51 protein-coding genes, 2 tRNA genes and 1 pseudogene (2 of these 54 cut by a window edge) are annotated in these 54,847 nt (G+C 69.9%); 31 read left to right on the top strand and 23 right to left on the bottom strand.

Features of this window, described 5'->3' with window-relative positions:
• The 3 genes from AB0B28_RS04490 to AB0B28_RS04480 form a co-directional block, all read right to left on the bottom strand.
• Window positions 1-491, bottom strand: partial view of an exonuclease domain-containing protein gene (locus AB0B28_RS04490; protein WP_360116375.1) — the 5' portion only. The gene continues 199 nt to the left of window position 1, outside the view; the window shows 491 of its 690 coding nt (coding positions 1-491); the start codon lies at window positions 489-491; its stop codon lies beyond the left edge, outside the window.
• 72 nt (window positions 492-563) lie between these two features.
• Window positions 564-1,466: a ribosomal protein L7/L12 gene (locus AB0B28_RS04485; protein ID WP_360116372.1), complete on the bottom strand. Its 903-nt coding sequence runs from the start codon at window positions 1,464-1,466 to the stop codon at window positions 564-566.
• 4 nt (window positions 1,467-1,470) lie between these two features.
• Window positions 1,471-1,962 carry a YajQ family cyclic di-GMP-binding protein gene (locus AB0B28_RS04480; RefSeq protein WP_360116369.1) on the bottom strand — a complete coding sequence of 164 codons (492 nt, stop codon included), beginning with the start codon at window positions 1,960-1,962 and terminating at the stop codon, window positions 1,471-1,473.
• A gap of 169 nt (window positions 1,963-2,131) precedes the next feature.
• On the opposite strand from AB0B28_RS04480, the gene AB0B28_RS04475 reads away from it, so the two are divergent.
• A tRNA-Tyr gene (locus AB0B28_RS04475) sits at window positions 2,132-2,213 on the top strand.
• Between the two features lie 50 nt (window positions 2,214-2,263).
• On the opposite strand, the gene AB0B28_RS04470 is transcribed toward AB0B28_RS04475, so the two are convergent.
• From AB0B28_RS04470 to AB0B28_RS04460, 3 genes are read right to left on the bottom strand one after another with little or no spacing between them, the layout of a single operon-like run.
• Entirely contained in the window at window positions 2,264-2,893 is a 630-nt protein-coding gene (locus AB0B28_RS04470; RefSeq protein ID WP_360116366.1) for a hypothetical protein, read from the bottom strand.
• Window positions 2,890-3,180, bottom strand: a complete 291-nt coding sequence (locus AB0B28_RS04465; RefSeq protein ID WP_360116364.1) for a hypothetical protein — start codon at window positions 3,178-3,180, stop codon at window positions 2,890-2,892. Before AB0B28_RS04465 ends, AB0B28_RS04470 begins: the two co-directional genes overlap by 4 nt.
• 28 nt (window positions 3,181-3,208) lie before the next feature.
• The gene (locus AB0B28_RS04460; protein ID WP_360116361.1) at window positions 3,209-4,393 is read right to left on the bottom strand and encodes an ATP-binding protein; all 1,185 of its coding nucleotides are present in this window, start codon (window positions 4,391-4,393) and stop codon (window positions 3,209-3,211) included.
• A 236-nt stretch (window positions 4,394-4,629) separates the two neighbouring features.
• On the opposite strand from AB0B28_RS04460, the gene AB0B28_RS04455 reads away from it, so the two are divergent.
• The 3 genes from AB0B28_RS04455 to AB0B28_RS04445 all read left to right on the top strand — a co-directional run bounded on the left by AB0B28_RS04455 (window position 4,630) and on the right by AB0B28_RS04445 (window position 8,456).
• Window positions 4,630-5,379 (top strand): ABC transporter ATP-binding protein, encoded by a 750-nt coding sequence (locus AB0B28_RS04455; RefSeq protein WP_360116358.1) that lies wholly within the window; start codon window positions 4,630-4,632, stop codon window positions 5,377-5,379.
• The gene (locus tag AB0B28_RS04450; protein ID WP_360116355.1) at window positions 5,376-7,343 is read left to right on the top strand and encodes an FtsX-like permease family protein; all 1,968 of its coding nucleotides are present in this window, start codon (window positions 5,376-5,378) and stop codon (window positions 7,341-7,343) included. The genes AB0B28_RS04455 and AB0B28_RS04450 overlap by 4 nt, the downstream gene beginning before the upstream one ends.
• Before the next feature lie 264 nt (window positions 7,344-7,607).
• Window positions 7,608-8,456 (top strand): siderophore-interacting protein, encoded by an 849-nt coding sequence (locus tag AB0B28_RS04445; RefSeq protein ID WP_360116352.1) that lies wholly within the window; start codon window positions 7,608-7,610, stop codon window positions 8,454-8,456.
• Window positions 8,457-8,497: 41 nt separating this feature from the next.
• Here the strand turns inward: AB0B28_RS04445 and AB0B28_RS04440 are convergent, their stop codons facing one another.
• Genes AB0B28_RS04440 through AB0B28_RS04430 form a run of 3 tightly spaced genes read right to left on the bottom strand, consistent with a single transcriptional unit; the run spans window position 8,498 to window position 11,881 of the window.
• On the bottom strand, window positions 8,498-9,607 hold the full coding sequence (locus AB0B28_RS04440) for an LCP family protein (RefSeq protein WP_360116349.1): 1,110 nt from the start codon (window positions 9,605-9,607) through the stop codon (window positions 8,498-8,500).
• A 13-nt stretch (window positions 9,608-9,620) separates the two neighbouring features.
• The gene (locus tag AB0B28_RS04435; protein WP_360116346.1) at window positions 9,621-10,823 is read right to left on the bottom strand and encodes an LCP family protein; all 1,203 of its coding nucleotides are present in this window, start codon (window positions 10,821-10,823) and stop codon (window positions 9,621-9,623) included.
• Entirely contained in the window at window positions 10,820-11,881 is a 1,062-nt protein-coding gene (locus AB0B28_RS04430; RefSeq protein WP_360116343.1) for a hypothetical protein, read from the bottom strand. Before AB0B28_RS04430 ends, AB0B28_RS04435 begins: the two co-directional genes overlap by 4 nt.
• A 50-nt stretch (window positions 11,882-11,931) precedes the next feature.
• Here AB0B28_RS04430 and AB0B28_RS04425 point away from each other — a divergent pair.
• Window positions 11,932-13,548, top strand: a pseudogene (locus AB0B28_RS04425) (GGDEF domain-containing protein); the annotation flags it as partial.
• Here AB0B28_RS04425 and AB0B28_RS04420 read toward each other — a convergent pair.
• Together AB0B28_RS04420 and AB0B28_RS04415 are read right to left on the bottom strand one after the other, a co-directional pair.
• Window positions 13,454-14,512 carry an endo alpha-1,4 polygalactosaminidase gene (locus AB0B28_RS04420; protein ID WP_360116340.1) on the bottom strand — a complete coding sequence of 353 codons (1,059 nt, stop codon included), beginning with the start codon at window positions 14,510-14,512 and terminating at the stop codon, window positions 13,454-13,456. The pseudogene AB0B28_RS04425 and the gene AB0B28_RS04420 overlap by 95 nt on opposite strands.
• Before the next feature lie 171 nt (window positions 14,513-14,683).
• Window positions 14,684-15,508, bottom strand: a complete 825-nt coding sequence (locus AB0B28_RS04415; protein WP_360116337.1) for a P1 family peptidase — start codon at window positions 15,506-15,508, stop codon at window positions 14,684-14,686.
• A 316-nt stretch (window positions 15,509-15,824) separates the two neighbouring features.
• On the opposite strand from AB0B28_RS04415, the gene AB0B28_RS04410 reads away from it, so the two are divergent.
• Window positions 15,825-16,043, top strand: a complete 219-nt coding sequence (locus tag AB0B28_RS04410) for a hypothetical protein (protein ID WP_360116334.1) — start codon at window positions 15,825-15,827, stop codon at window positions 16,041-16,043.
• Window positions 16,044-16,256: 213 nt separating this feature from the next.
• On the opposite strand, the gene glyA is transcribed toward AB0B28_RS04410, so the two are convergent.
• Window positions 16,257-17,531 carry a serine hydroxymethyltransferase gene (gene glyA / locus AB0B28_RS04405; protein ID WP_360116331.1) on the bottom strand — a complete coding sequence of 425 codons (1,275 nt, stop codon included), beginning with the start codon at window positions 17,529-17,531 and terminating at the stop codon, window positions 16,257-16,259.
• Window positions 17,532-17,721: 190 nt separating this feature from the next.
• Here glyA and AB0B28_RS04400 point away from each other — a divergent pair, with 190 nt between their 5' ends.
• Window positions 17,722-19,005: a hypothetical protein gene (locus AB0B28_RS04400; protein ID WP_360116328.1), complete on the top strand. Its 1,284-nt coding sequence runs from the start codon at window positions 17,722-17,724 to the stop codon at window positions 19,003-19,005.
• 40 nt (window positions 19,006-19,045) lie between these two features.
• Here AB0B28_RS04400 and AB0B28_RS04395 read toward each other — a convergent pair whose 3' ends face one another.
• Complete coding sequence (locus tag AB0B28_RS04395; RefSeq protein ID WP_360116325.1) at window positions 19,046-20,413, bottom strand: glutamate--cysteine ligase; 1,368 nt, start codon at window positions 20,411-20,413, stop codon at window positions 19,046-19,048.
• 388 nt (window positions 20,414-20,801) lie between these two features.
• On the opposite strand from AB0B28_RS04395, the gene AB0B28_RS04390 reads away from it, so the two are divergent.
• A complete protein-coding gene (locus tag AB0B28_RS04390; protein ID WP_360116323.1) occupies window positions 20,802-21,500 on the top strand; it encodes a CDP-alcohol phosphatidyltransferase family protein in 699 nt (232 codons plus the stop codon).
• A 68-nt stretch (window positions 21,501-21,568) separates the two neighbouring features.
• On the opposite strand, the gene AB0B28_RS04385 is transcribed toward AB0B28_RS04390, so the two are convergent.
• Window positions 21,569-22,738, bottom strand: coding sequence for a glycosyltransferase family 4 protein (locus tag AB0B28_RS04385; RefSeq protein WP_360116320.1), 1,170 nt, complete (start codon window positions 22,736-22,738; stop codon window positions 21,569-21,571).
• A 302-nt stretch (window positions 22,739-23,040) separates the two neighbouring features.
• Here AB0B28_RS04385 and AB0B28_RS04380 point away from each other — a divergent pair, with 302 nt between their 5' ends.
• The 4 genes from AB0B28_RS04380 (at window position 23,041) to AB0B28_RS04365 (ending at window position 27,841) form a co-directional block, all read left to right on the top strand.
• Window positions 23,041-24,498 carry a sugar transferase gene (locus tag AB0B28_RS04380; protein WP_360116317.1) on the top strand — a complete coding sequence of 486 codons (1,458 nt, stop codon included), beginning with the start codon at window positions 23,041-23,043 and terminating at the stop codon, window positions 24,496-24,498.
• Between the two features lie 83 nt (window positions 24,499-24,581).
• Window positions 24,582-25,529 carry a UDP-glucuronic acid decarboxylase family protein gene (locus tag AB0B28_RS04375; RefSeq protein WP_360116314.1) on the top strand — a complete coding sequence of 316 codons (948 nt, stop codon included), beginning with the start codon at window positions 24,582-24,584 and terminating at the stop codon, window positions 25,527-25,529.
• A gap of 112 nt (window positions 25,530-25,641) precedes the next feature.
• Entirely contained in the window at window positions 25,642-26,796 is a 1,155-nt protein-coding gene (locus tag AB0B28_RS04370; RefSeq protein WP_360116311.1) for an LCP family protein, read from the top strand.
• Between the two features lie 226 nt (window positions 26,797-27,022).
• Window positions 27,023-27,841, top strand: coding sequence for an SAM-dependent methyltransferase (locus tag AB0B28_RS04365; RefSeq protein WP_360116309.1), 819 nt, complete (start codon window positions 27,023-27,025; stop codon window positions 27,839-27,841).
• Window positions 27,842-28,008: 167 nt separating this feature from the next.
• Here the strand turns inward: AB0B28_RS04365 and AB0B28_RS04360 are convergent, their stop codons facing one another.
• Window positions 28,009-28,893, bottom strand: coding sequence for a helix-turn-helix transcriptional regulator (locus AB0B28_RS04360; protein ID WP_360116306.1), 885 nt, complete (start codon window positions 28,891-28,893; stop codon window positions 28,009-28,011).
• 120 nt (window positions 28,894-29,013) lie between these two features.
• Entirely contained in the window at window positions 29,014-29,259 is a 246-nt protein-coding gene (locus tag AB0B28_RS04355; protein ID WP_360116303.1) for a DUF397 domain-containing protein, read from the bottom strand.
• Between the two features lie 540 nt (window positions 29,260-29,799).
• Between AB0B28_RS04355 and AB0B28_RS04350 the strand changes: the two genes are divergently transcribed.
• Window positions 29,800-30,048 (top strand): hypothetical protein, encoded by a 249-nt coding sequence (locus tag AB0B28_RS04350; protein WP_360116300.1) that lies wholly within the window; start codon window positions 29,800-29,802, stop codon window positions 30,046-30,048.
• Window positions 30,049-30,255: 207 nt separating this feature from the next.
• Here the strand turns inward: AB0B28_RS04350 and AB0B28_RS04345 are convergent, their stop codons facing one another.
• The gene (locus tag AB0B28_RS04345) at window positions 30,256-30,954 is read right to left on the bottom strand and encodes a glycoside hydrolase family 11 protein (protein WP_360116297.1); all 699 of its coding nucleotides are present in this window, start codon (window positions 30,952-30,954) and stop codon (window positions 30,256-30,258) included.
• Window positions 30,955-31,111: 157 nt separating this feature from the next.
• Here AB0B28_RS04345 and AB0B28_RS04340 point away from each other — a divergent pair, with 157 nt between their 5' ends.
• Complete coding sequence (locus AB0B28_RS04340) at window positions 31,112-31,441, top strand: metalloregulator ArsR/SmtB family transcription factor (RefSeq protein WP_360116294.1); 330 nt, start codon at window positions 31,112-31,114, stop codon at window positions 31,439-31,441.
• Window positions 31,441-32,157, top strand: a complete 717-nt coding sequence (locus tag AB0B28_RS04335) for a cation transporter (RefSeq protein ID WP_360116291.1) — start codon at window positions 31,441-31,443, stop codon at window positions 32,155-32,157. The genes AB0B28_RS04340 and AB0B28_RS04335 overlap by 1 nt, the downstream gene beginning before the upstream one ends.
• 529 nt (window positions 32,158-32,686) lie before the next feature.
• On the opposite strand, the gene AB0B28_RS04330 is transcribed toward AB0B28_RS04335, so the two are convergent.
• Both AB0B28_RS04330 and AB0B28_RS04325 read right to left on the bottom strand, forming a co-directional pair.
• Window positions 32,687-32,759: transfer RNA gene (locus AB0B28_RS04330), tRNA-Arg, on the bottom strand.
• Window positions 32,760-32,788: 29 nt separating this feature from the next.
• Complete coding sequence (locus AB0B28_RS04325; protein ID WP_360116288.1) at window positions 32,789-34,531, bottom strand: glycerol-3-phosphate dehydrogenase/oxidase; 1,743 nt, start codon at window positions 34,529-34,531, stop codon at window positions 32,789-32,791.
• A gap of 103 nt (window positions 34,532-34,634) precedes the next feature.
• Between AB0B28_RS04325 and AB0B28_RS04320 the strand changes: the two genes are divergently transcribed.
• From AB0B28_RS04320 to AB0B28_RS04290, 7 genes are all read left to right on the top strand, one after another.
• Window positions 34,635-35,357 (top strand): hypothetical protein, encoded by a 723-nt coding sequence (locus AB0B28_RS04320; protein ID WP_360116285.1) that lies wholly within the window; start codon window positions 34,635-34,637, stop codon window positions 35,355-35,357.
• 45 nt (window positions 35,358-35,402) lie between these two features.
• The gene (gene folB / locus AB0B28_RS04315) at window positions 35,403-35,768 is read left to right on the top strand and encodes a dihydroneopterin aldolase (protein WP_360116282.1); all 366 of its coding nucleotides are present in this window, start codon (window positions 35,403-35,405) and stop codon (window positions 35,766-35,768) included.
• Window positions 35,765-36,298 (top strand): 2-amino-4-hydroxy-6-hydroxymethyldihydropteridine diphosphokinase, encoded by a 534-nt coding sequence (gene folK / locus AB0B28_RS04310; protein WP_360116279.1) that lies wholly within the window; start codon window positions 35,765-35,767, stop codon window positions 36,296-36,298. The genes folB and folK overlap by 4 nt, the downstream gene beginning before the upstream one ends.
• Before the next feature lie 10 nt (window positions 36,299-36,308).
• The gene (locus AB0B28_RS04305; protein ID WP_360116276.1) at window positions 36,309-36,851 is read left to right on the top strand and encodes a DUF3180 domain-containing protein; all 543 of its coding nucleotides are present in this window, start codon (window positions 36,309-36,311) and stop codon (window positions 36,849-36,851) included.
• 62 nt (window positions 36,852-36,913) lie between these two features.
• On the top strand, window positions 36,914-38,221 hold the full coding sequence (locus tag AB0B28_RS04300; protein ID WP_360116273.1) for a hypothetical protein: 1,308 nt from the start codon (window positions 36,914-36,916) through the stop codon (window positions 38,219-38,221).
• Between the two features lie 38 nt (window positions 38,222-38,259).
• Window positions 38,260-39,543: a hypothetical protein gene (locus AB0B28_RS04295; RefSeq protein ID WP_360116270.1), complete on the top strand. Its 1,284-nt coding sequence runs from the start codon at window positions 38,260-38,262 to the stop codon at window positions 39,541-39,543.
• Between the two features lie 383 nt (window positions 39,544-39,926).
• Window positions 39,927-41,474, top strand: a complete 1,548-nt coding sequence (locus AB0B28_RS04290) for a DUF222 domain-containing protein (RefSeq protein ID WP_360116267.1) — start codon at window positions 39,927-39,929, stop codon at window positions 41,472-41,474.
• A gap of 397 nt (window positions 41,475-41,871) precedes the next feature.
• Here AB0B28_RS04290 and AB0B28_RS04285 read toward each other — a convergent pair whose 3' ends face one another.
• Window positions 41,872-42,510, bottom strand: a complete 639-nt coding sequence (locus AB0B28_RS04285; protein ID WP_360116264.1) for a DUF6518 family protein — start codon at window positions 42,508-42,510, stop codon at window positions 41,872-41,874.
• A 347-nt stretch (window positions 42,511-42,857) separates the two neighbouring features.
• Here AB0B28_RS04285 and AB0B28_RS04280 point away from each other — a divergent pair, with 347 nt between their 5' ends.
• Window positions 42,858-43,415 (top strand): hypothetical protein, encoded by a 558-nt coding sequence (locus AB0B28_RS04280; protein WP_360116261.1) that lies wholly within the window; start codon window positions 42,858-42,860, stop codon window positions 43,413-43,415.
• Here AB0B28_RS04280 and AB0B28_RS04275 read toward each other — a convergent pair.
• Window positions 43,412-44,197 carry a DeoR/GlpR family DNA-binding transcription regulator gene (locus AB0B28_RS04275; protein WP_360116922.1) on the bottom strand — a complete coding sequence of 262 codons (786 nt, stop codon included), beginning with the start codon at window positions 44,195-44,197 and terminating at the stop codon, window positions 43,412-43,414. The genes AB0B28_RS04280 and AB0B28_RS04275 overlap by 4 nt on opposite strands.
• 166 nt (window positions 44,198-44,363) lie before the next feature.
• Between AB0B28_RS04275 and nagA the strand changes: the two genes are divergently transcribed.
• Complete coding sequence (gene nagA / locus AB0B28_RS04270; RefSeq protein WP_360116258.1) at window positions 44,364-45,479, top strand: N-acetylglucosamine-6-phosphate deacetylase; 1,116 nt, start codon at window positions 44,364-44,366, stop codon at window positions 45,477-45,479.
• Between the two features lie 41 nt (window positions 45,480-45,520).
• Here nagA and AB0B28_RS04265 read toward each other — a convergent pair whose 3' ends face one another.
• Window positions 45,521-46,012: a DUF4190 domain-containing protein gene (locus AB0B28_RS04265; protein ID WP_360116255.1), complete on the bottom strand. Its 492-nt coding sequence runs from the start codon at window positions 46,010-46,012 to the stop codon at window positions 45,521-45,523.
• Between the two features lie 473 nt (window positions 46,013-46,485).
• Between AB0B28_RS04265 and AB0B28_RS04260 the strand changes: the two genes are divergently transcribed.
• Both AB0B28_RS04260 and hisC read left to right on the top strand, forming a co-directional pair.
• Window positions 46,486-47,355 (top strand): RDD family protein, encoded by an 870-nt coding sequence (locus tag AB0B28_RS04260; RefSeq protein ID WP_360116252.1) that lies wholly within the window; start codon window positions 46,486-46,488, stop codon window positions 47,353-47,355.
• Window positions 47,352-48,404 (top strand): histidinol-phosphate transaminase, encoded by a 1,053-nt coding sequence (gene hisC / locus AB0B28_RS04255; protein ID WP_360116249.1) that lies wholly within the window; start codon window positions 47,352-47,354, stop codon window positions 48,402-48,404. The genes AB0B28_RS04260 and hisC overlap by 4 nt, the downstream gene beginning before the upstream one ends.
• A 372-nt stretch (window positions 48,405-48,776) precedes the next feature.
• Here the strand turns inward: hisC and AB0B28_RS04250 are convergent, their stop codons facing one another.
• Window positions 48,777-49,115 carry a transcriptional regulator gene (locus tag AB0B28_RS04250; RefSeq protein WP_360116246.1) on the bottom strand — a complete coding sequence of 113 codons (339 nt, stop codon included), beginning with the start codon at window positions 49,113-49,115 and terminating at the stop codon, window positions 48,777-48,779.
• Window positions 49,116-49,312: 197 nt separating this feature from the next.
• Here AB0B28_RS04250 and AB0B28_RS04245 point away from each other — a divergent pair, with 197 nt between their 5' ends.
• From AB0B28_RS04245 to AB0B28_RS04225, 5 genes are all read left to right on the top strand, one after another.
• A complete protein-coding gene (locus tag AB0B28_RS04245; protein ID WP_360116243.1) occupies window positions 49,313-50,068 on the top strand; it encodes a DUF3662 and FHA domain-containing protein in 756 nt (251 codons plus the stop codon).
• A gap of 368 nt (window positions 50,069-50,436) precedes the next feature.
• Complete coding sequence (locus tag AB0B28_RS04240; RefSeq protein ID WP_360116240.1) at window positions 50,437-50,913, top strand: FHA domain-containing protein; 477 nt, start codon at window positions 50,437-50,439, stop codon at window positions 50,911-50,913.
• A 71-nt stretch (window positions 50,914-50,984) separates the two neighbouring features.
• Entirely contained in the window at window positions 50,985-52,247 is a 1,263-nt protein-coding gene (locus AB0B28_RS04235; RefSeq protein WP_360116237.1) for a protein phosphatase 2C domain-containing protein, read from the top strand.
• Between the two features lie 128 nt (window positions 52,248-52,375).
• Window positions 52,376-54,265 carry an FtsW/RodA/SpoVE family cell cycle protein gene (locus AB0B28_RS04230; protein WP_360116234.1) on the top strand — a complete coding sequence of 630 codons (1,890 nt, stop codon included), beginning with the start codon at window positions 52,376-52,378 and terminating at the stop codon, window positions 54,263-54,265.
• Window positions 54,262-54,847, top strand: partial view of a penicillin-binding transpeptidase domain-containing protein gene (locus tag AB0B28_RS04225; protein WP_360116231.1) — the beginning only. Its footprint extends 881 nt past the window's final position; the window shows 586 of its 1,467 coding nt (coding positions 1-586); the start codon lies at window positions 54,262-54,264; its stop codon lies beyond the right edge, outside the window. The genes AB0B28_RS04230 and AB0B28_RS04225 overlap by 4 nt, the downstream gene beginning before the upstream one ends.

The raw sequence follows: 54,847 nt of genomic DNA, 5'->3' as shown, positions 1-54,847 counted from the left end.
GCCGAGTGGGCTTCGGAGTGGTGGACGCCGTAGTGGGCGGCGGTGGCGCCGAGGGTGCGCTTGCCGCGGCGGTAGCGGTCGACGCGCTTGTCGAGCACCGAGGGGTCGATGACGGCGACGCGGTTCCAGTCGGGTTGGGGGATGCCGTGGCGTTCGAGCTCGTAGGAGAGCAGGGTGCAGTCGAACCCGGCGCGGAAGGCGACCACGGGCGTGCCGGTGTCCACGGCGGCGCTCAGCGCGGCGGCGATGTCGGTGAGGGCCTGGGCGGGTGCCTGGCCTTCGGCCTGGACGCGGGCGTCGGTGATGCCGTGGACGCGGGTGGCGCCCGGTGGGATCGGGACGCCCGGGTCGATCAGCCAGGTGCGTTCGCCGACGTCCTCGCCCGCGCCGCCGACCAGGGCGGCCTGGACGATGCGGTCGCCGGTGACGTCGACTCCGGTGGTCTCGGTGTCGAAGCCCAGGAGGGGGCCTTCAAACCATCGCTCGCTCATGCCGACACGCTACCGGGAGGGTCCGACATTCCGCCGGTACGGGCCCGGGGAGGCCGCAACGGGGCGTTCGGCTCAGCGCGGTTCGGGCTCGGGGGCTTCGGTGATGCGCGCGGTCGCTCCTGCCGCGGTGAGCTTGTCGAGGGCGTCGGTGGCCGTCGCGTGGGGGACGCGCGCCAGGATCGTCGACGGGGTCTGCTCGGAGAGGCGCTTGGCTTCGGCGAGGCCGAGCCCGGTGACGGCGCGGATCTCCTTGATGACGTTGATCTTCTTCTTGCCGGTGTCGTCGAGGAGGACCGCGAACAGGCCCGAGACCGCGGTCGTCTCGGGGACGGTGTCCATGGCGTGCCCGGCCGCGTCCACGGTCCGCACCCGCGCGCCCGCTCCCGCGAGTGCTTGGTGCGCCTTGGCGGCGGCCGCGTGGGGGACGCCGGTGACCACGGCCGCCGGGGTCTGTTCGGCGAGGCGCTTGGCCTCGGCCAGGCCGAGGTTGGTCAGGCCGCGGATCTCCTTGATCACTTGGATCAACTTGTCGCCTGAGTCGTCGATGTAGACGGTGTACAGGCCCGCGGGGGTCTCGGGCGCGGGTTCGGCGGCGATCTCGGCCATCCGCACTCGAGCGCCCGCGTTCGCGAGGACCCGGTAGGCGGCCGAGGCCGACGCGTGGTCGACGCCGGCCAGGACCGGCGAGGGGAACCGGTCGGTCAGGGCCTTCGCTTCGGCCAGGCCGAGCCCGGTGATGCCGCGGATCTCCTTGATGACTTGGATCTTCTTCTGGCCCGCGTCGTCGAGGAGCAGCGTCCAGGTGCCGGGCTGGGCCGGGATCGCGGGCCGCTCGCCCTTCGCGGTGGGGTAGACGACCCAGTGAGGGGAGCGCTCGTCCTTCTTGTAGGCGCGCTGGGTGATCGTGACCATGACCGCGACCAGGCCGCCGCCGACGAGGAACAGGATCAGGACGAGCGCGTTGACGAACGTCATGGCACTAGCGGTAGTTCGTGAACTGGAGGGCCACTTCGAGGTCCTTGCCCTTGAGGAGGGCGATGACCTCTTGGAGGTCGTCGCGCTTCTTGCCGGTGACGCGGAGCTTGTCGCCTTGGACCTGCGGCTTGACGCCCTTGGGGCCTTCGTCGCGGATGATCTTGCCGATCTTCTTGGCGTCGTCGGCGCCGATGCCCTGCTTGAAGGCGAGGTCGATCTTGGTTTCCTTGCCGGATTGGCGCGGCTCGCCGGCGTCGAGGGCCTTGAGGGAGATGCCGCGCTTGATCAGCTTCTCCTTGAGCACTTCGAGGGCGGCCTTGGCGCGGTCTTCGGTCTCGGCGACCACCACGGCGGCCTCGTCGCCGGAGCGTTCGACGTTGGCGCCGGTCCCGCGGAAGTCGAACCGGGTGCTCAGCTCGCGCTGGGCCTGGTTGATCGCGTTGTCGAGTTCGGCGAGGTCGATCTCGGAGACGATGTCGAACGAGGCGTCAGCCATGACTGTGTCCTTCCGTCGGTGCAGGGCGCGATCGCCAAGCTTAGTCGGGGCCCGCAGCACTGGGCGCCCGCGCCCGGACCACCCGGCAGTGAACGCGGTCTCAACGGGGGATAACCCGCTTGCGCCCTCCCGGGCAGGGGAGGCTATTCTTGCTCTCGCTACACAGCGAGGCAGGTTGCCCGAGCGGCCAAAGGGAGCTGACTGTAAATCAGCCGGCATTGCCTACGCAGGTTCGAATCCTGCACCTGCCACCGGTAGCGAACGGCCCCCGTCCACAGGACGGGGGCCGTTCCGTTTCCACTCAGGCCGGCTCGGGCCGTCGGAACGCGTTCCAGGCCGCGCGCAATCGACGCCCGAACACGGGGCGCGCTTCGGCCACCGCCGCCTCACGCGCCGCCGCTTCGGCCGCGGCTTGGCGCGCGGCCTCCCTGAGGCGCACGGCCCGCTGCCGGTAGGTCTCGGCGACGCGATCCCAGTGCTTCGCCTCATCGGTCTGCCAGAACGCGCCCCACACGGCGACGAGGAGTACGAAGCCGATCGCCACGAGCACCCTCCAGTCCACCTCCGGCGTGGCCGTCCACAGCGGCCCGATCATCGCGCCGACCGGCGCGCCGGTTCCCCACAGCAGCACGATGCCCATGAGCCGGCGGTGATCGGCGACCCGCTCGGCCCGCCTCGCGTACCAGTCGCACTTGTCCACGTCGATGTCCGAACCGGCCGGGCGCGGGTCCTCCCACAGATGGCCGCGGTATCGCCGATCCCACGGGACCATCCGAGGCGGGTCGCCGGACGGCAGGTTCGTCTCGTCGATCGGGAACCGGCCCGCCATGCGCCTGGCCCGCGCGCGGTCCCGCCTAGCGGCCACTAGGAACGCCACGCCCACGGCCGCGAAGGCCGCGATGAACAGCCCGAGGCCTATGAACCGCATCATCGGCGGTCCTCTTCAAGCCGGTAGTCCGCCGGCGGACCCACGAGATGAGGGCTCCGCATCCCTATCAACAGCATCACCAGGGACGTGAGCAGCAGCGCCGCTTCGAGGACCAGCGCCATCAGCGTCAGGTAGGTGCGATCGAACATCAGCACCGCGGCCAGTGCGGCTGCCGTGAACATCGCGCCCGCCCCGATGCTCTTCAAGATCGCGCGGTCGCGGAACACCGGGGCGCAGTGTTCCAACGGGGGCCGCGAGCGGTTGGCCCACTTCGAGAGTCGTCTGATCATCACCCCAAGTTACGACCGGGGAACCAGGTCAGGCTTCGACCTCGGCGGGTTGTCGGGGGAGCCAGGCCGCTGTTTCCCAGCCGCCTTCGGGGCGGGGCTGGGCTTTGAGGGTGCCGCCGACGGCTTCGATGCGTTCGCCGAGGCCGAGGAGGCCCATGCCCGCGCCGGATTCGGCGAGGCGGCCGCGGGCGCCTTGGCCGTTGTCGCGGACCGAGACTTCGAGGCCCTGGGTCCCGGCGGCGGCGACCACGACGCGGACCCTGGTCGCGCCCCGGGCGTGCTTGCGGACGTTGGTGAGCGCTTCGCGGACCACGCGGTGCGCGGTGGCGGCGATCTCGGGGGCCACGGCTCCGGCGAGGTCGGGGGAGATGAAGCAGGTCGCGTCGGTGCCTTCGCGGTTGAAGCGGTCCACCAGGTCCTCGATCTGAGAGAGGTCGCCGAGCGGGTTGACGCCCGCGCCCGAATCGTCGTCGCGAAGCATCTTCACCATGCGCCGCATCGACGTCAGCGCGGCCAGGCCCGCCTCCTCGATGTCGGCGAACGACCGCCGCGGATCGGTCTCGGCGACCTGCGCGGCCTGCGCGAGGACCACGATCCCGGTGACGTGGTGGGCCACGAAGTCGTGCATCTCCCGGGCCAACTCCAGCCGCTCGGCCCGGCGCACCTCCTCCTGGGTCTCGCGCCGCAACCGGTCCATCGACCGCAGGTACGCGCCGACCGAGACCACCGTCGCGAGTCCCATGAGGACCATGATCGTTCCGGCGACCATCGAACTGGGGAAGACGAACATCCGCACCCCGACCACCGTGATCGCCGCGCCGGTCACCCACGCCACCCACCGGCCCGGCGCGGCGTCCCACTGGCGCACCGCGAACAGCATGAGGACGCCCAGCGTCAACAGCTCGGCGGTGCCGACGCCCCGCTCGGCCTGGTCGACCACCAGGTGCAGGCCGGTCGCGGCGAGCGAGGCGATCGCGGCCACCCCGATCCATTTCTTGCGGCCGGGCCGGTAGAGCATGTACACGCCGATCGCGAACAGCGAGACCGCGCATTGCACCCATGCCAGCCACCAGTAATACGGCGGTTTCTCGTCGACCGCGTGCGAGACCATCTCCGCGAGCAGGATCAGCAGCAGCCCGCCCACGATCGAGATCTTGAGCAGGCGCATCGCGATCCGGTTGACCCGGAGGCCCCAGGCGGTCTTGGCGGTCATGACCACGACCGTAGCCGCCGCACGAGGCCCCTCCGCCGAATGACCGACCCGCCCGGCCCGAAACCGGTCGCCGAGCCGAAGCAGCCCGGTGGCCTTTGCGGCGAGGCTTGCGTCATGAACGGACTCCTGGACATCACCACCGCCGTGAGCCTCGTGCTCCTGGCCGCGTTCCTGATCGCGGGCGCGGCCCTGCCCTTCGTCCCGACCCACCGAAAGGCCCGCCGATGAGGCCGCCCATGCTCACCGCCCGCGCCGTCACCAAGCACTTCGGGCCCGCGCCCGCGCTCGACCGCGTCGACTTCGGCATCGGCGCGGGCGAATCGGTCGCCGTGACCGGGCCCAGCGGCTCGGGCAAGTCCACGCTCCTGCACTGCCTCGCCGGGATCATGCGGCCCGACTCGGGCGAAGTGCGCCTGTTCGACGAGCGCATCGACTCGCTCTCGGAGCGCCAGCGCAGCCACCTGCGCCGCACCCGGTTCGCGTTCCTGTTCCAGTTCGGGCAGCTCCTGCCCGAGCTGCCCGCCGAGGAGAACGTGGCCCTGCCGCTCATGCTCGACGGCCGCTCGCGCCGTGACGCGCTGGGCCCGGCCCGCGCCGAACTGCGCAGGCTCGGCCTCGAAGGCAAGGAGGACCGCCGACCCGGCGAGCTGTCCGGCGGCGAGGCCCAGCGGGTCGCGCTGGCGCGGGCGCTGGTGATCCGGCCCGCCGTGGTGTTCGCCGACGAACCGACCGGCGCGCTCGACCGCGCCACCGGCGACCAGGTGATGGGCGTCCTCCTCGACACGGTGTCCGAACTGGACGCGGCCCTGGTGGTGGTCACCCACGACCCTCGGATCGCCTCCCGCTGCACCCGCACGATCGAGATCCGCGACGGCCGCCTCAGCGGCACGCCCCGCACCGGCGACGGCGCCCCCGAGGCCCTCCCGGTCCGCCCCGACGGCAGCGGCCGCTTCGGCCACGAGCCGGTGGCGGAGGTCTGGCGATGACCGAGTTGGCTTGGCGTCTGACGCGCCTTGGCGGGCGCCGGGCGCTGCTCAGCACCGGTTTGACCGCTCTGGCGGTCGCGGTGGCGACGCTGTTGCTTCAGTTCGCGGTGGCCGGGAACTTCGCGTTCGCCGAGCGCGGGGAGCGCACGTCGTGGCGCGAACCGGTGGCCGTCGAGGGCGAGGCGGACGCGTTGATCGCGACCGCCGCCGACCACTACGGCGGCGCCATGGTCACCCGCGTGGATCTCGCGGCCCTGACTCCCGACGCGCCCGTCCCGCCGGGCCTTGACGCCTTCCCCGCCCCCGGCGAGGTGTGGCTGTCGCCCGCGGCCGCCGACCTGCTCGCCGAGGTCCCCGAATCTGACTTCCTCGCCCGCTACGGCGAGGTGACCGTGGCCGGGGAGGTCGGCGCGGACGCCCTGGCGCACCCGAACGAGTACCTCGTGGTCGTGGGCCGCGACGCGGCCGATCCGGTGATGACCGTCGAGCGGCACAACCCCGACGGGGTCTCGCCGCTCGCCTTCGACACCTTCGAAGGCGGCGCGGTCGACTCCGTGTACGGCTTCTATCAGATCCTGATGGCGATCGCGGCCCTGCTCATGGCGATGCCAGCGGCCGTGTTCGGCGCCGCCGCGGCCCGCCTGACCGTCTCGCGCAGGGACGAACGGCTCGCCACGCTGCGGCTCGTGGGCGCGACCCCGGGCCAAGTGGTGCGCTTGACGCTCATCGAGACGACCCTCGCCGCCGTCGCCGGTTCGATCGTGGGCACCGCCGCGTGGATGGCGTCCACACCGCTGTTCGCGCTCATCCCGATCGACGGCGGCCGGTGGTACACCGCCGACCTGTGGGCCGGGGCCCCGTGGATGGCGGTCGTGGCCGCCGCGGTGCCGCTCCTGGTGGCCGTCTCGGCGCTCATCGGCCTCCGCGGCGTCGTCATCAGCCCGCTCGGGGTGGCCCGAGCGGTCAAACCCAAGGGCCTCAAGGTGATCCGTCTCGTCGTCTTCGCCGCGCTCGCTGCCGCGTTCATGATCGGCACCCAGGTCATCGGCGGCGACATGATCGCCGTCGCGGTCCTGCTGGCCCTGTTCGGCGGCACGATCGCCGCGGTGAACCTCGTGGGCCCGTGGATCGTGCAGAAGCTCGGGAAGGCCCTGGCGCGCACCGCGAGGGGCCCGTCCCGGCTCCTGGCCGCCAGGCGCCTGGCCGAGGACCCGAAGGCCGCGTGGCGGGCCGTCTCCGGGGTGGCGATCGCCGGGTTCATCGCCGGGTCGGTCGCAATGTTCCCGATGGTCATCGAGGACACCGACGCCCGCGCCACCGAGACGGTCGCCTCGCTCGTCCCCGCCGACCAGGCCGAGGCGCTGGCCGCCGAAGTCGCGGCCGCGCTCGGCACCGACGCCGAGGTCGCCGTGGTCGAGTCCAGCGGCCACCTCGAATCGGGCGACTCGACGGCGGTCGTCGAGGCCACCACCGCCGGAGCGAACGTCGAGGCCGTGCGGTCGACCATGACGCGGCTGCTGCCGGGCGACCCGCCCTCGCGGGAGGTCGACGCGAGCCTGCTGTCGAACCGGCTCATCGGTTCGGTGCGGACCGGCGTCACCGTGGTCCTCGGTGTGGTGTTCGCCACGGCCGCGGTGTCGGCGGCGATCAGCGCGATCGGTTCGGTCCTCGACCGCCGCCGCGCCTACCGGCTGCTGCACCTGGCCGGAACCCCGCAGCAGGTCCTCGACCGGGCCCGCCGCCAGGAGACGGTCCTGCCGCTGGCGTTCATCGGGGGCGCGTCGGTCCTGACCGGGATCGTCCTGACCTTGCCGGTCATCGGCGCGATGGGCTTCGACGTGAGCGGCGTGCTCATCCTGGCCGCCACGCTGACGCTGGGCGTCGCCGCGGTCATCGCCGCCGGGGGCCTGTCACGGCCGCTGCTGCGACAGGCGATGCGGGACGTCAGCCCCAGGCCGGACTGACCGGGGACGCGAGGGGCGGATCGGCGACGCCGATCCGCCCCTCGCGGTGGCGCTGGAAACGCCCCGCTCGACGAAATCCTATATCATATAGGATATATCCTATCGGATGCGCGTTCCCGGATGGAGGGGCGCGTCGCGGCTCGGCGGAGAGGGCGGAACCGAGGTAAAACTGAGAGAGTTAGGGAAACCTAAGAACCTCGACGCGGTCGTCGGCTCGCCGGCCTCGCCGAACCCGCATGCGAGCCGCGAATCCGAGGAGCCGACATGGCTGAAAGCCGAGGGCGCAGGGCCCCGAACGTGCGGACCGCCGAAGTGCTGCGCACCGAGCGCGTCACCCCGCACATGATCCGCGTGGTCCTCGGCGGCGAGGGCCTCGCCGACTTCACCTGCGGCGAGTTCACCGACCACTACCTGAAACTCCAGTTCCCGGCCCCCGGCGTCGAATACCCCGAGCCGTTCGACCTCGCCCGCATCCGCGAGGAGTACCCGCGCGAGCAGTGGCCTGTTTCGCGCACCTACACCGTGCGCCGCTGGGACGAGGCCGCCCGCGAGCTGACCATCGACTTCGTCTACCACGGCGACGAGGGCGTCGCCGGGCCCTGGGCCGCCAGTGCCGTCCCCGGGACGCTCCTGCGCTTCGCCGGTCCCGGCGGCGGCTACGCGCCCGCCGGGGACGCCGACTGGCACCTCCTCGTCGGCGACGAGAGCGCCCTCCCCGCGATCGCCTCCGCGGTCGAGCGGCTCGCCCCCGGCGCCCGCGCCCACGTGTTCGTGGAGGTCGAGGGCCCCGACGAGGAGCAGCAGTTCAAATCCGCAGGTGACGTGCGCGTCACCTGGCTCCACCGCGGCGACCAGAGGGTCGGCGTTCGCATAGCGGACGCCGTGCGCGCCTTCGAGTTCCCCGAAGGCGTCGTCCAGGCGTTCGTCCACGGCGAAGCGGGCTTCGTGCGCGAGATCCGCCGCCTCCTGCGCTTCGAGCACGGCGTCCCGCGCGAGCGGCTCTCGATCTCGGGCTACTGGCGCACCGGCCACAACGAGGACGGCTGGCAGTCCTCCAAACGCGAATGGAACCAGATCGACGAGGCCGAGGAGGCCAAGGCCCAAGGCGCGTAAGCGAACGGGACCGCCCGAGTGGGCGGCCCGTTCGCTCGCGTTCAGTCAGAGGTGACGGTCGCGTCGGTCTTCGAAGCCTCGGCGGCCACCGCGTCGTCCTTGACCCACTTCGGGTTCGCGAGCATCCACTCGTCGAGGGTGTCGTCGTTGATCGCCTGCCACAGCGAGTCGGCCGCGATCTGCTGCTCACCCTCGTGGATGAGCTCGATGTCGATCTCCATACCGTCCACGTACGTCTTGTCGCTGCTGGAGGGAACCCGGATCGTGTTCATCGCGTTCGGGTCGATGTTGCGGAAGTTCACCACCAAGTCGGCGATCGACAGGTCCTTGGGCTTGTCGATGCTCACCTTGTCGGTGCCGAAGCTGTTGAGCAGCTCGGTGAGTTTGGCGGGGTCCTCCAGGAAGCCCTGGCTCTTCGCCTGGTTCAGCAGCGACTTGATGGCCTGCTGCTGGAACGACTGCCGCGCGTAGTCGCCGTACAGGTTGAGTTCGTAGTCGATGTCGTCGTAGAACTGGTAGCGCTGCCTCACCAGGTCGAGCGCGGCCTCTTCGTCGTAGAAGTGGCAGCCCTTCTCGAAGACCCGCTCGGTGTGGTGGGACTTGAACTCCTTCCACGTGCAGATCTCGATCTCGCCGACCACGTCGACCATCTCCACGAACCCGTTGAAGTCCGCCGTCGCGCCCAGGTGGAAGCTGACGTCGGTGAGGTCGTTGATCGTCTGCACCACGTTCTTCCGCGTCACCTCCCAGTCGTCGCTGATCGAGGCCGCGTGGTTGATCTTGTTCTGGCACGGGTTGTTGCCCCAGCCGGGCCCGCAGTCGGGGATGTCGACCCACAGGTCGCGAGGCAGCGACACCATCGTGGCCTCGGTGAGGTCCTCGTTGATGTGCACGATGATCATCGTGTCCGAGCGGACCGCGCCGCCCTGCTTGTCGGTCCCGAGCACGAGGATGTTGAGCGGGCCCTCGATGTTGTTGACGTCCATCTCAGCGCGGTTGTCGCCGAGGATGTCCTCGTCGGGGATCGCGTTGTTGGCGGCGTTGACCCCGTACTGGGCGATCCCGGCCGTGGCCCCGGCGACGACCATCGTCAACCCGCCCGCGTACATCATCAGATGGGCCCACCAGGGCGCACCGCTCTTGCCGGCCATGCTTCTCCAAGGGTCAGTACGGCATTATCCAAAGTGATAACGCTTCGGTAACGGCCCTGGGTTGCAGCCCGGACGCGTCTAATTCCGTCCCGTCGGTCGCGCCGTCCGAAGGAACCGCCTCTGACGCGTCCTCCGTCACCGTAGAGCATGTGGGCGTCGAATCGCCGCTCAGCCATTCGGGATGGTCGCACGCCCATTGGTCGAGCGTGTCGTTCTTGATGGCCTCCCACAGCGCGTCCGAGGCCGTCTCCTCGTCGGTGCCCTCGTGGATGAGCACGTACGAGGTCCCGTTCAAGTTGCCTTCCGAAGAGGGCGTGCCGATCGAGAGGATCTCGCCGGGGTCGACGTTGCGCATCTGCGTGATCATGTCGAACAGGTTGTAGCCGCCCACGTCCAGCGTGAGCGCGTCGCCGAAGCTGTTGAGCAGGTCCACGGCCTTGGTCGGGTCCGTGGCGTAGCCCTGCTCCTTGGCCCGCTCCAGGATCTTCTTGATGGCCTGCTGCTGCATCTTCTGGCGTCCGAAGTCGCCCCACGTGCCGTTGGCGTAGTCCTCTTCGGAGTCCCAGCCGTAGCGCTGGCGCACCAGGTCGAGCGCGTCCTTCTGGTCGTACTCGGCGCAGCCCTTGGGGAAGGTCTTGTCGGTGTGGATCGAGGTGATGTCGTGCCAGGGGCACAGCTCGATCGTGCCCAGCTCCCCGACCATGTCGAGGAAGCCCTCGAAGTTCGCGATCGCCGCGCCGTTGAACTGGACCCCGGTCAGGTTCGTGATCGTCTCGGCCGTGTTCTGGAACGACTCGCCCCAGTCCTCGGAGTACGCGAACGCCTCGGTCAGCTTCGTCTGCTGCGCTGGGATGCCCGAGGGGATGTCCACCAAGAGGTCACGCGGCAGCGAGATCATCGAGACCTGGGTGAGGTCCTCGTTGATGTGGATGATGAGGTTCGCGTCCGTGCGGGCCTCGCCGCCCGCGTCCACCCGCTCGTCGGTGCCCAGCACCAGGAAGTTCAGGGGCCCCTCGATGTCGGAGCCTTCGGATTCGACGCGCTGGTCGGCCAACAGGTCGGCCTGGTTGATCGAGTCGTTGACGAGGTTGAGACTGACCTGGCCCGCGATCGCTCCGCCGCCGGCGACCACCATCACCATAGATCCGCTGATCACCATCGCCTTCGCCCACCAAGGGGACGACGCTTTGGCAGCGTGTGTGATCGGGTCGCTCATTGCCTCTCCCGGAACTCCAGTGGGGTGCGGCGGCGCAGCCGGGGGTGGCTGGCCCGCTTTCTGGGGGTACACGCGCGGTTCGCCGGGGCGGTTGCGCGTTTCCGACGATAGTTCATTTCCACGCGGTAACCGCGTCCTGTACGGACCCTCTGGCTGTTCGGAGCCCCGAAAGCGGATAAACGGCTGAAATACAGTATGAGTCCGGACACAGCCAACATGAGGAAAATGCCGATTCCCAGCTTCACGGCGCTCCACGGCCGCTCCCCGAGCACCCGCCCCGACTCCCCGTGCACCGCCACCATCCGCCGCCGCCCCCGATGCGCGTACGACGCCAGCCACACCGGCAAGAGCACCAGCCGATACCCCAGGCCCGCGTACGCGGTGTCGATCGACGGCACGTGCTGCTCGTCCCCGCCCACCCGGATGCGCACCTCACGCTCCACCGCCGCCGCCATCCGGGCCTTCGCCAACTCCAAGCCCACCTCCGGCTCCAGGTCGTACCGCTGCACCCAGCACCCGTCGAGCTGCTCCATGCGGAACGGCAAAGCGTTCCCCAGCCGCCAGTCGCGCATCAGATCGGCCAGCATCCGGCCCTCCAGGCGCACCGTGGCCGGTATCGCCACCCCGGTGAAGTCCCGGTCGACCGTCCCCGCCGCCGGACGCCACCGCAGCGCCCGCACCCGGCTGCCCTTCCCGCCCGCGGCCCCGACCCGCATCCAGTAGTGCTCACCCCGGGCCGCCTTGAACCGCGAGCGCGTGCGCGCCTGCCACACCCAGTGCGGCACGAACGCGGCCCGGAACGTCGTCGACTCGTCGATTCGCCGCAGCTCGCGCGGGGCGAACGGCCGCCGCCGCGCCCAATCCCGCAGCAGCCGCCGCGCCGTGGCCCGCTCCACCGCGAACGGCACCAACGCGTCAGGGGCGACGATCGCCTCCGGCGTGTCGTCGGCGTACCGCAACCGCGGCTTCGGCTCCAGCGCGACCCAGTCGGGGTCGGCGATCCGCCGCGACGCGGGCCGCCCGTGCAGCTCGGTCCCGCAGACGCCGCAGGCGAGCACGGTCGCCCCGGGGGCCACCTCCAGCGGCTCGCCGCAGGAGGCACACGGACATGCAGGGAGCAAAGGCGCACCGACCTTCCGATTCGGGAACTGCCCCGACTCTAAGGGCTCGACGCGTCCGAGGGAGGAAAACGGTTCGGGCCCATGCGATCAGGGGACGCAATGCACACCCCGCACCGGACCTGCGGCACTGGATATATCGGGCCCGCGGTGGCAGGATAGAGCGCGTGACGCCACGGAGGGGGATCACGTCTACGCGTGACTATGCCGATCAGTACCGGCGTCTGCGCGGACTCATGCGATCGGGGCAGGTCGCCGAGGCCGTCTCGGAGGCCACCTGGATCGTCTACAACTCCGAGACCGCCCAGCAAAGGGCCCAGGCGTGGCTGTTCATCCTCCAAGGCCAGATCAACCAGCGGGCCATCGACAAGATCCCCGGCACGATCGACCAGGCCGGCACCGCCGTCGCCCGCTGCCGCGACCCCCGCCTCGACGGGAAGTACCACGCGCTCGCGGCCTGGTACTACCACCACCACATCAAGTCCCTAGACTTCACCGCGCAGCGCCTCGTGCTCGCGACCCGGGCGCTGCGGTCGATGACCGAGGCCAGCCAAGCGGCCGTCGACGCCTGGTACGACCTCGCGGTGATCCTCTCGAACTGCGGCTACCAGCAGCAGGCCGCCGGAGCCCTCGACCAGTGCCACACCCTCGCCGAACGCGCCAAGATCCCCCGCTCCTCAGTGGAAGGCGTGGAGATCCGGGTCCGGGACGCCCTGCTGCGCTACTACACCGGCGATCCGCGCGCCTGTACCGGCCAGCTGCGCCAAGAGCTGCGCCGCGTCAAGGCGAACCTGCACGACCTCGACACGCGCGAACTCGAATGGGTCCACTACGCGATCTCGCGGCTGAGCCTCCTTGGCTTCGGCGAGCAGTGGTCGGTCGAGCACCTACTCCCGCAAGAGACGTCTTCTGTAGAAGCGATGGACCTGCGCACCCTCGCGCGGGCCTCGCGCCTGATCGCCCAGGCCCGCGGCCTGGAGGCCCTCGAAGTGCTGGAGGCCAGGGAGATCGGCGACGAGACGCTCGGCGTCATGGAGCCCCAGCACCTGCGCTCGCTCGCGCTGGTCGCCAAGGGCGACCACGCGGCCTCGATCCTGGCCGCGCACGCGACCACGTACGCGCTGTACAAGCAGATCAACGAGTTCCACACGATCTACCTCGCCTCGGCCGCGGCCCTGGTCGACCACGACCAGTTGCGCCGCACCGCCGCGGGCTGGGCCGACCGGGCCAACACCGACGACCTGACGGGCCTGCCCAACCGCCGCCGCCTGGATGCTTTCTTGGCCGATGTGGACGGCGACGGGATGATCGCGGTGCTCGACCTCGACGGGTTCAAGGCGGTCAACGACACGCACGGTCACCAGGCCGGGGACGCGATCCTGCAACGCGTCGCGGCCCTGCTGTCGGGGGTGGTGCGCTCGGGGGACCTGTTGGCGCGCACGGGAGGCGACGAGTTCATCCTGGTGCTGCCGGGGGCCTCGGAGTACGACGCGGACGCGGTCTCGGAGCGCATCAGGATCGCCGTCGAGGCCGAGAAGTGGGAGTACTCGGTCCCGGGCACCCCGGTCGACGTGTCGATCGGCTGGGCCCGCCTGGCCGCCGGCGGCAACCCCGCGCAGACCCTGTGGGCCGCCGATCAGGCCATGTACCAGATGAAACGCTCGCGCAAGTGGGACGGCAATCCTTTAAGCACAGTTCGTTGATCTTGTCGAGGTCGCGTTCGGCCACCGCACTCGCGAAGCCCTCTTCGGCGTGGCTCGCGCACGCCGAGGCCACGTTCTCGGGTTCGATCGCGTAGTCGACGGCGAGGACGAGCTTCCCGGCCCCGGCGATGTCGCGCGTGTAGTCGAGGTTCTCGGCGCACCAGTCCTGGTCGCAGGGCTCGTCGGTGGCGAGGAAGAACAGCTCCTCGATCCCGATGCCGTCGATCGCTTCGAGGTAGCCGGGGTACTCGATGAGTTCGGGGGAGTTCTGCGGGATGATCAGGAGTTCCTCGCCCGCTTCGGCGGCGGCGGTCACGAGCTCGGCCATCTTGAGCGCGAGGCTCTCGCGGGTCTCGCCGGGGACCAGGTCGAGGTCGATCTCCTCGTACGCGTTTGGCACGTCCAGGTAGACCCCGTCGAATCCGGCCGCCTTGGCCTGGTCGAGGCGCGGCTCCATGACCAGGTCCCACCACTGCGGGTCCCAGTAGCGGACGAAGTACTCGTCGGGCCAGTCGCCCCACTGGTTGAGGGTGAGCCCGGCGGCTTCGACGGCCTGGTACTCGGGGCGGTAGGTCTCGATCGAGCCCATCGTGAAGTACGCGTAGACGCTCTTGCCGCTGTCCTTGACGGCCCCGATCTCGGCGGCGGTCCAGTAGCCCTCGCCGCCGTCGCGCGCGAGGTCGACCACGGCCGCGTCGTGCGGCGCGGCGGCCACGGCGTCGAGCCGGTCGTCCGCGTAGCCGCTGAGCTGGTAGAGCCAGGTGTCCGGCCAGTCTGCGGCGGGTTCGTTCGGCTCGGCGTCCGCATGTGCGGTGCAACCGGCGAGCACGAGTGCGGCGGCGGCGACGGCCGCGCTGAGGAGCCTCATGCGATCGAGCCTAGGCGAGCCGCGCTCACCAGTGCTGTTCGAAAGGGCGTGTCGGCCCCTCTGCGTAATGTTGAAAACGGGGGGTCCCAGGGGTGTCCGAAATGCGCAGACTCGCCGAGACGCTCCCGGAATCCGGGCCACGCTCCGCCCCGCGCTGCGCGAAACCGCTGGTCAGGCCGCGGTCCCGATCGCTTCGGCGACTGCTTCGACCGCCAGCGTCCGCACCACGTCCACCGACGCGGGAAGCGTCCCGGTCGACGCCGCGATGAACGCGTCGCCGTCCATCCTCGTATGCGCGGGGCTGATCGCCTTCGCGAGCCCGTCGTGCGCGCCCTGCGCGACCAGCGCGCAGTCGACCTTCGACAGCCGCGCGTTGGTCACCACCACCCCGATCGTGGTGTTGCGCCCGAACGTGCCGCTCGCGAACCCCTCGGGTCGCAGCAGCTCCCGGTCGAGCGGCCCCGGTTCGCCGAACGCGTTCACCGCCGCGAGCGCGGTCACCTGGACCGGCCCGGCCGCCACTGTCGCCGTGCGCAGCCCCGAGGGGAGCGTCACCCCGCGCCACTGCCCCACGGTCGCGCCGCGCCCCGCGCCGACCGGCCCGTCCAGCGCGGGCTCGAACGGGGCCATCGCCGCGTCGCAGGCCTCGTAGCCTTGCGCGGCGGCGGGCACGTTGCCGGTGCCGTCGAGGTCGAACAGGCCCAGGGTCGGCACGATCGGGACGGTCCCGCCCGGGGTGGCCACGCCGCGGCCGTGCTCGGCGAGCCAGCGCATCACCCCGTCGGCGGCGGCCAGGCCGAACGCCGAACCGCCGGTCAGCAGCACCGCGTCGATCCCGGTATTGGCCCTGAGGGGGTCGAGCAGCTCGATCTCGCGGCTGGCGGGGGCCCCACCGCGCACCTCGCCCGAAGCGACCGTGGCCTCCTCGAACAGCAGCACCGTGCAGCCGGTGTGCTCGCCGGTCCAGTGGCCGACGCGAACTCCCAAGTCCCGCATCCGGACAGACTACCTTCACCCGCCGGACACCCGCCGCCCGAATTCGCGGCCCGAACCGCCGTTCAGGCCTTTGTGGACAGTGTCGCGGGATACATGTGACCCACGCGAAATCCCTGGCTTTCACGGGCCCGGCGGTCCTAGCATTGTCAGTGAAGCCGGAGCACGGCGGAGGATCGGAACCCGAACCCCGCCCAGGCCCGGCCCCGAAGTGGCCGAGACGGCCGCAACGGCTCCCCCGCCGTCGACAATGGCGTCATCGACGAGCGGTCCCCCTTCAGAAACACAATCCGGCACACCCTGCCGGGAAGGAATCATCATGCACGAGTTCGTGGGTGCTTACCTCGCAGTCGACGCCGCCAACACCGAAGCCACCTCGGCCCTGCCGAACGCGCCGGTCGTTGACGATGGCCGGGCTCACAAGCCGTACGTCTTCGGCGTCACCCGTCCTGAGAAGGTCCGCCTCTCGACCGCCGGCGTCCTGCGCCGGGTGGCCGACCGCGTCGAGGGCCGCGCCCTCGCCGGCCTGGCCCGCTAGGTCCCCAGGCGAGCGCGCCCACAAGGCGCCTGGCCGCGACTGATCAACTGCAAACCCAAGAACGCGACGCGCGCGGCCGAAGAGCCGGGCGCGTTCCGTTTTCCCCGGCCACGGCAGATCCGATAGGATATATCCTATAGGATATAGGATCTCGTGCCCGAGCGCGGAAAAGACCCCCGTCCAATCGGACGAGGGCCTTCTTCGCTTGTGCCGCTAGGCCTTCCAGCCCGGAATCGGGAACGACTTCGTGTACTCGCGGATCTCGCCCGCGACCACGTCCAGCTCGGCGTCCTTGCCGTCCTTGGCCGCCGCGACGGCCCGGTCGATCCAGCCCGCGATCGCGTCCATGTCGCCCTCGACCATGCCGCGCGTGGTCACCGCGGAGGTGCCGATGCGCAGGCCCGACGGGTCGAAGGGCTTGCGCTGGTCGAACGGCACCGAGTTGAAGTTCAACTCGATCCCGGCCGCGTCCAGCGCCTTCGCCGCGGGCTTGCCGCCGATGTCCTTGCTGGTCAGGTCCGCCAAGATCAGGTGGTTGTCGGTCCCGCCCGAGACCAGGTCGAACCCGCGCGAGCTCAGGCCCTCGGCCAGCGCCTTCGCGTTCTTGACGATCTGCGCCGCGTAGTCCTTGAACGAGTCCTTCGCGGCCTCGCGCAGCGCGACGGCGATCGCGGCGGTGGTGTGGTTGTGCGGGCCGCCCTGGAGACCGGGGAAGACCGCCTTGTCGATGGCCTTCGCGTGCTCCTCGTTGGTGAGGATCATCGCCCCGCGCGGGCCGCGGAGGGTCTTGTGGGTGGTCGTGGTGACCACGTCGGCGTGCCCGACCGGGGTGGGGTGCGCCCCGCCCGCGACCAGGCCCGCGATGTGCGCGATGTCGGCCATGAGGATCGCGCCGACCTCGTCGGCGATGGCCTTGAAGCCCTCGAAGTCGACGGTGCGGGGGATCGCGGTGCCGCCGCAGATGATCATCTTCGGGCGTTCGCGGCGGGCGATCTCGGCGACCTCGTCGAGGTCGATGCGGCCGGTGTCGCGGCGGACCCCGTAGTGGACCGCGTCGAACCACTTGCCGGTGGCCGAGACCTTCGAGCCGTGGGTCAGGTGCCCGCCGGCGGGCAGCCCCATGCCCAGGACCTTGTCGCCCGGGGTCAGGAACGCCATGTAGACGGCCAGGTTCGCGGGCGACCCGGAGTAGGGCTGGACGTTGGCGTGGTCGGCCCCGAACAGGGCCTTCGCGCGTTCGACGGCGAGCTCTTCGACCTGGTCGATGAGCTGCTGGCCCTCGTAGTAGCGCTTCCCGGCGTACCCCTCGGAGTACTTGTTCGTCAGGATCGAGCCGGTCGCGTCCATGACCGCCTGGGACACGTAGTTCTCGGACGCGATGAGGCGGATCTTCTCCGACTCGCGGCGTCCCTCGGCTTCGATGAGCCGCTCGATCTCGGGGTCGGCGGCCGCGAGATTCGCGGTGAGGGCCTCGTAGGCGTCGGACATGCAATGCTCCTCGCTGATCGGCATGATCTCGCACGGCGACCGGGCAGGTGGCCTTGATGAAGCGAGCATAGCCGGGCCGGGCGGGCCGAGGCTTGGGCGTTTCCTCCCGTGTGAGACGCGAGGGGTGTCCGCACGCTCACTCGATCGGCCGTTCGAGACTCCATTGCGTACACGCAGTACGGTGCGACGTATGTCACCTAGATCTGCCGCCAAGACCGTGGCCGCGGGTTTCGCGGTCGCGGCGCTGGCCGCCCTCGCGCAGCTCGGGCTGGCCTACGGCTTCGGGCTCCTCTCCTGGGCCGAGGCCGCGCCCGGCACCTCCGACCAGGTCCTCGACTTCCGCTGGAACGCCAACCTCGCGTGGGTGGCCTGGTTCTCGGCCGCCTCCGGGGTGGTCGGGGGCCTGGCCTCCGGCGCGATCGGCTCGCGCGCCGCCGCGCGCCTGGGCGCTGCCACTCGCGTGGCCGCCGTGTTCGCGAGTGCGTTGGGCGCCTTCACCGTCGGTCCGCTCGTGGCCCTCTCGGCCGAGCAGGGCGCGGTGTTCGACGCGTTCCCGACCGATCCGCTCATCGCCTCCGGCCTCGGCGCGGCCGTGGGCTTCGTGCTCGCGCTCATCGGGCTCAGCTCGCGCTCGGTGGCGGTCAACGTGGGCGCTTCGGTGGCCCTGGTGTGGCTGCTGGCCGTGCTCTCGGTGTTCATCGAGGTCGGGGACCGCCTCTCGCCGGTCACCGAGCTGGCCGTGTGGGGCTCGTGGGCCGGGCCCGACTCGGCCCTGGGTCGCCGGGGCTTCTCGATCGCGGTCCCGTTCGTGGTCGGCTCGGCCCTCATCGGCGTGATCGTGGCGCTGTTCGCGCGCCGCGGCCCGATCACCAGCTCGGGGTACCGCATTGCCGCGGCCTCGGGGATCGCCGGGCCGCTCATCGTCACCGTGGCCCACCTCGTGGCCGGGCCCTCGCGGGTCGACAACGCCGAGTCGCTCGCGGTGATCCTGGTGGGCCCGTACGCGGCGATCGCCGGGCTCCTGGGTTCGCTCGTGGTCTGCGCGCTTCCCAAGGCGGGCGGGCAGATCGACGACGCGGTCGAGCAACCGGAGCCGCCCACGGGCCTGGTCGAGTCGACGCCGGGCTGGACCGTGCCCGAGCCGCCCTCGGTCTACGGCGGGGACACCAAGGACCTGCCCGCGGCCCCTGAGAAGCCGGAGAAGCCCAAGCGGCCCTCTCGGCGCGAGAAGCGCTTCGCGAAGCAGCACGAGCAGGGCCAGGCCAAGGCCGCCAAGCTCGAAGAGCAGAAGCGCGCCGAGTGGGAGCCCCAGGAGGGCGACGACGACCCGAACCCGGACGTGGACTGGGTGCAGGAGCTCAAGGCCGTCGACATGGACGAGTCCGAGCCCGCCCCCGAGCCGCCCAAGCCCCGCCGGGCCAAGAAGACCACGCGCGCCCGCCGCAAGCCCGCTTCAGAGGGCGACGACGCATAGACGAAGCGGCGCGGCCCCAGGGCCGCGCCGCTTCATTCGTTCAGACCTCCCACTCGTGCACGGGCCTGCCGTCGGCCGAGCGGGCCGCGTAGTCGAGGATCATGGCGCGCAACGCGTCCCGTCGTTCCATCCGGTGCCGGTGCTCGGCCACCTGGACCCGGGCGACCTGCCAGGACGCGCCGTTCACGCCTCTGCGGCACCGCGACTCGATCACCCCGAGGTACCGGTCGGCGTCGCGGCGGCTCACCCCGAGGAACGAGAGTCCCTCGGCCGCTGCGGGAAGCAGGTCTTCGAGCACGAGCTGGCGGGCCGAGACCAGGCCCCTCCCGGGCCAGATCTGGTCGGCCTGGATGCCGTGCCTGGCGGCCGCCTGGAAGTTCTTCGCGGCCTGCGCGAAGTCCATCCGCTCGTGCACGGGCTGCTCGGCCTCGGCGAAATGCGCCACCAGGCCGTAGAACAGGGCCATGTTCGCGCAGATGTCGATCGCCGTGGGCCCGGCCGCGACCACCCGGTTCTCCACGCGCACATGGGGTCTTCCCCCGGCCACGTCGTACACCGGCCGGTTCCATCGGTACACGGTCCCGTTGTGGTACCGAAGCTCCTTGAGCGTCGGGACCCCGCCGACGGCCATCACCGCGGCGGGGTCCTCCTCGTCGCACAGTGGTAAAAGCGGTGCGAAATGCCGGTAGTTCTCGTCGAAGAGGTCGAGCACGCCGCCGATCCACTGCTCCCCGAACCAGGCCCGCGGCCGCGCGCCCGCCCGCCGCTGCTGCGCGCGGCGCGTGTCGGTGCCCTGCTCGAACAGGATCACCCGGGTCTCGGCCCACAGCTGGCGCCCGAACAGGTACGGCGAGTTCGCGCCCATCGCGACCTGCACGCCCGCGATCGCCTGCGCCGCGTTCCAATAGCGGGCGAAGTCCTCAGGGGACACTTGCAGGTGGAACTGCACGGAGGTGTTCGCCGATTCCGGCGCGATCGTGGCGGAGGAGTAGTCCACCGACTCGGCCCCGTGGATGTCGATGCGCAGCGCCTCGCCCCGCTGCTGCATGATCTCGTCGTTGAGGACCCGGTACCGCTTGGTGCGCGAGAGCGCCTCGACGCTCATGTGGTCGGTGAACAGCGTCGGCATCGTCCCTATGGGACAGATGTGGACGCCGGCCTTGTCGCCCGCCTCCCGCACTTCGGCGAGGATCGCGGCCAGATCGCTTTCGTACCAGGAGATCCCGGCCCCGTCGAGGAGCCTGGGCGGCAGGTTCAATTCGATGTTGAACGCGCCCAGTTCATGCTGGGCGCTGTAGAGGGCGTCCTCGTCGCCGGTGGTGTGCAGGTGTTCCAGGACGGCGTCGTTCGCGAACGCCGGGTCACCGGTGGGCTCGACGAGATCGAGCTCCAATTCGAGTCCTGTCATCGGGCGGCCCCGATCGAGTCTCCGGTCGTGCAGCAGTTGCGCGAGGGCCGCTCGTCCTGCCTGGAGTCTCGCCGTGTACGCGGGATGGTCCCAGTGCCGCAAGGCAGAACCGGTCACCTCGTCCCCCATGTTTCCTCCCCAGGAATCTATGGTCTGTCAACTCTAGGACGGTAGGTCATGTGCTGGCTACCAAAGATGAAGAAGTTTCGTCCCAAATGGCGCGGATCGCGACCATATTAGGGAGCGGCCCCTCCGCGTGGTGTCGGGATCTTGACACAACCTGGTTCCAGGACTTGACGCTCAGTGCCGGACCGGTTCACCGCAAGCGTCTTCTGAGTCACGACAGCGGCCGCTCGGGCACCGATCGCGCGGTGTATAGGATCGCCGCGTGACCGCACAGCGCCCGTCCCACCGGCCCGCCGACTTCCTCGCCGCCAACCGCGGCGGCGGGCTCGCGACCCTCCTCGACCAGCGTGGAGGAGCCGTCTTCGCATACGCCGCATGGCGAATGGGCCTCAAGCCGACCCACCTGACGCTCCTCAATCTCGTCATCGGCCTGGCCGCCTCGATCGGCGTCATCGCCTACATCCCGGCCGCGCGGGACGGCGCGCCGTGGTGGCCGGTCGCGATCGCCGCGCTCGTCCTGTGGCACGTGGCCTACATGCTCGACTGCGCCGACGGCCAACTCGCCCGCGTCACCGGCACCGGCTCCGACGCGGGCGCGCGCGTGGACATCCTCAGCGACATCGCGATCCAGACCTCGGTCGTGGCCGTGGTCGTGGCGGTCGTGAACGCCTACACTCCCGAGATTCCGGCCTGGTGCGGCGCGGCCTTCGCCGCGCTGTGGATGACGAACCTCGTCACCGCCGTCATGGCCAAAGAGGACACCGGCGTCTCGATGATCACCAACACGAGCCTCGCGGTGCGCCTGGTCAAACTCGTGCGCGACTACGGCTTCGTCGTCGCCGTCATCGCCCTCGCGCTGCTGTGGCCCTCGCTCATGTTCATCGTCATGCTCGGCTTCGGCGCGGTCAACGGCCTGTTCCTCCTCGCGAGCATCGCCACCAACGCCCGCGCGACCCTATAGGATATAGGATATATCCTGCACGATCCTCGGACTCGACTGCGTGAATCGTATATCCTATAGGATATATCCTATACGGGATGCGGCGCGGCGAGCAGTTCCTCGTAGATCTCGATGAGCCTGCGCAGCGTCACCTCGGGCGCGAACACCGACTCGTAACGAGCCCTCGCGTTCGCCGCGTAAGACGGGTCCTTCGCCACGGTTTCCAGGCCGCGCGCGAGCGCCTCGGCGGTCGGTTCGACCGCCACACCCGCCGGAGCCTCCGTGCCCGCCCCCGCGATGAACGGCGCGCCGCCCATCCGCGTGGCCACGATCGCCCGGCCGCTGGCGAGCGCCTCGATGCCCGTGGTCGGCAGGATGTCCTGCCAGATGGAAGGCACCACCATCGCGCTCGCGGCCGCGAGCGCCGCCTGCATCCCCTCGGCGTCGAGCTGCCCCAGATACTCCACTTCCCCGCGCGCGGCAGCCGCCTCCACGAGCGGGCGCAGCGGCCCGTCCCCGGCGATCCGCAGCGCAGTCCCCGGCAGATCCACCTGCCGCCACGCCTCCAGCAGCAGCTCCACGCCCTTCTCGGGCACGAGCCGGGCCCCGAACAGGAACCCCTCGCCCAGCGGCACGATCCCCGGGTCGGCCACCGCGTTCGGTTTGACGCGGATGCGCTCTTCTTCTATGCCGATGCTGCGCAGATACGCGGCCATCGCGTCGGTGAGCGCCACGAACCGGTCCACGCCGCGCCAGGTGCCCTGGTGCGCGCCCAGCGTCACGGCCATGATCGCCGACTGCGGCCGCGAGCCGCGGTAGCAGCCGTGCAGCACGCCCGGCGCGTTCCAGCGCTTGCCGTGGCAGTCGCGGCAGTCGTGCCCGTCCCTGAAGTAGAGCCCGTTCATGCAGTCGTGCCGGTAGTTGTGAATGGTCTGCACGACCTTGACGCCCATGCGCTGCGCCGTCTTGACCACCGAAGGCGACAGGAGCGGATACGGGTTGTGCAGGTGCAGCAGGTCGGGGCGCTCGCGCTCGAAGAGCGCGGCGAGGTCCCTCTGCGTCCCGGCCGCGTGGATCGGGGAGACCGCGAGCGCCGCCTTCCTATGTGGAGGCAGCGCGGCGATCTCGTCGGAGGACCGCTGGAACGGGACCACCTCGACACCGGCCTCGGCCAGGGCCCCGATCTCGTAGTCGACGATGGTGTTCTCGCCCGAAGGCTGCGCCGAGGAATAGCGGTTGTGGGCGATGACGATCTTCACGCGTCCTCCGGGTGGCGCGAACTGCTTTCGGATCGGCCGAAGATACCGCAGCGGCAGAATAGGTGTAGGTTGTCGGGTACCGTGTCAGCGGGCCGCCCAGCTCGAGAAGACGCTCTCACCGACGCAGCGCCGATCTCCACCCGCGGACACTCACCTCCACCGTAAGCTGACGACCGCAGGGATGTGCAGTGGCTACGAGCCTGGAACGTCCAGCAAAAGACCTCCACGGACGTGGAAACACTCCGCGCGGACGGACGGGGACCCAGGTGGCCGGTGCGCACAAGAGCGGAGACCCCCAGCTCGTGACGAACGGGGTCACCCGGTCGGCCTGGCGCCGCCTGGTCCGCGCCTCCAACTGGCACCGCTACTACCAGGGCGCGCTCGTCGGCGTCGACCTCCTCGGCGCGATCCTCGCCTCCGTCATCGCCGTCAACCTCACCCCCACCCCGCACGCCGGCTTCGACACCACCGACCAGATCAGCTTCTTCAACCTCACCGTGTGGCTGCTGCTGCCCCTGGCCTGGCTGCTGTCGCTGTGGGGCACCGGCTCCTACGACCGCCGCTACTTCGGCATGGGCAACGAGGAGTTCAAGCGGGTCACCCGCGCGGCGATGTTCATGCTCGCGCTGGTCTCGTTCGTGGCCCTGACGTTCAAGGCCGACGTCTCGCGAGCCGCGGTCGCGGTGATCCTGCTGGCCGCGGTCCTGTTCATCTGCGCGTTCCGCCTCGGCGCCCGCTACGGCCTGCACCGGATGCGCGCCAGCGGCCGCGGGGTCCAGCGGGTCCTGCTCATCGGGGCCTACCCCGAGGCCCTGGAGGTCTACCGGACGGTGCGCCGCGCGCCCGGCGCGGGCCTGGTCCCGGTCGGGATCTACGTCACCGAGGGCGCGTCCTCGGTGCGCAACCTCGACACCCCGGTCCCGGTCTTCGCCGGGACCGACGTCGTGACCTGCGCCGAGCAGCTCGAAGCCGACACGCTCGCGGTGTGCGGCTCGGCCTCGGCCGACGCGGCCGACCTGCGCCGCCTCGCGTGGCAGCTCGAAGGCACCGGCCGCGACCTGGTGGTCGCGCCGCAGCTCACCGACATCGCCGGGCCCCGCGTCCACATCCGCCCGGTCGAGGGCCTGCCGCTGCTCCACGTCGAGGAGCCCAAGATCTCCGGCGTCGGCTGGCTGATCAAGAACGTGCTCGACATCTCCTGGTCGGTGCTCGGCCTGGCGATCCTCTCGCCGCTGTTCCTGGCGGTGGCCATCGCGATCAAGGTCGACAGCCCCGGCCCGGTGTTCTTCCGCCAGAACCGGGTCGGCCGCGACGGCGAGACGTTCTCGTGCTGGAAGTTCCGCACCATGTACATCGACGCCGAGGAGCGCCAGGCCGCGCTCATGATGCACAACGAGACCGACGGCCTGCTGTTCAAGATGAAGGACGACCCGCGCATCACCAACGTCGGTAAGTGGCTTCGGCGCACCTCGATCGACGAGTTCCCGCAGCTGATCAACGTCGTGCGCGGTGAGATGAGTCTCGTGGGGCCCCGCCCGCTCCCGGCCGAGAACGGCGACTTCCTCGGCGACGTGCGCCGCCGCCTCCTGGTGCGCCCCGGGATCACCGGCCTGTGGCAGGTCTCGGGCCGCTCCGACCTGTCCTGGGACGACGCGGTCCGCCTCGACCTCTATTACGTGGACAACTGGTCGCTGACGACCGACCTCCAGATCCTGTTCCGCACTGTCGCTGTAGTGTTGCGCCGAAAGGGCGCGTACTGACCGGCGATTCGGCCGCGCCCTGAGCGAACACACAGCTTGCGCCCAGGTGAACACCAGGCCAATCCTGATAATCTGGGAAATTGATGACTACTTACGGAATCGGCAGCCGCATCCTCGTGACCGGAGGCGCGGGCCTGGTGGGAAGCCACCTGGTCGACGCGCTCCTCGCGAAGGGCTGCGACGTGACCGCTGTCGACAACTTCTCCACCGGCTCGCGCGAGAACCTCGACGCGCACCCGAACCTCACCCTGGTCGAGGCCGACGTCACCGAGGGCCTGCCCGTCGGCGACGCGCCCTTCGACGCGGTCCTGCACTTCGCGTGCCCGGCCAGCCCCGTGGACTTCGAGACCCTCCCGGTCGAGATCCTCCGCGTCGACTCGATCGGCACCCTCCACGCCCTCGACCGCGCGCTCGCCGACGGGGCCCGCTTCCTCATGGCCTCCACCTCCGAGGTCTACGGCGACCCGCTCGTGCACCCGCAGCCGGAGTCGTACTGGGGCAACGTGAACCCGATCGGGATCCGCTCCTGCTACGACGAGGCCAAGCGCTTCTCCGAGGCCGCCGTCGCCGCCTACCACCGGCACAAGGGCCTGGACGCGGCGATCGTGCGGATCTTCAACACCTACGGCCCGCGCATGCGCCCCGACGACGGCCGCGTCATCCCCAACTTCATCAGCCAGGCCCTCGCGGGCGAGCCGCTCACCGTCTACGGCGACGGCACCCAGACCCGCTCGCTGTGCTACGTCGACGACCTGGTCCGCGGCCTGGTCATGCTCCTGGAGTCGTCCGAGTACGGCCCGGTCAACCTCGGCACCGAGTACGAGCTGACGGTGCGCGAGATGGCCGAGATCATCCTGCGCCTGACCGGTTCGGCCTCGAAGATCGAGTACCGCGAACGGCCCTCGGACGACCCCGAGCGCCGCCGCCCCGACCTCACCCGGGCCCGCGAACTGCTCGGATACGAGCCGCAGGTCCACTATGAGGCCGGTCTCAAGTCGACCATCGACGACTTCGTCACCCGCGCCCGATAACGCTCGCTCCCTGCGGATTCGCCGAGACGCGGCTCACGCCGCTCCGGCCACACCGGACCGTCGCGCCAGCTCGGGTGCGCGGCCGCGAGCGGTCACCACGTAAGCTGACCGCATGACGTACTCCGGTTCCAACTACCGCGGCAGCGCCTCCGTGCCCCCCGGGGACGGCGGGGGCGGCGCGCGCGTCGCCGCCGCGGCGACCGGCGGTCCGACCCGGCGCGGCCTCATCGGCTCGGGGATCGGCCTGGTGGCCTCCATCGCGGCCACCGGCGGCGGCTTCGCCGTCTGGTCGACCGCCAACAAGACCAACCTCGACCTCGATCGCCCATTCGACCTCGACGCGATCCCGGACGAGAACCGCCCCGACAAGCTCAACGGGGCCCTCAACATCCTCGTGATCGGCTCCGACCACCGCGAGGGCAACGCCGAAGAGGACGCCCGCAGCGACACGGTCATCCTCATGCACGTCAACGAGGACGGCACCGAGGCCCACGGCGTCTCGATCCCGCGCGACCTGTACGTGCACATCCCCGAGTACGCCGAGGCCTCGTACTACCCCGACTACACCGGCGTCGACACGAAGTTCAACGCCGCCTACGCGTGGGGCGGGGTGCCGCTGACGGTGCTCACCGTCGAGGACTTCACCGGCGTGCGCATCGACCACGTCGTGGAGATCAACTTCGCGGGCCTGGTGCAGGTCGTCGACGCGCTCGGCGGCGTCGAGATGAACATCGAGTGGGCCGACCACCCCAACTACTACGACGAGACCGGCGTCACCTCCATCCACGGCGAGGAGCGGTACTTCCCCAAGGGCCCGAACCACCTCACCGGCGAAGAGGCCCTCGACTACGTGCGCCAGCGCTACCAGTGGCAGCGCGGCGACTTCGCCCGCATGCAGCACCAGCAGGAGCTCATCAAGGCGATCATGGACTCCGCGCTGAGCGCGGGCGTCCTCACCAGCCGCGACACGCTCACCAGCTTCATCGACTCGACCTCGGACGCGGTCAAGGTCGACACCGAGTTCAACGTGGTCTCGACCGCGATCAGCCTCATGGGGCTGCGCAGCGACGACCTGGTGTTCATGACCACCCCGAACCTCGGCACCGGCGACATCAACGGCAACTCGGTCGTCGTGTACACGTGGGACCTGGAGAACCCCGAGTCCGACAACCCCGAGGCCGTCAGTCTGTGGGAGGCGATCCGAGAGGACGAGGTCGCGGCGTGGGTCGCGGCCAACCCCGAGGCCTCCGGTCAAGGGGACGAATAGGACCGACGCCGCTCGCAGCGGCGCAGCGCAGGGCCCGGGCGGGATTCGCCCGGGCCCTGCGGCGTTTCTCAGTGGCGATCACTTGTCATCGTAAGTGCTTGGTGCGCTTGATGATTCATTTGAGAATCAATGGGGACTGTGTGGCTCGATGGGGTGATCCCCAAGCCCGACAGTGTGATCAAGGTCGTACTATGTGCGCAACGTTCCTTCGAAGAAGAGGTGGCAGATGGCAGAGAACGAAGCACCGACCCCCGATTTCGACATCTCCAGGCCCACCATCGCCCGCGTCTACGACGCGATCCTCGGCGGGAAGGACAACTTCGCTCCCGACCGCGAGGGCGCGGCGATCTACGCCAAGCACGTCCCGGCGGCGCGCGAGGTGGCGCGCGACAACCGCGAGGGCCTGCGCAAGGGCGTGAAGTACCTGGCCGAGCAGGGTATCGACCAGTTCCTCGACATCGGCGCGGGCCTGCCCACGATGGAGAACACGCACCAGGTCGCGCAGGCGGTCAACCCCGACGCCAAGGTCGTCTACGTCGACAACGACCCGATCGTGCTCGCGCACGGCCGGGCCCTGCTGGCCACCAACGACAACACCACGGTGGTCACAGCCGACCTGCGCGACCCGCAGAGCATCCTCGACCACGAGGACGTCAAGTCCATGCTCGACTTCACCCGCCCGATCGGGCTCATGGTGGTCGGGCTCCACATGCACTTCCACGACGACGAGCAGCCCGACGAGTGGGTGCGGGTCCTCCTCGACGCGTGCCCTTCGGGTTCTTACCTGCTCATCACCGACTTCGTGGACACCGGTGAGGAGCTCCAGAAGGCCATCGAGAAGGCCGGCCTGGAGAGCCTGGGCAACGGCTGGATCCGGACCCCCGAGCGCATCACCGAGCACTTCCTGGGCCTGCCCCTGGTCCCGCCGGGGCTGGACTTCGTCCGCCGCTGGTTCCCCGGCGAGCCCGACCGCGAGGTCCCGGCCGTCGAGGAGCTGGAGCCCCACCACCGCATCATGATGGGCGCCATCGGGTTCAAGGAATAGCCGACGAATCGAAGGCGCGCGGGGCGACCCGCGCGCCTTCGTCGTGTCTGGAGGGGCCTTCGCGGGCCCTGAGCGCCTCTGTAGGGCCTCAAGACACGCCGATCCCTCACCCGATCGGGTGAACTTGCGGAATTGCGGCTGAGGCGTCCAGAGGGCCCGGTTCGTCACTAACTGTAGTGATCGCGTAGGAATTTCCGGAGCACGTCGGGGGTGTCCCGCGGCTGGGTCGCCTGCGAGCAGATGTGCTCCATCGCCGCGCGGTAGGCGTCCACTTCGCTGTCCTTCTCCAGGTACACGCCGCTGGTGAGGTGTTCGAGGTAGATGACGTCCTTGAGTTCCTCGTACGCGAAGCGCAGCCACGTGAACGGCGCGCCCGCACCGGAGTGCGCGCCGGAGGAGAACGGCACGATCTGGATGCGCACGTTGGGCCGGTCGCACGCGTCGATGAGGAACTGGATCTGCTCGCGCATGACCGCGGCGCCGCCGAAGGGCCGGTGGAACGCGGCCTCGTCGATGACCGCCCACAGCTCGGTGTGGTGGTCCTTCTGGTCGAGTACGTCCTGGCGCTGCATGCGCACGTTGACGCGGTTGTCGATCTCCTGCAACGGGGTGTGGCCGTAGCCGAGCATCATCACCGAGCGGGCGTACTCGCGGGTCTGGAGCAGGCCGGGGACCAGCTGGACCTCGTAGGTCCGGATCATGGAGGAGGCGCCCTCCATGTCGAGGTAGGTGTTGAACCAGTTGGGCAGCGAGTCGCTGTAGCGGTGGAAGCGGCTGGGCCGGTTGGCCTCGCGGGCGAGCTCGACCATGTGTTCGATCTCGTCCTGGTCGGTCACCCCGTACATGCTCATGAGGTCTTCGATGTCGCGCATCCGGAACGAGACGCGGCCCAGCTCCATACGGCTGATCTTGGACTCGGAGCCGCGGATCTCGTAGGCCGCCTCCTCGCGGGAGATGTCGGCGGCCTGCCGCAGGCGGCGGAGGTTGCTGCCCACGATGACGCGCAGGGTGGTGGGACCGGTCGGGGTCTCCTCCGCACCTGGCCTCGCCATGTCCTCACCTCCTCGCGTTCGGGTGTCGCTCCGTGAACGGAAAACTCACCCTGACAGGGTAGCCGTCGGGCTGCTCCCGTCAGGGTGAGCGTGTTGCTCAGGGGCGCGCGCCCCCGCGTGCTAGCCGATCAGGTGATCGAACTCGCCGTCCTTCGCGCCTTCGACGAGGGCGCGGATCTCCGCGACGGTGTACACGAGGGCGGGACCCTCGGGGAACCGGGAGTTCCGCACCGCGATCTCGTCCCCACCGGGGAGTGTGGCCAGCTCGACGCAGTTGCCGCCGTTGGGGCCGCTGCGGCTGCTCTTGATCCAAGTGATCGTGGAGGGGAGTTCCCCTGCCGGGATTCCGTTGCGTGCCTTGTCCATCCGAGATCCTTCCACCAGTGGCCGACGGGATCGGCCGGATCCTTCAATTCCGTGACCGGGGCACTGGGCTGCCAGAGTCTGGCGGCGATGTCCTAACAGACGGGCACTGCGCCGGGCGATTCCGACATCCCCAATGCAGGTCGGACCAAGTGTCCCACATTACACAGCGTGACCGCACATGAGGATGAGCGCGCAAATGCACGTGCATCTGCCCGGTGTCGATGCATGTTAGGATGACGTGTGACAATGCACATAGACACGTTCGCGCGAGGTGTGCGACCGTGGTCACGGGCCAAGCGCCTCCAACCGACGCTCCGAAGCGAGCGGCGAGGCCGACCGAAGGTTCTCCCTTCGAGCGGCAATCGCCATCGCCGAAGGGCGATCCGCATCGCACAACCGGACACGCCAGTCGTTTGCAGTGTCTGTCCCGGGTCTCCGGGCAGGCGGGATCGTCGCCCGGAGAGGGGTTGGGTGCCAATGGAACGTCTCCAAACGCAGACGTTGCTACAGGCAGCCGCGGCAGGCAAGCTGCGGAGCTCTATGTGCCAGCAGGTGATGGCGATCGAGTACGACCGCGGCGGCCAGATGGTCTACCGCTGCGCCCGCTCCTGCGGGAAGCACTCGGCCGACGCGGGCCAGGTCCAGGCAGGACTCCTGTGGCACTACCGCGGACGCAGCCTCGGGGAGCACTACGGGCTTCCCGACGAGGACATCGTGGACGACATGCTCGCCGCGCTCCAGCTCGCCTGGATCCGCGACGGCGACATATACACAGCGCGCTTCCGCTGACGCCCAGCGAAAGCGCCGCCCCCGAAACTTTGCTCGATTTGGTGGGATAGAGCTTCGGGGAGGCCGGTGGGGGCCTCCCCGAGCTCTGCACCACCAACCACGACTTGCGAACAGTGCTGACACACCGAAGCGGGCGGGGCCTTTGGCCCCGCCCGCCCTCGCGTCCTGAGAGCGGCCAACCCGGTGTGGCCCGCCCTCAGGGGTCGTTCAGCTGACGGTGATGTTGGAGCTGCCGCTGGACTGGTAGCCCTCGGTCGCCATGATCATGTAGTAGGCGAAGTTGCCGAGGTTCATGCCCGCATCGGCCCACGCGTCGAAGTGGGCGCCGGTGTTGATCGAGCCGGAGGTGCGCGCGCCCTGGCGGACGCTCCAGTACTGGGCGAACGTCGCCGTACCCTCCACTGACGGGGCGTTGTAGCGCATCGAGTGGCCCAGGGAGTACGTGCCGCCGTCGATGTTCGCGGTGCCCCTGTTGTCGGCCCCGGTGCTGGGGTTGTACGGGCCGTGCGATTCGACGATGTAGTACTCGACCAGCGGGTTCGACGTCCACCCGTACAGCGCCAGGTAGTCGTTGCTGCCGTGGTTGACCGAGCCGCTGAAGTTCACCGTGCGGCGACTGCCGTTGGACCAGCCCTTGCCGCCGACCCAGTTGTTGGTGCCCGACCACTGGGAGCTGTAGTTGCCCCCGGCGCCGAGCGTCATCGAGACCGACCCTTGGGAATCGGTCCAGAACGAGTAGTAGTAGCCGTTGTGGGTGCCCTCCTGGTTGGTGTCGATGACCTGCTGCGCGTTGGCGATCCCCCGCACCGCGAGCGCGGCGGCCGACCCGAGCGCCAGGGCCCCGGGCACGCCGAGCAGGAGGCTCCTGCGGCTGAACGGGTTGCGGGGCGCGTCTTCCTGGGACATGCATCCTCCTGAAGTATCGACGAATTTCGATGCGACCAGTATGTGCGAGATGCCGGGAATGCGTCAATGACTTCCGGAGAATTTTCAGAAATTTCCACTGGAAGTTTCGAACAGTACACTCTTTCATGAATACACGATTCGATGTACTATCAAGCCCATGGAGACGCTCACCCACGGTCAGGTCCTGGCCCGCTTCGGCCACGCGCTGTCCGATTCCACCCGCTCGCGCCTGCTCCTGGCCCTGCGCGAAGCCCCCGGCTACCCCGCCGAGCTCGCCGAGGCCCTTGGCGTCTCGCGCCAGTCGCTCTCGAACCACCTCGCGTGCCTGCGGGGCTGCGGCCTGGTCGTCGCTCTCCCCGAAGGACGCCGCACCCGCTACGAACTCGCCGACGCGAGCCTGGCCAAGGCCCTCGCGAACCTGCTGGAGACGGTCCTCGCCGTCGACCCCCAGGCCTGCGACGCCACCGCCGAGCAGGGCTGCTGCTGATGGCGACCCCGATCTCCCTGACGCGGGGACCGGCCGGGCCCACCCCCGAGCGCCGCGCGCGGCTGACCCGCCTCATCCGGATCTTCGTGGCCGCCACGATCACCTACAACGTCATCGAAGCGGTCGTGGCCATCACCGCCGGGACCGTCGCGTCCTCGACCGCTCTGGTCGGCTTCGGCCTCGACTCGGTCATCGAGGTCTCCTCGGCCGCGGCGGTCGCCTGGCAGTTCTCGGCCACCGATCCCGAAGTGCGCGAAGCCAGGGAGCACCGGGCGCTGCGGATCATCGCCCTCTCGTTCTTCGCCCTCGCCGCGTACATCACCTTCGAATCGGTCCGCGCCTTGGCCTTCGGCGCCGAGCCCGAACACTCCACTGTGGGCCTGGTCCTCGCCGCGGTCTCCCTCGCGGTCATGCCCTTCCTGTCCTGGGCCCAAAGAAGAGCCGGAAGAGAACTCGGCTCGGCAACCGCCGTCGCCGATTCCAAGCAGACCCTCCTGTGCACCTACCTGTCGGCCGTACTCCTGGTCGGCCTCGCCCTCAACAGCCTCTTCGCCTGGACCTGGGCCGACCCCGTCGCCGCACTTGTCATCGCCGCGATCGCTGCGAAAGAGGGCCGCGAGGCCTGGAAGGGCGAGCACTGCTGCGCCCCGAACGCGGTCGCCGCTCAAGACAAGTGCGAGGACGGCTGCTGCACCCACGAGGACGCGAACCGGTGACGCCGAGGATGTGTTCGTGGAGGCGCTGATCGGGGTCGCGGCCGTGCTCGCTTGGCTCGGCGGTGCGTTCATGGTGATGGCTCGCGGGTACATTCTCCCCGCGATCCGCACCGAGGAGTGGAGGCTCGAGGTCGCCGGGGAGCGCGGGTGGTTCGACGGTGTCGAAACGTTGCCGCCGTCCGCCTCCGAGGCTGACCCGGCCTCGCCCTCAGGCTTGATGCTGCACGGGGAAGCGATCGGGAAACGGAAGCGGAAGATCGTTCAGGAGGCGTGGGAGCACGACCCGGCGTTCAAGGAGGAGGTGCGCCGCCGTTGGCGGGAGTTCTACGTGAAGTACCACGCGGAATACTCGCTCTTCATCGGCGGCGCTTGGGCGTTGACGTTCGTGCTCGTCGAACCGGTGAACGAGGCACTGGTGCCGGAGGGACTCGACATTCTATTCCCGGTGTACGCGCTGGTCGCTCCGCTTTGGATCGCATCGGGAATGATCGCGCTGCTCGAAGCCGCGAAATCAGCACGCCGCCGACGGTGCCCCCGGCAGGATTCGAACCTGCGACGCACGGTTTAGGAAACCGACGCTCTATCCCCTGAGCTACGGGGGCGGCGAGTGACGAGTCTAGCCGATCGCCGGTCAGGGGAGGGGTTGGAGGCGGCGGGGTTCGATCGCGGTGAGGCGGGCCGCTTCGGCGGCGGAGTCGTCGGGTTGGCGCTGGGAGGCCCGTTCGGCGTCCACGCGGTGCAGGTACGCCTCGACTTCGGCGGCCCGGCGGGTCTCGTCCCAGCCCAGGACCGTCCCGGCCAGGCCCGCGGCGTCCATCGCGGCCCGCGTGCCCCGGTCGAAGGACTCGATCGACAGCCGCAGCCGACGAGTCAGCAGGTCGTCGAGGTGCAGCGCGCCCTCGGCGCGCGAGGCGTAGACCACCTCGGCCCTCAAGTAGTCCTCGCTGCCCGGCAGCGGACGCGCCAACTGCGGCTGGTCCGTCGCGAGTCTGAGCACCTGCGGCGCGAGGCACCCGTACCGCCTCAGCAGATGCTCCACGATCCGCACGGGCGCCTTGTAGCGCTTCGCGATCCGCGCCCGCGCGTCCCAATACCGCGCGAATCCGTCGGCTCCCAGCAGCGGCAGCAGGTGCGTGCCACTGGCCGGGACGTCGGGCCCGATCCGCCTGGCCGCCGCGTCGACCGCGTCCCTCGCCATGATCCGGTACGTGGTGAGCTTCCCGCCCGCCACGAAGCACAGCCCTGGCTCGGGTTCGACCACCGCGTGCTCGCGGCTGAGCTTCGAGGTCTCCTCGGTCTCGCCGCGCAGCAGCGGCCGCAGCCCCGCGTACACGCCCTCGACCTGGCTCACGTCGAGCCGGAACCTGAGCACCTCGCTGGCCTGCTGGAGTAGGTACGCCACGTCGCTCGCCGACGCCGCCGGATGCGCCGTCTCCAGGTCCCAATCGGTGTCGGTCGTCCCCACCAGCCAATGCCGGTCCCACGGGATGATGAACAGCACGCTCCACTTCGTGCGCGAGATGATCCCCGCGCTCCCCTCGATCGCCGAGCGCGGCAGCACCAGATGCACGCCCTTCGAGGCCCGCACCCGCAGGCCGGGACGCTCGGGCAGCGTCTGCGCCAGCTCGTCGCTCCACACCCCGGTCGCGCACACCACCGCCCTTGCCCGCACCCGGAAGCGCCGCCCCGTCTCCACGTCGAGCACCTCGACGCCCGCGAGCCGCCCGCCCTCCCGCAGAAACCCCACCACCTGCGCCGACGACACCACCGAAGCCCCGAGCGAGGCCGCGGTGCGCGCCAACGTGACCACCAGCCGCGCGTCGTCGACCTGCGCGTCGTAGTACCGGATCGCGCCGTGGATCGAAGGATCGAGATCGGGGAACGCCCGCAGCGTCCCGGCCCGGCTCAAGTGCCGGTGCCACGGCAGGCCCCCGCGGCTCCGGCTCGAACCGAGCGCGGTCGCCAGCACGTCGTAGGCCGCCACGCCCGCCCCGTAATAGCCCCGCTCCCAGAGGTTCCCCAGCGGCAACAGGAACGGCACCGGCCGCACCAGGTGCGGTGCGAGGCTCCCGGCGAGCAGCCCCCGCTCGGTGAGCGCCTCGTGCACCAGCCCCAGCTCCAACTGCTCCAGATACCGCAGCCCGCCGTGCACGAGTTTGCTTGAGCGAGAAGAGGTCCCGGACGCGAAGTCGCGCGCCTCCAGCAGCGCCGTGCGTAGCCCCCGCCCCGCCGCGTCCACCGCCGCGCCCGCGCCGGTCGCCCCGCCGCCGACCACCACCACGTCGAACGGCTCCGAAGCCAGCCGCTCCAGGTCGGTCCGCCGCCGCTCCGGCGAGAGCCGGCCGGCCTGCGAACGGGACCAAGAAGTGCGCATCGCCTCACGATACGTGCGCAGGTCGCACCGGTGCGCGGTTACGGTCCGCAATCGACGCAGAGCCGGTGCCCCATCGAGTGCGAGGAATACGTAGATTAGAGAGGTGCGCCCTTCCCCCCGTAGGCGACGCGGCAAACTCACCGTCTTCGCCCGCTACCTCCAGTTCAAGCTGCGCGTACCGGTCATCGTCGCCGTCTGCGTCTCGATCCCGGCCGTGTTCCTCGCCGTGCTGGGCGAGGGCGCCCTGGCGCAGACCGGGGTCGTCATCGGATGGGTCGCCGGGGCCGTGCTCTGGTTCGAGTCGGTGGTGCTCCTGCTCGCCGCCGGCCACAAGCGCGACTGGCTCAAACGGCACAAGTGGATGCTCACCGTCTGCGCGCTCACCCTCGTCAGCCTCGTCGTGGCCGCGGGCGGCGCCCAAGTCCTGCGCCTGGCCTACCTCATGGGCACCGTGCGGGCCCTGCGAGCCAAGCGCATCCTCGACGCCGCGCAGGTCCTGGTGCGCCGCTTCGGACTCGGCATCTGGTGGAAGTCCGGCCTGTTCACCGGCGCAGGGCTCGTCGCGGCCATCCTCGCCGCGGCCCTCCTGTTCGACCCCGACGCCGAATACCAGGAGATCGCCCACTGGTTCGACGCCAACCTGCGCCTCCTCCCGATCCTCGCCGCCGGGGCCGTGCTCGCCGTCGCCACCTGGTACGTGGCCCGCGCCCGCGCCCTCGGCCGCGCCACGGTCCCGCCCGAGGCCGAGATCGCCCCCGAGGCCGCCGTCGTCCCCCGGGCCCCGGCCGAGTCCGCCGAACCGGTCGAAGCCGCCGAGACCCCCTGATCGTCCTTCCTCGACCTCGGCGCCCGTTCGAGTAGGCTCGGGCGCGTGGATACCGACCTCATCACCTTGACCGGCCTGCGGGTGCACGGTCGCCACGGCGTGTTCGACCACGAACGGGAGGCCGGACAGGACTTCATCATCGACGTCGCCCTGCGCACCTCGACCGCCGAAGCCGCCGCCAGCGACGACCTCAAGCACACCGTCGACTACGGCGCGCTCGCCGACGACCTGGCCGCGATCGTGGCCGGCGAACCGGTGAACCTCATCGAGACCCTCGCCGCCCGCCTCGCCGACGCGTGCCTCGCGATCGACCGCGTCGCCTCGGCCCGCGTCACCGTCCACAAACCGCAGGCGCCGATCGCCCAGCAGTTCACCGACGTCTCCGTGACCATCGAGAGGGGACGCGCATGAGCCGCGTCGTGTTCAGCATGGGATCCAACCTCGGCGACCGCGAGGCCAACCTCAAGGCCGCCATCGAAGCCGTCGCGCCCGAACGCGTCTCCGAGGTCTACGAGAGCCTCCCGTGGGGCGGCGACGACGAGCAGCCCGCCTACTACAACATCGCGGTCATCGCCGCCGACCCCGACCGCGACGCCGAAGCCTGGCTCGCCCTCGGGCAGCGCCTCGAAGCCGACGCCGGGCGCGTCCGCGACCCCGAACGCCCCTACGGGCCCCGCACCCTCGACGTCGACCTCATCGCCGTCCTCGACGACGACGGCCCCGTCCACAGCGACCGGCCGCACCTGACGCTGCCGCACCCGCTCGCCCACCAGCGGGCGTTCGTGCTGGTCCCGTGGTTCGCGATCGACCGCGACGCTGAGATCCCCGGCAAGGGCCGAGTGAGGGACCTGCTACGCGACGAGTCGGTCGCGGCGGACGCGCGCGCACTGCGCAGGCTGCACCCGATATGGTCAGAACACGGCGAAGCTTCCGAACTGTGATGGGAGCAGTATGAGCGACGAGCACGGGCCCGGACCGAGTCTGCGACCCACCGCACCCTCGACCCTCGCGGTGGTCGGCCTGGCCGGAGCCGCGCTGACGCTCCTCCTCGTCGCCCGCTACTACCAGGACTTCCCCAACCTGTCCGGGTACAACTCGCTGGTGATCTTCGCGCTCACCGCGCTGCTGGCCTGGCTGGCGTGGAGCACGCGCCGCACCCTGCGCCCCAGCGACCGGCGCGTCCGCGAAGGCGCCGGAGGGGCCCCCGGACGCCTCGACGGCCCCGAGCACGCCCTCCAGATCGCCCGCTTCGCCGTACTCGCCAAAGCCGCCGCCATCGCGGGCGCCGCGTTCTTCGGCGCCTACCTCGGCTTCACCGTATGGCTCACGATCCAGTCCGAGCGGCTCACCGCCGCGGCCGACGACCTCTCCGCGGCGGTCATCGGCACCATCGCGTGCGCCTCCCTCACCGCGGCCGCGATCTGGCTCGAACACTCCTGCCGCATCCCCCCGCAGGACGACGACCAGGACGCCGAACACCCCACCCGTCCCTGACCCATCGACTCCTGACCCTCCCCATCCCCGATATCCCCATCGCGCGTTTAGAGGTGCGCCCCATGAAGTTTGACTCCCCCAACCGAAACGGCGACCGGGATTCGACGTCGCAGATCAGCGCTGTCACAAGCGACGACGAGGCCCCCGCCGACCGCATGGCCGTCCACGTGGTCTGGGAGATCGGCCTGCTGCTCCTGGGCGGCGGCGTCGTGTTCGCCCTCACCCGTTCCTCCTCCGGCCCGTTCGCCGAAGGCTCCTGGAGCGCCTTCGCCGCCGCGCTCGCGCCGGTGATCCTGTTGGCCTCGGCGATGGCCGTCTCCCTGCGCGTCGGCGCGGTCAACCTGGCCGTCGGCCCGATCGCGCTCCTGGCCGCCTGGATGTTCGTCGACGCCTCCGGCTCGGGCTCGGCCATGGCCCTCGCGATGGGCCTGGGCGCCGCCGCGTTCACCGGAATCGTCCTGGCCACGCTGTCGGCGTGGCTGCGCGCGCCCGGCTGGGCCGCGAGCGGCGCGGTCGGCGGCGCGATCGGCCTGTGGGCCGGAACCGCGGGCGACCCCGGCGACTTCACGCTCTCGGCGCTGCCGAACACGGGCGTGCTCGCTGCCTTGGCCGCCGCGGCGGGCCTGTCCCTGTTCTTCGGCCTGGTCGGCGCGTTCGCCGGCACCCGCGGCAAACTCGAACCGATCCGCGAGACCCCGGTGGGCGAGCGGCACGGACGCGGCGGCATCGTGTTCCTCGGTGTGCTGCTCTCTTCGGCGCTGGCCGGGGCGGCGGGCGTGGTCGCGGCCTGGACGGCCGTCCCCGAGGTGGGCGCGGCCGGGCTCCCCGACCCGATCCTGTTGACGGTGCTCGCGCTGGGTGCGGCGCTGCTGGGCGGCACGAGCCTGCTCGGCCGACGCGGCGGCGTGTGCGGCACGGTGTTCGCGTCGATCCTGGTCCTGGGCCTGATGTGGCTGGCCGAATCGCGCGGCTGGAGCTTCGACCCGAGCTGGATCGCCTTGAGCGCCATCGTGGCCGGATTCTTGGTGACGCGCCTGGTCGAGGCCATGAACACCGTCGACGAGGAAGAAGTGGCCTCGACGAGCCGGGCCGGTTCGCTCGACGACCTGCGCGAGGACGACCCGCGGCCGGGCGACACCGGTTCGTTCGATCGCACGGGCTCGTTCGAGCGCACCGACTCCTTCGAGCGCTACGACGACGACCTGGCCGACCTCGGCTCGGGCGGCGACCCCTGGTCGACCGGTTCGGGCGCGATCCCCAAGGCCGGGGCCGCGGCCGACCCGTTCGGCGCGTCCGGCGTGTTCGACGACCTGCGCGACAACGGATACGGCAACCGCTTCGGCGACGGCGACCGGCGACACGGCCGCTGAATCCGATCTCCTTACCCCCCAAAGAGGATGACGACCACATGACGTACGTACCCCCCGACCGCCCCGAGTCTTCCGCCGAGCCTTTGGAGCAGACGCAGCACCTTGAGGTCGCGTCGGCCGCGCTGGCGTACCAGCCCGAGGAGGCCGCACCGGTGGACCCGTTCGCGGGCCCGCCCGCGCCGCCGGTCGGCTACGCCGAACAGGCCGCGCCGCCGCGCGACCGCGTGATCTTCCAGTTCGTGTGGGAGGGCATCCTCCTGCTGCTGGCGTTGAATGCGCTGTTCCTGGTGTACCGCCGCGAGGACGAGCTGTTCGGCGACGAGTTCGGGACGCTGTGGTCCGCGCTCGACGCGCACGCGCTGTACCTCACTCCGATCTTGTTGGGGGCCTTGGCGATCGGGCTGTCGCTGCGCCTGGGCGCGGTGAACCTGGCCGTTCCGTCGGTCGCGCTGGTCGCGGCCTGGGCCCCTCCTGTGGACGCGAACCTGTGGCTGCACTTGGCCTACTTGGCGGCGGCCGCTGTGGTGGCCGGTTTGCTGTACGCGCTGCTGGTGGCCGCGTTCCGGGTCCCGCCGTGGTTCGCGGGGCTGGCGATCGGGGTGGCGGTGTTCGCTTCACTGCCGCTGCTGGATCGGCTTGCCGCGTGGCGCGAGCTGGGCGAGATCGCGGCTTGGGAGCAGGACAACGGGCTCTACATCTTCGGCGGGGCAGTGGTGCTGGCGGTCGCGGGAGGGTTGCTAGGGCTGCTGCCGGGGCTCAGGGACGCGTTCAGCAACGTCAAGAGCGTGGCCGATGGCGACGCGGAGCGCAGCGTTCCGGCGGTGTTCCTGCTCATCGGCGGCACCGTCCTGTCGATGCTGCTGGCCGCGGGCGCGGGGTTCTTGATGGCGGTGTACGAGCTGCGGCTGACGACGGAGTCGACTTCGCTGGCCTTCGGCCCGTACTCGATAGGCCCGGGCTCGGCCGACTTGCAGCTCTTGGCTTTCGGAGCGGTGCTGCTGGCGGGAACGAGCTTGTGGGGCCGCAGGGGTGGCGTCCTGGGCACGGTCTTCGCGGTGGTCGGCTTGTGGGCCGGTCTGGTGCTGTGGGGCCAGGCGATCGAGAACGCGGGCGAAGGCTCCTGGCAGGCTGACTACTTCCCCGCGATGCTCGCCGGACTGCTCCTGGTCGGCATCTTCGTCTCCTTCGGCCTCGACCGCCTCGGCCGCCCCAAGGACCCAACCGACGACGACCTCGACGACACCACCGAAACCCCGGTCTTCGACCCGAACGCAGGCCTATTCGAACCGACCCTCCCGGACGCGACGACAGCAGAACGCTAGACAACTGCAAGCTGGGCCCAGGCACTTGGCGCCTGGGCCCTTTCGGTTTTCGGTTTCCGGCTTTCCGCGGCGGGTGGGCCCGGGTTTTTGGCGGCGACATCGGGGTGTGGGGCCGGGCCGGGCGGGATCTGCGGCTTTCCGCGGCAGGTGGGCCCGGGTCTTTTGGCGGCGACAACGGGGTGGGCGGCGGCCTGGGGTCGGTTTTCGTGGCCGGGTTCGTTTGGGTTGGGGTTCAGGCGGCGGCGACAAAAGGGTGAGTGGCGGCCGGGGTGGGTTTGCGTGGCCGGGCCCGTTCGTGGCGCGGCGCGCGGGGGATGTGACCTGGGAATATGAGTGATCTTTCCCCTTGTGGGTGATGACAGTGTGTTCGTGGGGTTCTAGTATTGAATCAGCACGAACAAGCGAAAACCACTGAATCGTTCGAGGAGGTGTTTCCGATGGCAGCCTGTACTCCCACTTCCACTCCTACCCGTTCTGAGAAGACCGCTGCAATCCGAACGGTCCTCGATGAGGCCGCGAGTGCGATCAATGATTTCCATGCCCGAGTACTTGCTGCGGTGATTGAGGCGCAGGCGTGGAAGATCCATCGGGATGTCGATGGGTACTCCGGGCTGCGGGATTGGTTGTGCGCGAAGTTCGACTTCCATACCCGCACCGCTGCCGATATCGCGGCGATCGCTCGCCTGTCGCGGAAGTTCCAGACCCTCGCTGCTGCTGCGACTGCTGGTGCGGCTCGGATTGATCAAGTGGCCTTTGCGGTCCGTCAACTCGACCGGACTCCGGCGATGCGTTTGTTCGCTCGCACCCCGTTCCGTGTCCCGGTGACCTCTCCGTTCGATGTAGCGGTTTCCTGCGAGACTCCCGAACACCTCATCGCCCAGTACTGCGCGCACGCCCCGTTCAAAGACCTGCAACGCCACCTCGATGAACTCGCCGCGCACCTGGCAGAAGAGACCGAGCTGCTCGAAACCCTTGGGGAGCAGTCCCTGCAATGGATCGAACTCACTGAGCAGGGCAACGGCATGTGGTCGCTCTCCGGCGAACTGGCCGATGAAACCGGGCGGTTGCTCGACAAGTACTTGAAGACCGCCTGCCCGCCGCCCCGCCAGGACGAGACCGACGCTGAGGGTGTCTTGCCTGCGAAGGCGAACCGCGATGCCGAAGCCCTGCATCAGCTCCTCGCCGGGTACGGCACTTCCCCGGAGGCGACCACTCGCCACGGCCACACCGCTACCCTCGACCTGGCCGTGGACATCGAGACGTTGCAGGGCAAGGACACCGACCGGACACCGACCTTGGAAGGCCGCCCGGTCTCGGTCGCTCAGGCCCGCCGCCTCGCCTGCGAAGCCGGCATCATCCCCTCGGTGTTCAACTACGCCACCGGTGAAGCCATCGAACTCGGCAGGGCCGCCCGCCTCCCCAACACCGCCCTGCGCCGCAAACTCGAACTCGAGCAACCCCAGGGTTGCGCTTGGTACGGCTGCCACCGGCCGATCGCCTGGACCGAAGCCCACCACATCCAACACTGGGCCGACGGCGGCGAGACCACCGCTGCGAACCTGATCCTGCTGTGCCGCTTCCATCATGGGCGCATCCACACCGAGGGTTGGATGATCGAGAAGACCGGACCGGGCCAAGCACTCATCACTCACCACGATCACGACACCGGCACCGCTGCCTTCGAAGGCGCGACCGAGTGTGGTTGCGAAGACTGGCGCACCGACGCCGACATGGACGCGGAGAACCAAGACTCGGATTGGGATGTCTTCCCGACCGGCCTCTACCGGACCGAATGGCCGCAAACCATGAAACCCGATCTGGACGCCAGAGCAGAGGCAGTCTCAAGGGAACGAGCACACGCTGCTCTCAAGAAAGCGAAGGCGCGATGCAGGGAACGCTTCGCCACCCCCACCACCAAACAACAGGCCTAACAGCCTGAGGCACTGGCATGCCCAAAACCAGCCACCCCGGGGCCCGCACCCAATCCCCACCGGACAGCCGCAAACCCCGCCCCGCCAGGCCCCACACCTCGTTGTCGCCGCCAAAAAGACCCGCACCCAACCAGACCGGAAAGCCACAGATCCCGCCCGGCCCGGCCTCACACCTCGTTGTCGCCGCCAAAAGACCCGGGCCCAATCCCCACCGGAAAGCCGCAACTCCCGCCCGCGCCCATCCACTCACCCTGTTGTCGCCGCCAAAAAAACCCGCACCCACCCGCCGCGGAAAGTCGAAGATCCCACCCGGCCCGGCCCCACACCCCGTTGTCGCCGCCGCAAGAACAGCAACCATCCCCAACCGGAAAGCCGCAATCCCCACTCGGCCCGTGTGTCAGGCCCCAAAGCCCCCGAGCACGAATCCCGCGAAACCGATCGCTGCGAGGGGCACGGCTGCTGCCAGGGCGTATAGGCGGTTGCGGCCCTTGCCCAGGAGCAGGATGAGGGCAAGGCCGATCACGCCCATGATGACCGCTGTTGCCAGGCCGTCCGAGCGATAGGACTCCTCCATATCTGACAGCCGCCGCAGTTGAACCCCGGCTTCGGAGAAGAACACCGCCCCCAATGCCGCCAACCCGACGACGGCTCGCCAGCGCTTCTCCGATCTCGACCAAGCCCCAAAGGTGCCGAACACGACCCCGGCGAGCACGCCGAAGACAAGCCAGATGATCGTGGTGGGGGACCACAGGTTCGCGAGGTCGTCGTTCTGGATCACCGTGGCGGCCAGGTAGTACACCTCGACGGCGACGACCAGCAGCACCACTCCGGCCACCGCGGGCAGCCATCTGCCGACTCGCACCCATGCACCGATCGCGAAGGCGCCCACCGCCCACACCGCGCTCGAGTTCGCGAGGTTCGCCCACGGGTACGGCAGCCCGCGTTGCGCCACCAGGTCCACTACTCCGAGTGCGATCCCGGCAATGACGGCGACGACCACCACGCGAATCCACCCGCGCCCCACAACCTGCTCCATGCCGCGCAGTATCGCACGGCGAAACCCGAGCTCAACGCCTGGGATACCGGGTATCTAACCGGTCGGGCACGCTTGGTGAAAACATGTGTACCCCACGGAGTGTGACGCTCCGTTACGCTGACTGCTGTCGCCAAATGCCCGATTCCCCTGAAAGGCGCAGCATGTATCAGCAGCCCGATCCCCGTCAGCCGCAGCAGCCTTGGCAGCAGCCCGGGCTGCCGCCTGGGCCGCCGCCTGGGCCGCCTCCTGGGGCGGGTGGGCCGCAGTATCAGGTGCCGTACTCGCCGCAGCCCGGGTACGGGGCGCCCGTTCCTCCCGTGCCTCCTCGGAAGGGACGCGGAGGGTTGGTGGTCGGGGTCGCGCTGCTCGTTGCCGCGCTGGTCGGTGGCGGGTATTTCGCCTGGCGGTACCTGCAATCCGATTCAGACCCGGATACGCCTGGGACCCAACCCAAAGGCCTGGTCGTCGAGGACACCGAGTCCGGGATCGACTATGAGCTTCCCGAGGGATGGGTGGAGCAGGACTCCGACGACCTGATCGACGCGTTCACCACCGCGGCCTCCAACGGCAGCGCCTCGGTCTTCGCGTTCTACGGCGACGCCATGACCGGCGAGGAGATGTCCTACACGACCTCCACCATCGCAGGCGAGAACTCCGAGTACTTCTACCCCTTCGCCGAAGACCGCCAGATCCTCATCTCCGAGCCCACCGAGGTCGACGGCCAAGACGCCTACCGCTTCACCTGGGAAGTTTCCAGCGAAGGCGAAGTACCGATGTACGGCCACATCGTCCACATCCTCACCGACGACGGCCGCTCGGTCTTCCTCATGGGCATCGTCCACCCCGACGACGCCGACCTGCGCACCGAGATCGACGCGATCGTCAGCAGTGTGACCTTGCGCTAGACCACGATCACCCGGATACCGAGCTCTTCGAAGCCGCGCAATTGCTCCGGCGGGGCGTTCCCGTCCGTGACCAACGTGTGGACCCGGTCGGTGGGGCAGATCCTCGCGAAGGCGTGGCCGCCGATCTTCGAACCGTCGGCGATCACCACGACCTTGCGGGCCCGGGCGGCCATCAAAGCGTTGATCGCCGCTTCGCCTTCGTGGTGGCTCGTCGCGCCAAGCTTCATGTCGATCGCGTCCACGCCGAGGAACGCGATGTCGAGCGTGATCTCCCGCAGGATCGGCGCCGCCAGCGGGCCGATCAGCTCGTACGACTGCGGGCGTACCACGCCGCCGACGACCACGACCTTCAAGTGGGGGCGGACGATCAGCTCGTTCGCGATGTTCAGCGCGTTCGTCACGATCGTCAGGCCGGTCGAGCCGGGCGTCGCCACCAGGTCCGTCCGCATCGCCAGCGACCGCGCGACCTCGGTGATGGTGGTCCCGCCGTTGAGCGCGATCACCTGGCCCGCCGCGACCAGGCCCGCCGCGGCCGTGCCGATGCGGTGCTTCTCCTCGACGTGCCGAGCGGTCTTGTAGCGCAACGGAAGATCGTAGGAGATCCCTCCCGCGACCGCGCCGCCTCTGGTCCGCGTGATCATCTGCTGCTGGGAGAGCTGGTCGAAGTCGCGGCGGATCGTGGCCTGCGAGACGCCGAGGCGTTCGGCCGCTTCCTCCACTGTGATGCGTCCGGTCTCCGCGAGGATCTCCAGCAGGGTGTTCCACCGGGCATAGCGGTCCACGTCGCTCCTCGGGTCGGGATCGCGGCGGGCGGCCGCGGTCTGCACGATAGTGTTCGTTCTGGGTTCTCGTGCGCTTGAGCCGTGCTCGGTACTGCTCGCGCGCTCCCGAACATTGTGCCGCACCGGGGTGGCATCGCACACGCCGGATCGAATGGAAGGAGCGCCGGTGGACGGCGTCATGCTCCCGGCCGTAGGCCGGATCGTCACCCCCGACGGCGTGGTCAACGGGACCCTGGTGGTCGACGAGGACCGCTTCGAAGGGGTCATCGAACGCGAAGGCGAGCCCACCGGCTGGGTCCTGCCCGGGTTCGTGGACGTCCACTGCCACGGCGGCGGCGGCTACTCGCTCGCCAACGGCAACCCCGACTCGGCCCGCTCGGCCGCGGCCTTCCACGCCTCCAGGGGCACCACGACGCTCGTGGCCTCCTTCGTCTCGGCGACCCACGAGTTCCTGCTCGAATCCACCCGCGCGCTCCAGCCGCTGGTCAAGGACGGCACCCTCGCCGGGGTCCACTACGAGGGCCCCTACATCTCGGCCGCCAAGTGCGGCGCCCACGTCGTGGAGGTCCTGCGCGACCCGGCGATCGGCGAGTTGACCGAGCTCATCGAGAACGGCGAGGGCGCGGTGAAGATGGTGACCATCGCTCCCGAACTCGACGGGGCGCTGGCGGCGATCGAGTTCCTCGACCAGCGCGGCGTGGTCCCTTCGATCGGCCACACCAACGCCAGCTACGAGCAGACCGCCGCAGGGATCGACGCGGGCGCGCAGGCGGCCACGCATCTGTTCAACGCCATGCGCGCGTTCAACCACCGCGAGCCCGGCCCGATCCCGGCCCTGTTGGACGACGAGCGGATCTTCTCCGAGATCGTGGCCGACCCGGTGCATCTGCACCCGGGCACGATGCGGTTCGCGTTCGACACCTCGCTCCCGGCGTGGACGCTCCTGGTCTCCGACGCGATGGACGCCGCGGGTCTGGCCGACGGCCGGTACATGCTCGGCCGCCACGAGGTCGACGTGGTCGACGGGACCGCGACGGTGGCCGGGACCGACATCATCGCCGGTTCGACGATCACGCTCCTGGACGCGGTGCGCAACGCGGTGCGCCTGGCGGGCCAGACCGTGGAGGCCGCGTCCCAGATGGCTTCGGCGACCCCCGCGGAGCTGTTGGGCCTGGGTGATGTCGGAGCGATCGAGGCGGGCAAGTACGCCGACCTGGTGGTGCTCGACGACGACCTGAACCTGGTCTCGGTGATGCGCCGCGGCGTCTGGGTGAACATCTGAGCGAGCGCAGAAGGGCCCCGCGGATCGCGGGGCCCTTCTGCTTACAGCTGCAACGCGTTGTAGGTCATCTCGCTGCCCGCGCCGATGATCACGTAGATCAGGCAGAACGTGAAGAACGAGACGATGCCGAGCACCAGGCCGGTGATCGCGAAGGCCTTGTTGGTGGCCCGGCCCTTGTTGGCGCGGCTCCAGCCGATCGCGCCGAACACGATCGCGAGGATGCCCAGCGGCCAGGTGAACGCGTTGAGCACGGGTATGAACGACAGGCCCACCGCGATGATCCCGCAGATGAGCGCGGCGGTGCCGAGGCCGTTGCGCGGGCCCTCGATCGGGCCGTCGCCGTTGTAGGACCGCGGAGGCGGCGGCGGGGGCGGGACCGCTCCGTACGGGCTGTACCCGCCGCCGGGAGGCGCGGGCGGCGGCGGAGGCGGCATGCCGGTCGAAGGCGGAGGCAGCACCGGTTCGGAGGTCTCTTCGTGCCGTTCCGGTTCGGACGGGTCGGGCGGCTCCGGGGCCGGCGGGTACGTGGTCATGGCGTCCTCCTCGATGACCCGCAAGGTAGTCCAAACCCCGCTGGCCTCGCTGCGAATCAGGGGAACCAGGCGTCACGCGCCGACGCCGGAAGTCACCCATTCGAGAACTCTGCTCGGATTTTTTGCGGATAGGGGTTTACTACCCGTCAGTAGACGAGTAGAAATGAGTTACGGATCCGGAAGGACTTCCCGAGGACACGTACCTCGCAGACCCGAAGGATTCACGCACAGCCGCCGAGCACCCACGTGCGACCTGAGCCGTCGGGAGGCACTGCGGGTCCCGCACCTAGGAGCAGGACACCGCTGAAAAAGACTTCACGCTTGGTAACTCGGTCGGAAGTGCAGTTCGTTGCGAACGGCCCAGTCGAGGCAGTCAACCGACTGGGCCGTATCGTTGCCCGCCGCCGGGCCCTGGACCCCCTGTGGCCGAACTGACTGGGAACGCCCGGCCGCGGCTGCAACAATGGGCCACGATGACCACGATCGAACCCGGTTGGTACACCGACCCCGCCGACCCGGCCACGCAACGCTACTGGGACGGCGGCGCCTGGGTGGGCAAGCCCGTCCCCGCCGACGCCGAGCCCCCCGCCGACCCCGAACCGGTCGACCCCGAACCGGAACCCCTCCCGACGTCCACTGAGGAGCTACCGCCGGGATCGCTGCCGCCCGACCGCCGCTACGGCCCCGGCCCGCCCCCGCGCATCATCCAGCGCACCCGCGGCGCGGTGCAGCCGCCCGACACCGTCCCCATCAGATCCCTCGGCGCGACCGTCGGATGGATCTCCCGCACCGACGTGGGCCGCATCCTCGGCGGCCGCGTGCTCGCCCACCCCGGGCAGCGCTTCGTGGCCCGCCTCGTCGACACCGTGGCCCTCCTGGTGCTCAACGCCGTCGTCAACGGCTACTTCATCTACCAGTTCATGCAGACCGTGTGGCCTTACGTGCTCGAAGCGGCGGCGGCCGACGACCCCAACGACGTGCAGATGCCCGCCCGCGCCTCCGACCAGTGGTGGGTCATCCTGCTCATCGCGATGGGCCTGTGGTTCGCCTACGAGGTCCCCGCGACCCTCAACACCGGCCAGACCCTCGGCAAGCGCCTCATGGGCATCAAGGTCGTCTCGCTCGCGCCGGTGAAACTCGGCTGGGGCCGGCTGCTGCTGCGCTGGTCCTACGCCGCGCTGCCGCTGATCTGCTTCCCCTTCGGCGCGATCCTGTGGGTCCTGGACGGGATATGGTGCACCCGAGACCAACCGTTCCGCCAGTGCCTGCACGACAAAGCCCCCGGCACGGCCGTCGTCGAGGCCGGCACTGCGCAGGAGCATTCCGATAAGGAGCCCTCATGACCAAGCCGCTCCGCGACGAACTGCGGTCGATCCCGCTGTACGTCCCCGGCAAGGCAGTGCCCGACGCCGTCAAGCTCTCCAGCAACGAGGTCCCATACGGACCCCTGCCGGGCGTCACCGAGGCCATCGCCTCGGCGGCACAGCACGTCCACCTCTACCCCGACCTCGCGGTCGTCGCCCTGCGCGACGCGCTCGCGGCCCGCCTCGGCGTCGACGCCGAGCGGGTCGTCACCGGCACCGGCTCGGTGGCCCTCATCGGGCACCTCATGCAAGCCGTCGGCGGCTCCGGCGGCGAGATCGTCTACTCCTGGCGCTCGTTCGAGGCCTACCCGATCACCGCGACCGTGGCCGGGCTCCGAAGCGTCCACGTCCCCAACACCGCCGACCACCGCCACGACATCGACGCGATGATCGCCGCGATCGGCCCCGACACCCGAGCGGTGCTCGTGTGCACCCCGAACAACCCCACCGGTCCCGCAGTCACCGCCGCCGAACTCGACCGGCTCTTCGACGCCGTACCCGAATCGGTGCTGGTGGTCATCGACGAGGCCTACCGCGAGTTCGTGACCGACCCGGACTGCCCGGACGCGGTCGAGCGCTACGCCGACCGGCCCAACGCCGTGGTCTTCCGGACCTTCTCCAAAGCGTGGGGCCTCGCGGCGCTGCGCGTGGGCTACATGGTCGCGCAGCCCGACGTCGCCGACGCGGTGCGCCGCTGCGTGATCCCCTTCGCGGTCAACGCGCCCGCCCAGGCCGCCGCGTTGGCGGCGCTCGAAGCGGACGGCGAGATGCGCCGCCGCGTCGACCTGGTGATCTCCGAACGCAAGCGAATCCTCACGGCCGCAAGGGAATACGTGCCCCAGGTGCCGGACTCGCAGGCGAACTTCTTCTGGCTCCCGCTGGGGGACAAGGCCTTGGCCTTCGCCGCGCACTGCGAGGCGCGGGGCATCCTGGTGCGGCCTTTCGCGGGCGACGGCGTGAGGGTGACCATCGGTCTGCCCGAGGAGAACGACGCGGTACTCGACGCACTGCGCGAGTTCATGGCTTAAGGCGTTCGCGTCGCCGCCGGACTGGCGGCGGCGCGGGCTAGGCGTTCGGGTTGCTGAGCCGCCGGGTTGCGGCGCGGAGCACGGGTTCGGGCCGGAGGCGTTCGCGCCACCGATCGCCGCCGGACCGGCGGCGGCGCGGGTCGAGGCGTTCGCGTTACTGACCCGCCGGGTTGCGGCGCGGAGCGCGGGCTCGGGCCGGGGCGTTCGCGCCACCACCGGTCCGCCCGGCTGGGCCGAGGCGTTTCGCCGGTCCGCCCGCAGCGCTCGACGTGCGAGTTCTGGAATGCGAACGACCCGGGTGCCCCACCGGCGCCCGGGTCGACGACTGTTATCGCTATAGGATATATCCTATAGGATCGACTGGAGTGGTGGCTACTTGAGGGAGCTGCGCTCGTTCTGGTCGACGAAGGCGTCGTACATCTCGGCGAGCGTCTGCTTCTGCTTCGCGGTGAGCTCGCGGTCGGTGGCGATCGCCAGGGGCGTCGCCGAACCGTTCTCGGGCGTCATCCCCGCGCGCAGGTACATGATCGGGGTGGTCATCCGCAGCGCCAGCGCCAGCTGGCGCAGGACCGCGCCGCTCGGTCGGCGGACGCCGCGCTCGCCCTGGAGGTAGGGGTTGGAGACTCCGGCGGAGTCGGAGAGCTCGCGGAACGAGACGTGCGCGCGTTTGCGCACGTCCCGGACGAATGAGCTGAAGTCGCGATCTGTCACCCGCGTCACCATACGCGCCTTCGCCCCGCCCCGCCACCCGCCCCTGCCTGGGTGTCCCGGCATTCGGTACCACCAGCCGACACGGCACTCACCCGATCAGACGATATGAAACGGACTCTCGGAAGGGTTGCGTCTCAACCCCTCGCCGCCGCGTGAAACCAGCCGATACCATCGGAGGTCGACGCGGCTATTCAGGGATGCGTCACCGTTGGGTTGACGTCAGACGAGGAGGAGAACCGGTGAGTGTTCTGCAACGCTTGGAAAAACAACTGGAGGGCCTGTTCGAAGGCACCTTCAACAAGATGTTCAAGGGCGTTGTGCACCCGGTCGAGATCGCCAGCGCGATGCAGCGCGAGGCCGAGACCCACAAGGCGGTCCTCGCCGGCGGTCGCGTGCTCGTGCCCAACCGGTACGTCATCGACCTCTCCCCGCCCGACCACGACCGGCTCGCGCCCTACGCGGCCGCGCTGGCGCAGGAGCTCGCGCAGTCGCAGGCCGAGTTCATCGGTGAGAACGGCTGGACCGTCTACGGCGACGTGATCGTCGAGATCGAGCGCGGCGAGGGCCTGGACACGGGCATGTTCCGCGTCACGGCCGAGGTCGCGGCCTTGAACGAGGGTATGGACCAGCCGGTCTCCGGCGGCGGCTACGGCCCCGCCCAGCAGCAGGCCCCGACCGGCCCGGTGCTCGTGGCCGCCGACGGCCGCCAGTTCACCGTGGCGCACGGCGCGACCGTGATCGGCCGTGGCGAGCAGGCCCAGATCCGCCTGCCCGACGTGGGCATCTCCCGCCGCCACGTGCGCATCGACTTCGACGGCCGCCAGGTCTCGGTGACCGACCTGGGCTCGACCAACGGCACGCTCGTCAACGGCCAGCGCATCGCCACCGTCTCCATGCAGCCCGGCGACGTGATCCAGATCGGCACGACCTCCCTGACCCTGCAAGCGGGCTAGCCGCACACGCACCGCCACGCCCCGGCCCGTCGGGCCGGGGCGGCGTCGTGCCCGGCGGGGTTCGGCGAGGGCGGCGGGCGTGATGACCGCGACCTCGGATCGCGGGCGCGTGCTCGGCTCACAGCCGGTTTCGGCGGCGGTGTCGCCGCGTGCGGGGTGTCGGGGCGCGCTGCGGCGGTGGCTCTGCGGCGTCGTTGCCGCGCAACGGGCCTCGCCTCGGTCCTCATAGCCCGAACCGGTTGAGAAGCCCTGCGGCGCAGGCCGGTAGCGGTGGGATGACCGGCTGGTTCGGTCGGCTCTCCGGTTCGGGCGCGCGCTCGTGGGCTACCGTGTCCAGGACCGAACGTTCATCCGCTGGGGAGCGCCGAATGCATGAGATAGTCCAGACCGTCGCCCGGTTCGGGTTCCTCGTGCTGCTGTGGCTGTTCGTGTACGCCGCCGCCCGGACGATCACCAAGGACCTGTTCGCCCAGCGTCGTCCGGCCACCGCGGGCCCCGGCGGCGGGTCGGCGCCCGCCGCGCCTTCGGCGCCTCGCCGGTCCCAGGCCGCCGAGACCGCCCAGTGGCTGGTGGTCACCACCGGTGAACTGGCCGGACGCCGGTTCGTGCTCTCGGGCCAGCCGATCTCGATCGGCCGCGCCCCCGATTCGACGATCGTCATCCGCGACGACTTCGCCTCGAACCGCCACGCCCGCGTCCTCCCGGTCGACGGCCAGTGGATGGTCGAGGACACGGGCTCCACGAACGGCACCTACCTGGGGCGCGCTAGAGTCACCAGACCCACGCCGGTCCCGCTCGGAGTGCCCATCCGGATCGGGCGTTCCTCCTTCGAGCTGCGTCCCTGAAACGCTCGGAACGGGAGACGGCGATGTCGGCATTCGATAGCGGGTGTGCCCCGCGCTACGGCGGTTGATACATGAGTTTGCACCTGCGATACGCGGCGATCTCCGACCGCGGTGTGGTGAGGCAAGGGAACCAGGACTCGGTGTTCGCCGGGCCTCATTTCATCGCCGTCGCCGACGGCATGGGCGGCATGGCCGCCGGTGACCTGGCCTCGGCGATCGTGGTGAACACGATCGCGCGCCTGGACGTGCCCCCGCCCGCCGACTCGGTGGTCGACGAGCTCGCCGACGCCGTGGCCGACGCCAACCGCGCGATCCGCCGCTGCGTGGCCGAGGACCCCCAGAAGGAGGGCATGGGCACCACGCTCACGGCCCTGTGGTTCGACGGCGAGTGGTTCAACCTCGTCCACATCGGCGACTCCCGCGCCTACCGGATGCGCGAGGGCGGCTTCGAGCAGATCACCGTCGACGACACGTACGTGCAGATGCTCGTCGACGAGGGCCGGATCACCGCCGAGGAGGCCGAGCGGCACCCGCAGCGCTCCCTGCTGCTGCGCGCCCTGGGCGCCTCCGAGGTCGAGCCGGCGTTCCAGACCATCAAGGGCGTCCCCGGCGACCGCGTGCTCCTGTGCTCCGACGGGCTCTCCGGGCCCGTCTCCGACGCCGACATCGCCCGCACCCTCCAGTCCGCGGCCACCCCCCAGGAGGCCGCCGAGACGCTCGTCCAGCAGGCCCTGGACGCGGGCGCGCCCGACAACGTCACCGTCCTCATCGCCGACGTGGTCGCCGAGGACCCGGGGGAGCAGCGCCAGATCATCGGCGGGGCGGCCGCCGACGCGCGCCTGGCCGAGTCCGACACCGCCGTCCTGCGGGCCGTGTCGCACGAGCCCGAGGAGGACGACGAGGAGCAGGCCGACGCCGAGGAGGCCCCCCAGCCGAAGGCCCGCAAGAAGGGCCGGGTGTGGCGCACGATCCTCGCCTGCCTGATCGTGCTGGCCCTCGCCGCCGGGGGCGGCGTGTGGTGGATCCGCACGCAGTACTTCATAGGGGTCTCCGACGAGGGCAACATCAGCCTCTACCGAGGCCTCCCTTTTGAAGTGGCCGGGTACCGGGCCGCGTGGCTCGAAGTCGAGACCGACCGCCCGGCCAGCGACGCGACCGACGCCGTCGAGAGTGAGCTGAAAGAGGGCATCACCACCGACGGCCTGGAGGACGGCGAGGCCGAACTCACCTCCCTGGTCGACCCGGCCGCCGGGAACGAGCGGCTCGACCCGCTGTGCGAGACGGGGGACGAGCAGGCCGTTCCGGCGTCCTCGAAGGACTGTAGAGACGACTGAGCGCTTCCGCTGTAGGCTCGCAGCGTCCGCAGCCCGGAAGCGACGAGACCGAACGTGAAGGCGCGCAAGCAATCGAGGTGAACTCGCTCCACGGCGACCGAGCCCGAACCGAGACTTGAGGGGAACCGATGGCCCAGCCGATATCGGCCACCGCCCGGCCGTCGTCGCCGAGCGAGACGCCGCTGACGCCGCTCTCGGGGATGCCCAAGCGCATCGGCCTCGAGCTCACGATGCTCGTCATGGCCGGGATCGCGGTCTTCCTCTTCCAGCTCACGATCGACGTGGCGCTCACCGACACCACCACGTACGTGACGTTCTGGCTGCCGATCCTGTGCTTCATCGTCTCGATGTGCGCGTGGGGCGCGGTGAAGTTCCTCGCTCCCTACGCCGACCCGCTGCTGGTCCCCCTCGCCGCGTTCCTCACCGGCATCGGCATCGTCTACATCAGGCGCATCGACCGCACCGCGTTCACCGCCGAGCCGCTCCCGGCCGACGCGGGGATCTTCGCCGGTCAGGGCGGTCGCCAGCTCATGTACTACATCGCCGGGGTCGTGGCCCTCACCGCGCTGCTCGCGCTGGTGCGCAACCACCGGATCCTGCGCAGCTACGGGTACATCCTGCTGTTCGCGGGCATCGCGCTCGTCGCGCTCCCGGGCTTCCTGCCGTACTCGATCTCCGGTTCGGGCGGCTCGAAGAACTGGATCCGCCTCGGCGGCTTCTCGATCCAGCCCAGCGAGTTCGCGAAGCTGATGCTCTTGATCTTCTTCGCGATGTACCTGGTGCGCAAGCGGGACATGCTCTCGGTGGCGGGGCCGAAGTTCCTCGGGCTGCAACTGCCGCGCATGAAGGACCTCGGCCCGATCGTCATCGTGTGGGCCGCGAGCCTGGTCATCCTCGTCATGGAACGCGACCTGGGCACCTCGCTGCTGCTGTTCGCGATCTTCCTGTCGATGCTGTACATGGCCACGCGGCGGGTCTCGTGGATCATCATCGGCCTCACCATGTTCATCGGCGGGTGCATGGCGATCTACCCGTTCTTCTCGCACCTCCAGACCCGCGTGGCGATCTGGCTCGACCCGTGGAAGTACCTCGACAACACCGAAGGGCACGACTCGCGGCAGCTCGTCGAAGGCATCGTCGCGATCAACTCCGGCGGCATCCTCGGCAACGGGCCCGGCGCGGGCAACCCGAACCGCATCCCCGCCTCCGAGTCGGACTTCATCCTCGCCGCGATCGGCGAGGAGACCGGCCTCATCGGCCTCCTCGGCATCCTGCTGCTGTACGCGATCTTGGTGCAGCGCGCGTTCAAGACCGGCCTGATGTCGCGCGACCTGTTCGGGACGCTCATGGCCGGGGGCCTGGGCTTCCTGGTCGCGTTCCAGCTGTTCGTGGTGTTCGGCGGCGTCACCGGGCTCATCCCGATGACCGGCCAGACCACGACGTTCCTGGCCGCGGGCGGCTCCTCGCTGGTCGGTTCGTGGCTGTTGATCGCGCTGCTCGTGCGCGTCTCCGACGACGCCCGCAAACCCTGGCAGGCCTCGTTCGGCCTGATGAAGACCGAGGCCCCGCCGGAGTTCCTCGCCGAGCAGGCCGCGCGCCGCGCAGCCGAGGAGGCCGCGAAGGCCGAGGCCGCCGGAGTGGCCGACTCGGGCCCGATCCCCGGCGGCGACCAGCCGACCGAGCTGATCATCCCCGGGCATCTCCAGACCGGCCCGGGCACCGGGACGATGGAGGAGGACGTGCTCGGCCAGACCTCCCAGTCCACGGCCCCGTACTCGCCGCCGCCCACGTCCGCGCCGCCGTACTCCCCGCCCACGTCCGCGCCGCCCGGCCCGGGCACCGGGCACACCACCGGCCGCCCGCCGCAGTACCCGCCGCCCTCGCCTCCGCCCTCGGCGTACGGCCCGCCCGGCCACACCGGTAACCCGCAGGGCCCGCAGACGCAGCGCCCGCAGACCCCGCCACCGCCGCCGCCCTCGGCGTTCGGCGACGATCCGAACAAGGAGGGCGGCCGATGAACCCCGCTCTGCGCCGCACGGGCGTGATCGCACTGCTGCTCCTGGGCGCCCTCATCGTCCAGGCCACGTGGGTGGGTTTCTTCCACCACGACGACTACGCGCGCATCGCCGACTCGCGGACCCTCAACGAGGAGTACTCCGTCCCGCGCGGTTTCATCTACGCCGGTGACACGGTCATCGCGCAGTCGGTCGAGACCGACGGCGGCACCTACGGCTACAAGCGGGACTACCCCGAGGGGAACTACTTCGGGAACATCACCGGGTTCAAGTCGATCAGCTACGGCGCCTCGAACCTGGAGTACACCGAGAACAGCCTCCTCAACGGCACCAGTTCGCTGCTGGCGTTCGACGACTTCATGGCCACGATCCTCAAGGAGCGCAAGATCGGCGGGAACGTGATCACCACGCTCGACGCCGACCTCCAGCGTCAGGCCTACGACCTGCTCGCCGAGTCCGGCGTCCACGGCGGCGCGGTCGTGATCGAACCGCAGACCGGGCGCATCCTCGCGCAGGCGTCCTACCCGGGCTGGAACCCGACCGAGGTCTCCTCCAACAACTTCGACGTGGCCGGACCGGCCTGGA

The organism is Glycomyces sp. NPDC046736 (assembly GCF_040645615.1).
Taxonomy (GTDB): Bacteria; Actinomycetota; Actinomycetes; order Mycobacteriales; family Micromonosporaceae; genus Glycomyces.
Note: the sequence above shows the minus strand (reverse complement) of the source record. Positions and strands in the feature narration are given on the sequence as shown.

What these genes read in the sequence shown, in the direction of transcription:
- AB0B28_RS04480 (WP_360116369.1), bottom strand. Translation starts at nt 1,962, where the DNA reads ATGGCTGACGCCTCGTTCGACATCGTCTCCGAGATCGACCTCGCCGAA.
- AB0B28_RS04335 (WP_360116291.1), top strand. Translation starts at nt 31,441, where the DNA reads ATGGCGACCCCGATCTCCCTGACGCGGGGACCGGCCGGGCCCACCCCC.
- folK (WP_360116279.1), top strand. Translation starts at nt 35,765, where the DNA reads ATGAGCCGCGTCGTGTTCAGCATGGGATCCAACCTCGGCGACCGCGAG.
- AB0B28_RS04465 (WP_360116364.1), bottom strand. Translation starts at nt 3,180, where the DNA reads ATGATCAGACGACTCTCGAAGTGGGCCAACCGCTCGCGGCCCCCGTTG.
- AB0B28_RS04235 (WP_360116237.1), top strand. Translation starts at nt 50,985, where the DNA reads ATGAGTTTGCACCTGCGATACGCGGCGATCTCCGACCGCGGTGTGGTG.
- AB0B28_RS04300 (WP_360116273.1), top strand. Translation starts at nt 36,914, where the DNA reads ATGAAGTTTGACTCCCCCAACCGAAACGGCGACCGGGATTCGACGTCG.
- AB0B28_RS04245 (WP_360116243.1), top strand. Translation starts at nt 49,313, where the DNA reads ATGCGTCACCGTTGGGTTGACGTCAGACGAGGAGGAGAACCGGTGAGT.
- AB0B28_RS04345 (WP_360116297.1), bottom strand. Translation starts at nt 30,954, where the DNA reads ATGTCCCAGGAAGACGCGCCCCGCAACCCGTTCAGCCGCAGGAGCCTC.
- AB0B28_RS04350 (WP_360116300.1), top strand. Translation starts at nt 29,800, where the DNA reads ATGTGCCAGCAGGTGATGGCGATCGAGTACGACCGCGGCGGCCAGATG.
- AB0B28_RS04370 (WP_360116311.1), top strand. Translation starts at nt 25,642, where the DNA reads ATGACGTACTCCGGTTCCAACTACCGCGGCAGCGCCTCCGTGCCCCCC.
- AB0B28_RS04440 (WP_360116349.1), bottom strand. Translation starts at nt 9,607, where the DNA reads ATGGCCGGCAAGAGCGGTGCGCCCTGGTGGGCCCATCTGATGATGTAC.
- AB0B28_RS04470 (WP_360116366.1), bottom strand. Translation starts at nt 2,893, where the DNA reads ATGATGCGGTTCATAGGCCTCGGGCTGTTCATCGCGGCCTTCGCGGCC.
- AB0B28_RS04295 (WP_360116270.1), top strand. Translation starts at nt 38,260, where the DNA reads ATGACGTACGTACCCCCCGACCGCCCCGAGTCTTCCGCCGAGCCTTTG.
- AB0B28_RS04435 (WP_360116346.1), bottom strand. Translation starts at nt 10,823, where the DNA reads ATGAGCGACCCGATCACACACGCTGCCAAAGCGTCGTCCCCTTGGTGG.
- AB0B28_RS04375 (WP_360116314.1), top strand. Translation starts at nt 24,582, where the DNA reads ATGACTACTTACGGAATCGGCAGCCGCATCCTCGTGACCGGAGGCGCG.
- AB0B28_RS04265 (WP_360116255.1), bottom strand. Translation starts at nt 46,012, where the DNA reads ATGACCACGTACCCGCCGGCCCCGGAGCCGCCCGACCCGTCCGAACCG.
- AB0B28_RS04305 (WP_360116276.1), top strand. Translation starts at nt 36,309, where the DNA reads ATGAGCGACGAGCACGGGCCCGGACCGAGTCTGCGACCCACCGCACCC.
- AB0B28_RS04230 (WP_360116234.1), top strand. Translation starts at nt 52,376, where the DNA reads ATGGCCCAGCCGATATCGGCCACCGCCCGGCCGTCGTCGCCGAGCGAG.
- AB0B28_RS04395 (WP_360116325.1), bottom strand. Translation starts at nt 20,413, where the DNA reads ATGACAGGACTCGAATTGGAGCTCGATCTCGTCGAGCCCACCGGTGAC.
- AB0B28_RS04240 (WP_360116240.1), top strand. Translation starts at nt 50,437, where the DNA reads ATGCATGAGATAGTCCAGACCGTCGCCCGGTTCGGGTTCCTCGTGCTG.
- AB0B28_RS04420 (WP_360116340.1), bottom strand. Translation starts at nt 14,512, where the DNA reads ATGAGGCTCCTCAGCGCGGCCGTCGCCGCCGCCGCACTCGTGCTCGCC.
- glyA (WP_360116331.1), bottom strand. Translation starts at nt 17,531, where the DNA reads ATGTCCGACGCCTACGAGGCCCTCACCGCGAATCTCGCGGCCGCCGAC.
- AB0B28_RS04360 (WP_360116306.1), bottom strand. Translation starts at nt 28,893, where the DNA reads ATGGCGAGGCCAGGTGCGGAGGAGACCCCGACCGGTCCCACCACCCTG.
- AB0B28_RS04415 (WP_360116337.1), bottom strand. Translation starts at nt 15,508, where the DNA reads ATGCGGGACTTGGGAGTTCGCGTCGGCCACTGGACCGGCGAGCACACC.
- AB0B28_RS04445 (WP_360116352.1), top strand. Translation starts at nt 7,608, where the DNA reads ATGGCTGAAAGCCGAGGGCGCAGGGCCCCGAACGTGCGGACCGCCGAA.
- AB0B28_RS04485 (WP_360116372.1), bottom strand. Translation starts at nt 1,466, where the DNA reads ATGACGTTCGTCAACGCGCTCGTCCTGATCCTGTTCCTCGTCGGCGGC.
- AB0B28_RS04400 (WP_360116328.1), top strand. Translation starts at nt 17,722, where the DNA reads ATGTCACCTAGATCTGCCGCCAAGACCGTGGCCGCGGGTTTCGCGGTC.
- AB0B28_RS04355 (WP_360116303.1), bottom strand. Translation starts at nt 29,259, where the DNA reads ATGGACAAGGCACGCAACGGAATCCCGGCAGGGGAACTCCCCTCCACG.
- AB0B28_RS04260 (WP_360116252.1), top strand. Translation starts at nt 46,486, where the DNA reads ATGACCACGATCGAACCCGGTTGGTACACCGACCCCGCCGACCCGGCC.
- AB0B28_RS04455 (WP_360116358.1), top strand. Translation starts at nt 4,630, where the DNA reads ATGCTCACCGCCCGCGCCGTCACCAAGCACTTCGGGCCCGCGCCCGCG.
- AB0B28_RS04325 (WP_360116288.1), bottom strand. Translation starts at nt 34,531, where the DNA reads ATGCGCACTTCTTGGTCCCGTTCGCAGGCCGGCCGGCTCTCGCCGGAG.
- AB0B28_RS04285 (WP_360116264.1), bottom strand. Translation starts at nt 42,510, where the DNA reads ATGGAGCAGGTTGTGGGGCGCGGGTGGATTCGCGTGGTGGTCGTCGCC.
- hisC (WP_360116249.1), top strand. Translation starts at nt 47,352, where the DNA reads ATGACCAAGCCGCTCCGCGACGAACTGCGGTCGATCCCGCTGTACGTC.
- AB0B28_RS04460 (WP_360116361.1), bottom strand. Translation starts at nt 4,393, where the DNA reads ATGACCGCCAAGACCGCCTGGGGCCTCCGGGTCAACCGGATCGCGATG.
- AB0B28_RS04410 (WP_360116334.1), top strand. Translation starts at nt 15,825, where the DNA reads ATGCACGAGTTCGTGGGTGCTTACCTCGCAGTCGACGCCGCCAACACC.
- AB0B28_RS04340 (WP_360116294.1), top strand. Translation starts at nt 31,112, where the DNA reads ATGGAGACGCTCACCCACGGTCAGGTCCTGGCCCGCTTCGGCCACGCG.
- AB0B28_RS04365 (WP_360116309.1), top strand. Translation starts at nt 27,023, where the DNA reads ATGGCAGAGAACGAAGCACCGACCCCCGATTTCGACATCTCCAGGCCC.
- AB0B28_RS04450 (WP_360116355.1), top strand. Translation starts at nt 5,376, where the DNA reads ATGACCGAGTTGGCTTGGCGTCTGACGCGCCTTGGCGGGCGCCGGGCG.